67 protein-coding genes, 3 tRNA genes and 1 riboswitch (1 of these 71 running past the window's edge) are annotated in these 57,407 nt (G+C 31.6%); of the genes, 46 read left to right on the forward strand and 24 right to left on the reverse strand.

From position 1 onward, the window contains the following. The 21 genes from N2251_RS02890 to N2251_RS02990 form a co-directional block, all read left to right on the forward strand. Positions 1-330, forward strand: a 330-nt coding sequence (locus N2251_RS02890) for a cell envelope integrity TolA family protein (RefSeq protein ID WP_260585213.1), incomplete at its 5' end; no start/stop codon positions are given. Positions 331-338: 8 nt separating this feature from the next. After that, positions 339-1,580, forward strand: a complete 1,242-nt coding sequence (locus N2251_RS02895; RefSeq protein ID WP_260585214.1) for a DUF2586 family protein — start codon at positions 339-341, stop codon at positions 1,578-1,580. After that, entirely contained in the window at positions 1,580-1,996 is a 417-nt protein-coding gene (locus N2251_RS02900; protein WP_260585215.1) for a hypothetical protein, read from the forward strand. The genes N2251_RS02895 and N2251_RS02900 overlap by 1 nt, the downstream gene beginning before the upstream one ends. Before the next feature lie 27 nt (positions 1,997-2,023). Continuing rightward, complete coding sequence (locus N2251_RS02905; protein WP_260585216.1) at positions 2,024-2,347, forward strand: hypothetical protein; 324 nt, start codon at positions 2,024-2,026, stop codon at positions 2,345-2,347. A gap of 38 nt (positions 2,348-2,385) precedes the next feature. Continuing rightward, the gene (locus N2251_RS02910) at positions 2,386-2,529 is read left to right on the forward strand and encodes a hypothetical protein (RefSeq protein ID WP_260585217.1); all 144 of its coding nucleotides are present in this window, start codon (positions 2,386-2,388) and stop codon (positions 2,527-2,529) included. Further along, entirely contained in the window at positions 2,529-3,128 is a 600-nt protein-coding gene (locus tag N2251_RS02915) for a DUF6046 domain-containing protein (protein ID WP_260585218.1), read from the forward strand. The genes N2251_RS02910 and N2251_RS02915 overlap by 1 nt, the downstream gene beginning before the upstream one ends. After that, entirely contained in the window at positions 3,129-4,130 is a 1,002-nt protein-coding gene (locus N2251_RS02920; protein ID WP_260585219.1) for a hypothetical protein, read from the forward strand. It begins immediately after the preceding gene. A 1-nt stretch (position 4,131) separates the two neighbouring features. Continuing rightward, positions 4,132-4,674, forward strand: a complete 543-nt coding sequence (locus N2251_RS02925) for a hypothetical protein (RefSeq protein ID WP_260585220.1) — start codon at positions 4,132-4,134, stop codon at positions 4,672-4,674. Continuing rightward, positions 4,644-5,108 (forward strand): hypothetical protein, encoded by a 465-nt coding sequence (locus N2251_RS02930; RefSeq protein ID WP_260585221.1) that lies wholly within the window; start codon positions 4,644-4,646, stop codon positions 5,106-5,108. Before N2251_RS02925 ends, N2251_RS02930 begins: the two co-directional genes overlap by 31 nt. Continuing rightward, positions 5,108-5,320, forward strand: coding sequence for a hypothetical protein (locus N2251_RS02935; protein ID WP_260585222.1), 213 nt, complete (start codon positions 5,108-5,110; stop codon positions 5,318-5,320). The genes N2251_RS02930 and N2251_RS02935 overlap by 1 nt, the downstream gene beginning before the upstream one ends. A gap of 2 nt (positions 5,321-5,322) precedes the next feature. Beyond that, entirely contained in the window at positions 5,323-5,607 is a 285-nt protein-coding gene (locus tag N2251_RS02940) for a hypothetical protein (RefSeq protein WP_260585223.1), read from the forward strand. Then, a complete protein-coding gene (locus tag N2251_RS02945; protein ID WP_260585224.1) occupies positions 5,607-6,044 on the forward strand; it encodes a hypothetical protein in 438 nt (145 codons plus the stop codon). Before N2251_RS02940 ends, N2251_RS02945 begins: the two co-directional genes overlap by 1 nt. Then, complete coding sequence (locus tag N2251_RS02950; RefSeq protein WP_260585225.1) at positions 6,022-6,321, forward strand: hypothetical protein; 300 nt, start codon at positions 6,022-6,024, stop codon at positions 6,319-6,321. The genes N2251_RS02945 and N2251_RS02950 overlap by 23 nt, the downstream gene beginning before the upstream one ends. After that, on the forward strand, positions 6,322-7,158 hold the full coding sequence (locus N2251_RS02955; protein ID WP_260585226.1) for a nucleotidyltransferase: 837 nt from the start codon (positions 6,322-6,324) through the stop codon (positions 7,156-7,158). Next, the gene (locus tag N2251_RS02960) at positions 7,148-7,612 is read left to right on the forward strand and encodes a hypothetical protein (protein ID WP_260585227.1); all 465 of its coding nucleotides are present in this window, start codon (positions 7,148-7,150) and stop codon (positions 7,610-7,612) included. Before N2251_RS02955 ends, N2251_RS02960 begins: the two co-directional genes overlap by 11 nt. Beyond that, entirely contained in the window at positions 7,612-8,361 is a 750-nt protein-coding gene (locus N2251_RS02965; protein WP_260585228.1) for a hypothetical protein, read from the forward strand. Before N2251_RS02960 ends, N2251_RS02965 begins: the two co-directional genes overlap by 1 nt. 13 nt (positions 8,362-8,374) lie before the next feature. Continuing rightward, complete coding sequence (locus N2251_RS02970) at positions 8,375-9,631, forward strand: hypothetical protein (protein WP_260585229.1); 1,257 nt, start codon at positions 8,375-8,377, stop codon at positions 9,629-9,631. Positions 9,632-9,633: 2 nt separating this feature from the next. Then, complete coding sequence (locus N2251_RS02975; RefSeq protein ID WP_260585230.1) at positions 9,634-10,017, forward strand: hypothetical protein; 384 nt, start codon at positions 9,634-9,636, stop codon at positions 10,015-10,017. Further along, positions 10,004-10,519 (forward strand): DUF7103 family protein, encoded by a 516-nt coding sequence (locus N2251_RS02980; protein ID WP_260585231.1) that lies wholly within the window; start codon positions 10,004-10,006, stop codon positions 10,517-10,519. The genes N2251_RS02975 and N2251_RS02980 overlap by 14 nt, the downstream gene beginning before the upstream one ends. A 175-nt stretch (positions 10,520-10,694) precedes the next feature. Beyond that, a complete protein-coding gene (locus tag N2251_RS02985) occupies positions 10,695-11,540 on the forward strand; it encodes a DNA adenine methylase (RefSeq protein WP_260585232.1) in 846 nt (281 codons plus the stop codon). 66 nt (positions 11,541-11,606) lie between these two features. Further along, entirely contained in the window at positions 11,607-12,641 is a 1,035-nt protein-coding gene (locus N2251_RS02990; RefSeq protein WP_260585233.1) for a DNA cytosine methyltransferase, read from the forward strand. A 275-nt stretch (positions 12,642-12,916) separates the two neighbouring features. On the opposite strand, the gene N2251_RS02995 is transcribed toward N2251_RS02990, so the two are convergent. Next, positions 12,917-13,438, reverse strand: a complete 522-nt coding sequence (locus N2251_RS02995; RefSeq protein ID WP_260585234.1) for a CvpA family protein — start codon at positions 13,436-13,438, stop codon at positions 12,917-12,919. 263 nt (positions 13,439-13,701) lie between these two features. Here N2251_RS02995 and N2251_RS03000 point away from each other — a divergent pair, with 263 nt between their 5' ends. After that, entirely contained in the window at positions 13,702-14,061 is a 360-nt protein-coding gene (locus N2251_RS03000; protein WP_260585235.1) for a hypothetical protein, read from the forward strand. Between the two features lie 62 nt (positions 14,062-14,123). On the opposite strand, the gene N2251_RS03005 is transcribed toward N2251_RS03000, so the two are convergent. After that, positions 14,124-14,918: an SDR family oxidoreductase gene (locus N2251_RS03005; protein ID WP_260585236.1), complete on the reverse strand. Its 795-nt coding sequence runs from the start codon at positions 14,916-14,918 to the stop codon at positions 14,124-14,126. Between the two features lie 126 nt (positions 14,919-15,044). On the opposite strand from N2251_RS03005, the gene N2251_RS03010 reads away from it, so the two are divergent. Further along, a complete protein-coding gene (locus N2251_RS03010) occupies positions 15,045-16,418 on the forward strand; it encodes a TlpA family protein disulfide reductase (RefSeq protein WP_260585237.1) in 1,374 nt (457 codons plus the stop codon). Between the two features lie 61 nt (positions 16,419-16,479). On the opposite strand, the gene N2251_RS03015 is transcribed toward N2251_RS03010, so the two are convergent. Both N2251_RS03015 and N2251_RS03020 read right to left on the reverse strand, forming a co-directional pair. Beyond that, the gene (locus N2251_RS03015; RefSeq protein WP_260585238.1) at positions 16,480-16,839 is read right to left on the reverse strand and encodes a YraN family protein; all 360 of its coding nucleotides are present in this window, start codon (positions 16,837-16,839) and stop codon (positions 16,480-16,482) included. Continuing rightward, positions 16,839-17,753, reverse strand: a complete 915-nt coding sequence (locus N2251_RS03020; protein ID WP_260585239.1) for a S66 peptidase family protein — start codon at positions 17,751-17,753, stop codon at positions 16,839-16,841. Before N2251_RS03020 ends, N2251_RS03015 begins: the two co-directional genes overlap by 1 nt. 193 nt (positions 17,754-17,946) lie before the next feature. On the opposite strand from N2251_RS03020, the gene metG reads away from it, so the two are divergent. The 4 genes from metG (at position 17,947) to N2251_RS03040 (ending at position 26,226) form a co-directional block, all read left to right on the forward strand. Next, positions 17,947-20,001 carry a methionine--tRNA ligase gene (gene metG / locus N2251_RS03025; protein ID WP_260585240.1) on the forward strand — a complete coding sequence of 685 codons (2,055 nt, stop codon included), beginning with the start codon at positions 17,947-17,949 and terminating at the stop codon, positions 19,999-20,001. A 220-nt stretch (positions 20,002-20,221) separates the two neighbouring features. Beyond that, positions 20,222-22,957, forward strand: coding sequence for a TonB-dependent receptor (locus N2251_RS03030; protein WP_260585241.1), 2,736 nt, complete (start codon positions 20,222-20,224; stop codon positions 22,955-22,957). A 3-nt stretch (positions 22,958-22,960) separates the two neighbouring features. Then, on the forward strand, positions 22,961-24,025 hold the full coding sequence (locus N2251_RS03035; protein ID WP_260585242.1) for a phytase: 1,065 nt from the start codon (positions 22,961-22,963) through the stop codon (positions 24,023-24,025). 68 nt (positions 24,026-24,093) lie between these two features. Then, positions 24,094-26,226 (forward strand): Tex family protein, encoded by a 2,133-nt coding sequence (locus N2251_RS03040; RefSeq protein ID WP_260585243.1) that lies wholly within the window; start codon positions 24,094-24,096, stop codon positions 26,224-26,226. Positions 26,227-26,245: 19 nt separating this feature from the next. On the opposite strand, the gene N2251_RS03045 is transcribed toward N2251_RS03040, so the two are convergent. Then, positions 26,246-27,103: a YitT family protein gene (locus N2251_RS03045; RefSeq protein ID WP_260585244.1), complete on the reverse strand. Its 858-nt coding sequence runs from the start codon at positions 27,101-27,103 to the stop codon at positions 26,246-26,248. 144 nt (positions 27,104-27,247) lie between these two features. Then, positions 27,248-27,583 (reverse strand): single-stranded DNA-binding protein, encoded by a 336-nt coding sequence (locus tag N2251_RS03050; RefSeq protein WP_260585245.1) that lies wholly within the window; start codon positions 27,581-27,583, stop codon positions 27,248-27,250. 161 nt (positions 27,584-27,744) lie between these two features. Between N2251_RS03050 and N2251_RS03055 the strand changes: the two genes are divergently transcribed. The 3 genes from N2251_RS03055 to N2251_RS03065 are packed head-to-tail and all read left to right on the forward strand — an operon-like array spanning position 27,745 to position 30,961. Then, positions 27,745-28,287 carry a GNAT family N-acetyltransferase gene (locus tag N2251_RS03055; protein WP_260585246.1) on the forward strand — a complete coding sequence of 181 codons (543 nt, stop codon included), beginning with the start codon at positions 27,745-27,747 and terminating at the stop codon, positions 28,285-28,287. Continuing rightward, positions 28,277-28,627, forward strand: coding sequence for a hypothetical protein (locus N2251_RS03060; protein ID WP_260585247.1), 351 nt, complete (start codon positions 28,277-28,279; stop codon positions 28,625-28,627). The genes N2251_RS03055 and N2251_RS03060 overlap by 11 nt, the downstream gene beginning before the upstream one ends. Before the next feature lie 33 nt (positions 28,628-28,660). After that, positions 28,661-30,961 carry a M20/M25/M40 family metallo-hydrolase gene (locus tag N2251_RS03065; RefSeq protein ID WP_260585248.1) on the forward strand — a complete coding sequence of 767 codons (2,301 nt, stop codon included), beginning with the start codon at positions 28,661-28,663 and terminating at the stop codon, positions 30,959-30,961. 58 nt (positions 30,962-31,019) lie between these two features. Here the strand turns inward: N2251_RS03065 and pyk are convergent, their stop codons facing one another. From pyk to N2251_RS03090, 5 genes are all read right to left on the reverse strand, one after another. Next, the gene (pyk, locus tag N2251_RS03070) at positions 31,020-32,447 is read right to left on the reverse strand and encodes a pyruvate kinase (protein ID WP_260585249.1); all 1,428 of its coding nucleotides are present in this window, start codon (positions 32,445-32,447) and stop codon (positions 31,020-31,022) included. A 3-nt stretch (positions 32,448-32,450) separates the two neighbouring features. Next, positions 32,451-32,921, reverse strand: coding sequence for an IPExxxVDY family protein (locus N2251_RS03075; RefSeq protein WP_260585250.1), 471 nt, complete (start codon positions 32,919-32,921; stop codon positions 32,451-32,453). 84 nt (positions 32,922-33,005) lie between these two features. Next, the gene (gene rnc, locus N2251_RS03080) at positions 33,006-33,743 is read right to left on the reverse strand and encodes a ribonuclease III (RefSeq protein WP_260585251.1); all 738 of its coding nucleotides are present in this window, start codon (positions 33,741-33,743) and stop codon (positions 33,006-33,008) included. A gap of 6 nt (positions 33,744-33,749) precedes the next feature. Beyond that, a complete protein-coding gene (fabF, locus tag N2251_RS03085; protein WP_260585252.1) occupies positions 33,750-35,000 on the reverse strand; it encodes a beta-ketoacyl-ACP synthase II in 1,251 nt (416 codons plus the stop codon). 5 nt (positions 35,001-35,005) lie between these two features. After that, entirely contained in the window at positions 35,006-35,242 is a 237-nt protein-coding gene (locus N2251_RS03090; RefSeq protein WP_068702406.1) for an acyl carrier protein, read from the reverse strand. A 185-nt stretch (positions 35,243-35,427) separates the two neighbouring features. On the opposite strand from N2251_RS03090, the gene purN reads away from it, so the two are divergent. After that, the gene (purN, locus tag N2251_RS03095; RefSeq protein WP_260585253.1) at positions 35,428-35,997 is read left to right on the forward strand and encodes a phosphoribosylglycinamide formyltransferase; all 570 of its coding nucleotides are present in this window, start codon (positions 35,428-35,430) and stop codon (positions 35,995-35,997) included. Further along, entirely contained in the window at positions 35,990-36,625 is a 636-nt protein-coding gene (locus N2251_RS03100) for a ribonuclease H1 domain-containing protein (protein ID WP_260585254.1), read from the forward strand. Before purN ends, N2251_RS03100 begins: the two co-directional genes overlap by 8 nt. A gap of 62 nt (positions 36,626-36,687) precedes the next feature. Here N2251_RS03100 and N2251_RS03105 read toward each other — a convergent pair whose 3' ends face one another. Beyond that, the gene (locus N2251_RS03105; protein WP_260585255.1) at positions 36,688-37,035 is read right to left on the reverse strand and encodes a toxin-antitoxin system YwqK family antitoxin; all 348 of its coding nucleotides are present in this window, start codon (positions 37,033-37,035) and stop codon (positions 36,688-36,690) included. Positions 37,036-37,193: 158 nt separating this feature from the next. Here N2251_RS03105 and N2251_RS03110 point away from each other — a divergent pair, with 158 nt between their 5' ends. The 3 genes from N2251_RS03110 to N2251_RS03120 are packed head-to-tail and all read left to right on the forward strand — an operon-like array spanning position 37,194 to position 39,092. Further along, positions 37,194-37,565: a DUF1304 domain-containing protein gene (locus tag N2251_RS03110; RefSeq protein WP_260585256.1), complete on the forward strand. Its 372-nt coding sequence runs from the start codon at positions 37,194-37,196 to the stop codon at positions 37,563-37,565. Position 37,566: 1 nt separating this feature from the next. After that, positions 37,567-38,373, forward strand: coding sequence for a mechanosensitive ion channel family protein (locus N2251_RS03115; protein WP_260585257.1), 807 nt, complete (start codon positions 37,567-37,569; stop codon positions 38,371-38,373). Positions 38,374-38,423: 50 nt separating this feature from the next. Continuing rightward, positions 38,424-39,092: a hypothetical protein gene (locus N2251_RS03120; protein ID WP_260585258.1), complete on the forward strand. Its 669-nt coding sequence runs from the start codon at positions 38,424-38,426 to the stop codon at positions 39,090-39,092. On the opposite strand, the gene tsaB is transcribed toward N2251_RS03120, so the two are convergent. From tsaB to cyoE, 10 genes are all read right to left on the reverse strand, one after another. After that, positions 39,084-39,764 (reverse strand): tRNA (adenosine(37)-N6)-threonylcarbamoyltransferase complex dimerization subunit type 1 TsaB, encoded by a 681-nt coding sequence (gene tsaB / locus N2251_RS03125; RefSeq protein ID WP_260585259.1) that lies wholly within the window; start codon positions 39,762-39,764, stop codon positions 39,084-39,086. The genes N2251_RS03120 and tsaB overlap by 9 nt on opposite strands. 89 nt (positions 39,765-39,853) lie before the next feature. Beyond that, positions 39,854-41,188, reverse strand: a complete 1,335-nt coding sequence (locus N2251_RS03130; protein ID WP_260585260.1) for a TolC family protein — start codon at positions 41,186-41,188, stop codon at positions 39,854-39,856. A 217-nt stretch (positions 41,189-41,405) separates the two neighbouring features. After that, positions 41,406-41,618, reverse strand: a complete 213-nt coding sequence (locus N2251_RS03135; protein ID WP_260585261.1) for a CAMCR motif-containing small membrane protein — start codon at positions 41,616-41,618, stop codon at positions 41,406-41,408. Further along, a complete protein-coding gene (locus N2251_RS03140; protein ID WP_260585262.1) occupies positions 41,611-42,132 on the reverse strand; it encodes a DUF420 domain-containing protein in 522 nt (173 codons plus the stop codon). The genes N2251_RS03135 and N2251_RS03140 overlap by 8 nt, the downstream gene beginning before the upstream one ends. 1 nt (position 42,133) lies before the next feature. Next, entirely contained in the window at positions 42,134-42,781 is a 648-nt protein-coding gene (locus N2251_RS03145) for an SCO family protein (RefSeq protein ID WP_260585263.1), read from the reverse strand. After that, positions 42,768-43,448 carry a hypothetical protein gene (locus tag N2251_RS03150; RefSeq protein ID WP_260585264.1) on the reverse strand — a complete coding sequence of 227 codons (681 nt, stop codon included), beginning with the start codon at positions 43,446-43,448 and terminating at the stop codon, positions 42,768-42,770. The genes N2251_RS03145 and N2251_RS03150 overlap by 14 nt, the downstream gene beginning before the upstream one ends. 66 nt (positions 43,449-43,514) lie before the next feature. Continuing rightward, a complete protein-coding gene (locus tag N2251_RS03155) occupies positions 43,515-43,853 on the reverse strand; it encodes a cytochrome C oxidase subunit IV family protein (protein ID WP_260585265.1) in 339 nt (112 codons plus the stop codon). 18 nt (positions 43,854-43,871) lie between these two features. Continuing rightward, a complete protein-coding gene (locus tag N2251_RS03160) occupies positions 43,872-44,855 on the reverse strand; it encodes a cytochrome c oxidase subunit 3 (RefSeq protein WP_260585266.1) in 984 nt (327 codons plus the stop codon). 56 nt (positions 44,856-44,911) lie between these two features. Beyond that, on the reverse strand, positions 44,912-45,496 hold the full coding sequence (locus tag N2251_RS03165; protein WP_260585267.1) for a cytochrome c oxidase subunit 3: 585 nt from the start codon (positions 45,494-45,496) through the stop codon (positions 44,912-44,914). Further along, the gene (gene cyoE / locus N2251_RS03170; protein WP_260585268.1) at positions 45,496-46,398 is read right to left on the reverse strand and encodes a heme o synthase; all 903 of its coding nucleotides are present in this window, start codon (positions 46,396-46,398) and stop codon (positions 45,496-45,498) included. Before cyoE ends, N2251_RS03165 begins: the two co-directional genes overlap by 1 nt. A gap of 171 nt (positions 46,399-46,569) precedes the next feature. Between cyoE and N2251_RS03175 the strand changes: the two genes are divergently transcribed. From N2251_RS03175 to N2251_RS03225, 11 genes are all read left to right on the forward strand, one after another. Further along, positions 46,570-46,641: transfer RNA gene (locus tag N2251_RS03175), tRNA-Gly, on the forward strand. 52 nt (positions 46,642-46,693) lie between these two features. Further along, a tRNA-Leu gene (locus N2251_RS03180) sits at positions 46,694-46,777 on the forward strand. A gap of 59 nt (positions 46,778-46,836) precedes the next feature. Beyond that, a tRNA-Leu gene (locus N2251_RS03185) sits at positions 46,837-46,920 on the forward strand. A gap of 244 nt (positions 46,921-47,164) precedes the next feature. Further along, the gene (locus tag N2251_RS03190; protein ID WP_260585269.1) at positions 47,165-47,872 is read left to right on the forward strand and encodes a DUF547 domain-containing protein; all 708 of its coding nucleotides are present in this window, start codon (positions 47,165-47,167) and stop codon (positions 47,870-47,872) included. 73 nt (positions 47,873-47,945) lie between these two features. Continuing rightward, complete coding sequence (locus N2251_RS03195) at positions 47,946-48,281, forward strand: arsenosugar biosynthesis-associated peroxidase-like protein (protein WP_028888674.1); 336 nt, start codon at positions 47,946-47,948, stop codon at positions 48,279-48,281. 90 nt (positions 48,282-48,371) lie between these two features. Further along, positions 48,372-49,424 (forward strand): arsenosugar biosynthesis radical SAM (seleno)protein ArsS, encoded by a 1,053-nt coding sequence (gene arsS, locus N2251_RS03200; RefSeq protein WP_260585270.1) that lies wholly within the window; start codon positions 48,372-48,374, stop codon positions 49,422-49,424. A gap of 177 nt (positions 49,425-49,601) precedes the next feature. After that, the gene (locus N2251_RS03205) at positions 49,602-50,093 is read left to right on the forward strand and encodes a rhodanese-like domain-containing protein (protein ID WP_260585271.1); all 492 of its coding nucleotides are present in this window, start codon (positions 49,602-49,604) and stop codon (positions 50,091-50,093) included. After that, positions 50,086-50,685, forward strand: a complete 600-nt coding sequence (locus N2251_RS03210) for a TIGR04282 family arsenosugar biosynthesis glycosyltransferase (protein WP_260585272.1) — start codon at positions 50,086-50,088, stop codon at positions 50,683-50,685. Before N2251_RS03205 ends, N2251_RS03210 begins: the two co-directional genes overlap by 8 nt. Before the next feature lie 51 nt (positions 50,686-50,736). Beyond that, a complete protein-coding gene (locus tag N2251_RS03215; RefSeq protein ID WP_260585273.1) occupies positions 50,737-51,552 on the forward strand; it encodes a purine-nucleoside phosphorylase in 816 nt (271 codons plus the stop codon). Between the two features lie 62 nt (positions 51,553-51,614). Then, the gene (gene arsM, locus N2251_RS03220) at positions 51,615-52,583 is read left to right on the forward strand and encodes an arsenosugar biosynthesis arsenite methyltransferase ArsM (RefSeq protein WP_260585274.1); all 969 of its coding nucleotides are present in this window, start codon (positions 51,615-51,617) and stop codon (positions 52,581-52,583) included. A 140-nt stretch (positions 52,584-52,723) separates the two neighbouring features. Next, complete coding sequence (locus N2251_RS03225; RefSeq protein ID WP_260585275.1) at positions 52,724-54,172, forward strand: IS1182 family transposase; 1,449 nt, start codon at positions 52,724-52,726, stop codon at positions 54,170-54,172. Positions 54,173-54,382: 210 nt separating this feature from the next. On the opposite strand, the gene N2251_RS03230 is transcribed toward N2251_RS03225, so the two are convergent. Next, positions 54,383-54,769, reverse strand: a complete 387-nt coding sequence (locus tag N2251_RS03230) for an acyl-CoA thioesterase (protein WP_260585276.1) — start codon at positions 54,767-54,769, stop codon at positions 54,383-54,385. A 63-nt stretch (positions 54,770-54,832) separates the two neighbouring features. Further along, positions 54,833-57,148: a 5-methyltetrahydropteroyltriglutamate--homocysteine S-methyltransferase gene (metE, locus tag N2251_RS03235; RefSeq protein ID WP_260585277.1), complete on the reverse strand. Its 2,316-nt coding sequence runs from the start codon at positions 57,146-57,148 to the stop codon at positions 54,833-54,835. 189 nt (positions 57,149-57,337) lie between these two features. Continuing rightward, positions 57,338-57,407: riboswitch (cobalamin riboswitch) on the reverse strand; it runs 121 nt beyond the window's last position.

Genomic DNA, 57,407 nt, shown 5'->3' on the forward strand with positions numbered 1-57,407 from the left:
AACAGCTTAAAGAAAGGCGAAAATTTAGAATTTGTTAAGAGGAAATCAATTGGTTCTTCTCAAAAACAAGCCCAAAAGGATGCTGAAGCTCAAGCTGAAAAAGATGCTGAGGAACAAGCTCAAAAGGATGCTGAAGCTCAAGCTGAAAAAGATGCTGAGGAACAAGCCCAAAAGGATGCTGAAGCTCAAGCTGAAAAAGATGCTGAGGAACAAGCTCAAAAGGATGCTGAAGCTCAAGCTGAAAAAGATGCTGAGGAACAAGCCCAAAAGGATGCTGAAGCTCAAGCTGAAAAAGATGCAGAGAAAAAAGGAAACACTAAATCTAAATAACAACGGTTATGTCAAATTTAAACGGTGTAAGTATAGGGAAAGGTAAACAAGGAGCTAATATCCTTGGAGGTGCTGATTCGGTAAGTGGAATGATTGTAGGAGCTCCGGCTCCTGCATCTCTTACTCATGATGTTGTAAAGGTAGTTTTCAATATGAAAGATGTTGAAGCTTTAGGTATTACCCAAGAATATGATACTACAAATAAAGTAAACGTACATAGGCATGCTGTTGAGTTTTACAGAGGTGCTGGAGAAGGTACTGAATTGTATATTATGGTTGTTGATCCTATAACAACAATGAGTGCTATTTGCGAAACTAAAGCAAAAAGTATGTTACCGGTTGCTAAGGGTAAAATAAAACAACTTTCAATTGCTATTAATGTTCCTGAAGGTGATGTAATTACGATGTTAAACGGAGTTCCTGAAAACGTGTATAATGCAATCCCTAAAGCACAAGCATTAGCCTTATGGGCTTTTGATAATCATATGCCTTGTCAGGTTTTTTTAGAGGGTTATAATTATGGAGGAGAAGCTTCATCAGTAGCTAATTTAAGAGAAATTGAAAATGTAAGAGCAACAAAAGTATCTGTATTCATAGGTCAAGATTATAAGTATGCGAAAACACGTACGGGTAATTGTCAGAAATTTGCAGATGTTGGTACGTTGTTAGGAATTTGTGCAAAAGCTAAAGTGCATCAAAATGTAGGTAATAACGAAGAATTCAATATTACGGATGCAACAAAAGATGCTTGGATGGAACCAGGACTATCATCACATACACCAAACGATCAGGTTTTTGAAGATTTACAAACTTTAGAAGAAAAAGGTTTTCTTTTTGGAGTAGAATATACAGGTATGGCAGGTGTTCGTATAAATAACGATCATGTGTGTACGCCTGTTGTTGTAGACGCTGATAATAAGGTAAACGAACATACTATTGCGTATGGTCGTGTTATGGATAAAGCTGTAAGAGGATTACGAACTGCTTATTTGCCAAAAGTTAAAACAGACTGGGTGGTAAATAAAGATACAGGTAAAATTCCTCCAGGAGTAGTTGTTGCTTTAGAAAACATTGGAGACAAAGTTTTTGAAGATATGGAACAACGTGGTGAAATTACGTATGGTAAAACATCTGTAGATAAAGATAGTGATCTGATTGTGTCTAAAGAGTTGAAAGTTTCATTTGTAGCAATCCCTAAAGGATCTATTGGAGAAATTAAAGGAACTATTAATTTAAAAACACAAGTATAATGTCATCAATTATAAGAAACGGAAAAGCATACGATTCGGCAGATGTAAAAGTTCAGATTAATGGTTTTCCTATCGAGGTTAGTAAAATCTCTTACGGTAACGAACAGGACAATCAATTAAATTACTCATTAGGTGCCAATCCGACTTCTTGGTCTAAAGGTAAAATTAAACCAAACGCATCTATAGGAATAGCAATGCATGATATTACGCCTTTCGAGGTAGCGTCTCGTGGGAGTATATTAGATATTAAACCCTTTTTTGTTACAGTTGAATTTGTAAATGAATACAACATTATTGTTGTTGATACAATTTTAGCAAAATTCCAATCAGAAGGACGTGATGTAACTGGAGATATGGGCTTAATGAAAGACTATGATTTGTTTGCCTTAGAGGTAAAATTAAACGTAGCATCTTAATTAAATAACACTTAAACAATAGTTAAAATGGCTTTAAAAAAAGTTAGTAAAGAAGTTAAAGAAACGCTTAAAAAAGAGCACGGAGATAAATTAAAATCATTGATTTTACCATTAGACGATATGAATATCGATGAGATGGAGGTTTTAGCAATTATTCCTAAAAGGAGTGTTGTGGGGCAAACAATGAAATTTATGCAAACAGACCCCAAAAAGGGACAAGAAATTTTAGTTAAAAATTGTTTGGTAACAGGAAAAGAAGAAGTATTAAATGATGATGCTTTGTTTTATGCAGCAGCAGGTTTATTAACTGACTTAATTCCGATTCGCCAGGGAAAGTTTGGGAAAGTCTAGAGCGGTGCTCTAGACTTAACGAAGAGGAAGGTGCTGATTTGTATTTGAAAGCAGATGCGCTAATTAGTCATTTTTTGCATATTCCTTTTCCTGAAGCCTTAAACGATGATACTTGGGCTGTAAAATGGGCGCAAATAAATTGGTTAGCAAGTGTAGGAATTTTATCGATTAAACAAAAGTAATGAGTAACGGAAAAGCCATCATTGTAAATTTAGCAGCACGTTATGCGGCGGCTTTTGGTGTAGTTGCAATCAGTAAGTTTTTAAACGCAAAAGTACTTTACACCGAAGATAACAAGTATAATGTTGATGTTGATGATGTTTATGAAGCAGAAACTGAAACAATTACTTTTAAATATGATGGTCAGGAGTTAGGTTTTGGAAAGATGCTTACTGGAGATAATGATACTATTTATGCACCTCCGTTAATGGTTAGTTTCTCTAGAGATAAAAACTTAATTGAAACAGAGGTTTCAGGGAGTGATAATTTAGTAGTTGAACGTTGGGGAACAAAACCTTGGGCTATTGATATTCGTGGTATTATAATCGATGTAGAAAATCGGCAATACCCAAAAGATAAAATCAGCCAATTATCTCGTTTTTTCGAACATAACAACATTATTAAAGTTATTGGTGAGCAATTTTATGATAAAGACATTGATAGTGTTTATTTAACAGCTGTTTCAATTACTCCTGTAGAGGGTTTTGGGGATACAATACAGTTTAGTTTATCGGCTAGAAGTGTTAAGGGTGTTAATTATACACTTTTAAAACCTTTGTAAATGAATTACTTGTATTACAATATCGATGTAAGAATTACGATTAATGATGCGATACAGTTTTCCGCAGTAGAATCTATTTATATAGAGAGTACTATAGACAAATTTTCTGATACAGCAAAAATAACACTTCCTAGAGAGTTTAAAAATGCTCAAGAAAAAGGGAAAAGTTTATCACTTGTTCAGAAGAATTTACTAGAGCTAATTAAGTCTGGAGATAAAATAACAATTGAAGCTGGTTACAATAATGAGCTTGTTACTGAATTTGAAGGTTACATAGATGAAATAGGTGCTGATATTCCTTTATTATTGATTTGTGAAGACGAAATGTATCAGCTGAAAAAGAAAGAAAAAATTAATAAAACTTTCGCTTCAGTAAAATTAGATGCCTTATTACAATTCATTGCTCCAGATTATAAAATTGAAGCGTTAAACATATCTCTTGGTAAGTTTATGATTGAGAATGCAACGCCTTATAAGGTTATTCAGGAGTTAAAGAAACAATACGGTATTCGATGTTATTTTAAGAATAAAACTTTGGTAGCTGGCCTTGCTGTTGATTTTAAACCATCAGTATCACATGATTTTGTTTTTGGAAGAAATATCCGAAAATCAAATAGTTTAAAGTATGCAACCAAAGAACAACGTAAAAGATTTTACAAAGGTATAAGCCATGAAACAGGAACCTCAAAAAAGGTAACTTATGAATATGGCGACAAAAGTGGCGATCACAGAACCTTGCATTTGCCTTTAAACTTATCTGAAAGTGAGGTAAAAGAATGGGTTCACAAAACACACGATAGTAATGTGTATGATGGATACGGAGGAAGTATAGAAAGTTGGGCTATTCCTTTTACCAAAGCAGGAGATAGTGCCAAATTAACAGATCCTAATTATCCTGATAAACACCGAGACATGGTGCTTTTTATTGAAAGTGTTGTAGTGAGTATTAATAAATCTGACGGATATAAACGAACAAATAAGTTGTCCTTTAAAATCAAATAAAATGAAGTTTAAATACTATTTAATAGTTTTTTTAAGTGTGTTTCTTTTAAGCTGTGCTACGGTTCCGAAACCACTAGAAACAACGACTATTGAAACTAATAAAATCATAAAAGAAATTATAAAAGACACTGTTTTTATAACAAAAAAAGACAGTTCTTATTATAAGGCATATATAAGATGTGTCAATAATGAACCCGTAATTGTTGGTCAACAAAAAACAAGGCAATCAGATTATAAAAAAGTATTTCCAAAAGCAGTGTCTGGTAAGTTTTTAGAGCCTCCAAATGTTCATTTAAAAAACAATGTTTTAAGTGTAAGTTGTAAAGCTGAAGCACAGCGACTTTTTGTAAAATGGAAAGAACAACATATTCAAGAACAATCCAATAAAACTAAAACAATAGTATTACCACCAAAATTAATTGAAAAAGAATTGAGTTGGTGGCAGCAGCTTTGGATTGTTTTAGGTAAAATTTTTCAAGGCATAATAATATTTTGGGTTTTAAGTAAAATACCATGGAGAAATTTCTTGAAGCTGTTGCCTTAATAGGTGAAAAACCTTTAACAACTAGTGTTGGTAAAGTAGTGAAAATTACAGGAGATACTTGTGAGGTAGAAAGAGAGCATTTACCAAAGTTGTTAGATGTTCGTTTAAATGCTGTGGTTGGTAGTTTTGAAAGTTCTTTTGTTATTTATCCAAAAATAAGTTCGGAAGTGTTAGTTGCAGCAGTTGAAAAGAACCCACAAGAAACTGCAATTGTAAAATATACAGAAATTGATAAAGTTGCTATTAAAATTGATGCTTTTGAATTTGATGTAGATAAACAAGGGCTAACAGTTAAAAACAAAGGAGAAAGTTTTAAAACGATTGTTAATGATCTGATTGACGAGCTGAATAAGATTTTAGTTATACAAGGAAACACAATTAATGTTCCGGCTATGAATGCAATTAAAGAACGATTTAATAAAGTGTTAAAATAATGCCATTAACTAAACAACAATTAGCGGATAAACTATTTCAGATTCGTGAGGAATATTCAAATGACTCTAATGTAGATCCTGCAGCAGCTCGTAGAGAAATGGCAGATAAGGAAGCACAAGCAATTAACGATTTTATTATTGATAGAGTTACGGAAGTTACCGGAACAAGTGTTTCGGGAGGTGCAGTTACAGGAGCAGGAAAAATTAAGTAATTATGGTAGATTTTCTTTTAGATGAAAACGGTGACTTAGCTATTGAAAATGGTGACTTTGTTTTAGGCGAAACAGATCAGCAAAATGTTGAACTCCTTTTGTTTTCTAATAAAGGAGAATTTAAAGAATTTCCTTTAGTTGGTTTTGGAGCTATTAACTACATAAAAAGTAATGTTTCTGAAATAGAGTTTAAACGTGATTTAAAAATACAACTAGAGTACATCGGTTATGATAACCCTATAATTGATTTAAGTAATGGCTTTGAAGCCTTAAAAATTGAAGTTTAATGTTACAATTTATACAAGAAAATTTATCACAAATATTAGGTTACACTTTAGGTACTGGAGGTGTTGTAATGGCTATAATAGAACGCAGAAAAAATACAGCAATCACAAAAGGAGTTGAAGCAGATGTAGAAAGTAAAGAGATTGATAACGGTTCAAAAGTTATTGACATGTATAAAAAAGCTCTAGATGATTTGCCTAATAGATATGAGAAAAAGTATCAAGAAACATCTGAATTGTGGGAACGTAAGTTTCAAATGATGACTCAAGAAATGACGCAGTTGGAAGGAGCTTATCAACGAAAAAACAAATTATTAGAAGATGAAATAAAGTTGAAAAATAAGTTTATTTCTAGTTTAAAGAGAGAGTTGAGAGAAAAAGACAATGAAAACAGATTGTTAAAACAACAACTTAAAGATGCAAATAACAGTACTAAATAGACAGTCTTTTTTAGATGTAGCTGTATTGATAACAGGTAGCGTAGAAAATGCTTTTAAAATTGCTAACGCAAATAATAAAGCGCCAAGTGAAACAATTAATGCTGGAGATAAAATTACAATTCCTCCTGGAGTAATTCTTAACAAGGATATAGTAAATCATTATAAAGAAGAAGAAATACTCCCGGCAACTGGGTTAACACAAGAACACAAAGACACCATAACAGGCTGCGAAGGAATAGGCTGTTGGGCAATAGGAATCGATTTTAAAGTAAGCTAAATGAGTACAGTACAACAAATAAAAAACGAAATGATTGCGGTTAAGGAAAACGAAACCGCATTGGCAGGACTTACCAGCACAAGCAAAGTATCTATTTGGTTGCATTTGTTGTATATAGTGGCGGTTTGTGTGGGCGATTTAAAACAGTATTTCAGCAGCCATAGAACCTATATAGATGAGCGTTTGGCAAATCAAAAATCAGGTACATTGCCGTGGTACAGAAGTATGGCATTGGCTTTTCAATACGGATTCGATTTAATAACAGATACCGATACGTTTGATAATAACAATGCAGACGAACAGGCAATAGAAGATTCTAAAATAATAAAATATGCAGCTGTTAATGAAGGAGATAAACCAGGAACAATAGTAATAAAAGTAGCTACTGAAGAAAGCGGAAAATTAGCAATACTAACACCTGAAGCAGAAACATCAGTAAAGCAATATTTTAAAGAAATAGGTTTTGCAGGTGATAGAATTACCATCATTAACCATTTGGCAGATAAACTGTTTTTAAACATCCGCATATATATAGACCCGTTAGTGTTAGAAGTCAACGGAATGTCAAAACTAAACGGAAACAAACCTGTTGAAGAGGCTTTGCAGGAATTTATGAAAGAATTGCCGTTTAACGGAGAAATGCTTTTGCAAAGCATGGTAGATAAACTACAGGTTGTTGAAGGTGTAAAGGTGGCGCATTTGGTAGAAATAAAAAGTAGTTCGTTGGATGCTGTTGGCGGAAACCACGGAACACCACAAGTAATAGAAGTTAGCAAGATACCTTTAAGTGGTTATTTTGAGATTGAAACCTTTGATAATATTAACTATGTGGTATAGTATCGATTTTTATAAATGGGCAGTATTATTATTAATTACTAGGTTACGTAAACCAAAAATGATAGCATTTACAAAAAGCTTGGTGGCTCCAATTGTGAATTTGCATTATGAGTTTTTACAACGCAAAACGGCTGATGAATTTATAATTAACCACAACGGACAAGTATGTTATTTGCGTAAAGCGTTAAACGATGTTTTTGATGCCGATTTAAGGCGCATAGAAATAGGAGATGGAAACCAATTTGATCGACAATACATTTATACACAATCAGAACAAAAGCCAGTGTTTTTAGGTAAAATGTTTTTGAGAGATAGAACTGATTATGCGGATACTGGTGTAGATTTTATAGTATATGTACCCAATACTATTGTGCTATCACGAAAGGTAGAGCTAGATAAATGGATACACATTTTTAAAAAAGGAGTTAAACGATATAAAATAATAGGAAGATAATGAACCAAACAGATTTTCAACAAAATGGTGGGTTTCCTTTAGAAACCAATACGCTTAATTTTATGCAATCGGCTTATAGCATATTCAATGCTTTTGGGGCGTTAGCTGGCGATAAAACAATTATCAGCGGGTGCGAAACTCAAGGCAGTGAAGTAACCAATGGCTATGTATATGTAAATGGTGAGATTTTAGAGTTCCGTGGAGGAATCAAACAAACCACAGTGGTAATTATTGAAGATAATGAATCGGTTGAGTTTGAAGATGGAACAGTAAAAGATATTTATAAAACACGTTACGTAACTTTTGGTGTTTCAGGAAATTCAATTCCTTGGACAGATTTTAAACCTGTAGATAATTTAATTACTTTATTAAACAGAGTTGTGTTTTTGGAAGGTAAAGTTGTTTCGCCAGCTACAGAATCAGAGGTTACTGGAGCTACTGTTGCAAATAAATATATTTCTCCAAAAACATTACCTCAAAATTTTGTAAAAACACTTTACACAAAAAAACATACAATTGGTAATATTCCTGAAGAAGATTGGAATACAACTATAACCTTTCCTTCAATAAATACTACCAATTATTTAATTGTAGGAAATATGATTTCTAAATCAGGATATCCTTTTGCCGAAAATGATATCGCATGGGTTTACTATAATAAAACAGCAACTTCTTTTTCAATCTCGTTTAGGGAGATTTCAGGAGGGCGAAAAAACTTAGAGTTTCATTTTTCATTGATCTCAATATAACTTATAGGATAACATGGCATTAAAAGACACCGTTAAGCAATGGTTTAAAACCAAATTAAAACCAACCCAAGTACAATTTTATAGCTTCTTTGATGCTATTCGTTGGAAGGATGAAAAAGTAGCAACATCAGATGTTGATGGGTTAGATAATTTGTTAATCGCAAAAGCAGATAAAATTCCGTTTGATGTGCATTTAGCAGATACAAATAAGCACGTAACAGCTGAAGAAAAAGCAACTTGGAATGAAACATATTCCTTGTCGCCAATATCAGGGAGTAACAAGGTAGATTTATTAAGAAATGGGGTAAGCGTTTCTCAAATAGATTTAACGCCTTATTTAGATGATAGTAATTTAGCGCGTTTAACATCAGGTGTGGTTGATGCAAATGGGTTAGCAACCTTTACGCGTGATGATAATAGCACTTTTACTGTTGATTTGAGTAATTTAAAAGATACCCAGCAACAAGCCGATTTTAATCAAACCGATAACACGAAGCCTGATTTTATTAAAGGATTTCCGTTATCAGTTTTGGATAGTAATGGAGCTGAAAAATTTAAAACTAAAGAAATTCAGTTTGATGAGAATTTTGATTTTAACCCTGCTGAGAATGAGGTGCAGTTTAAATCAGAAAAATACATACAATTAGTTTCAAAAATTACATCTACGATTACAAATACTATCAATTCAGCATCAATAACTACTGATAAAGAATATGTACGTGATTTGCCTGACGGATTATTATATAAAGTATCTAGAGTTTTTTTGGAGATTGTAAATACAATAGAAGTAATATGGCAAAATAATAATATAGCATCAGGACATGCGTCACCCGAATTTTTAGAGTTCGAAATAGGTATTAGATTAATTGATTGCTCTATTAATTGGATGCCAAATAATTCAGACATGGTTTTATTTAAGCAAAGAATGAACCAATCAGAAATTCCAAACATTATTCAAAGTTTGGGTTATTTACACACGTTTAATAATACTGTGTTTAGAGAGAGTCAACTTGTTAGCAGTAATCCAACAGATAAAATTGGTTTTTCTTCAAAAACTATGAATTATTTAGGAAATATCACTGATAATGTTTCTGTGAATAGTTTTTTGAAGAATCTAGCAAACACCACTTACAAAAAATATGATTCCCAAACGGAAACAAAACTGTACATAAAAAGCAAGGTTAAATTTATGGATGATACCAACTCAAATGGTTTGAATGCATCATGGAGTTTTAAGACAAAAATTTTAGATTTTAAATTAAAAAAATAACAATGAAAAAAATAAAAACAATAAACAAAGTGCGTCAAGGAAAAGACGGTAATATGTATTACGTGTCAAGAGAAATTGTGAAGTTTAACCAATGTAGTACGTGTTTTACAGCGATTTATCAAGAAAAATTATTCGATATCGTAAAAGATGAAAACAACAATGATGTAGAAAATCTTATAGAGACCTACCCACAGGTAGCTGCAAACTTTTCTTTTGCTCAAGTAAATGGATTATTTACAGCGTTAGGTAAAGATATTTTAACGTCTGAAAATTTTGCAACGAAGTTCGATGAGTTACAGCTAGATGCTTTGTTATACGACACACTTAACCAAGAAATGTTAGGTCGTTATGGCACTAAAGAATGGGAAAAATATGAAACCTTTTAGAATGACCTTAAAAAGAAGAATTACAAAGTTGTACACCGTAAAAGCAATGCTACTATTATTTATGCCACTAATACTAATTTTAGTAAGTGGAGAAGTGCGCTCAAGCATCAGTAATTATGTTTATAGTGATAGTATTGCAGTATTTATAATGCTATTAACTATTGCAAGTACGCTTTTTATAAATAACGGTATTACAGATAGTAAATGGTATAATGTTATTTTAGGATTGTCGTTGACAGGAGTAGCATTAACACCACATTTAGACTATTCTTTTCTGCATTATACGTTTGCTATTATTTTCTTTTTAGGTTCGGTTTTCGTGATGATATTTTATTCATCAGAAAAGCAAAGAATCTACAAGATAATTGCAGGAGCAATAGTAGTATTAGCAATGTTAGGAACGTTTCTGTTTAACTGGTACAGTTTACTAATTGCCGAATGGATAGGGCTTGTGCCTATTTGTATTCATTTTATCGGCGAAGCATTACATAAAATAGATTAAGAAAGACATTGGGGTTTAAAAAGTCCCCCAACAAAATAAAAACTTCTCACAGTATTTTAAATTTAGCATCAAAGCCCAGTTGGAGGACATAAGTCTTCTAATTGGGCTTTGCTTGTTTAAAATAATACTGTGAGAGCCACAAAAGTAAGAATAGTAATTAAATTAAAAATAATAAATGAGTAAAAATTATGCTACTGCGCCTTTGCCGTTTCAAGGTCAAAAACGGAACTTTATCAAACAATTTAAAGAGGTGTTAACAACCTATCCTACAGATGCTATTTATGTCGATTTGTTTGGAGGAAGTGGTTTGCTAAGTCACACCGTTAAAAAAGAAAATCCGAATGCAACTGTTATTTATAATGATTATGACAATTTTAAAAAGCGTTTAAACGCCATTTCAACAACCAATAAATTACTTGATGAGTTAAGAGTTGTAGTTAAAGGATTACCTAATAAACAAGCAATCCCTGAAGCTGTAAAATTAAAAATATTACAAGTAGTTGCCAAAGCTGATAAAAATGGTTTTGTTGATTATATATCATTGTCATCAAACATACTTTTCAGTATGAATTATGTGAGTTCGTTGGATGAGTTAAAAAAGCAAAAGTTTTATAATAAGATTCGTAAAACCAATTATGATGCTACAGGTTATTTAAAGGATGTGGTGTTTGTAAGAAGTGATTATAAGCAGTTGTTCAACCAATATAAAGATGTAAAGAATGTGGTGTTTTTGGTTGATCCACCATATCTATCAACTGACTGTTCAACGTATAAAAATTACTGGAAATTAGCCGATTATTTAGATGTATTGAAAGTATTAAAAGATACTAATTACTTTTATTTCACATCAAACAAATCAAGTGTAGTAGAGCTATGTGAGTGGATAGAAACTAATACAGGTGGTAAAAATCCATTTAACCAAGCTAAAGTGGTGTATCATTACAACAGCACCACACACAATACTGGTTATACTGATATTATGTTGCATAAGCGTTACACAACTAATACTACCGAATTATGAGAATGCGCCGAAAACAGAAATCATTTACAAACAAAGAATTAGATATTAATACGATTAAAAACGATTATGAAAAAATTAAAATTAGATTGGAAAAAGAACACCACTTATCCTAAATCTAATGGATTAAATGTGTTCGGAACGTTTGTGTGTGGTGGCGGTTCTACCATGGGGTATAAATTAGCGGGTTATAATCATTTAGGCGGTGTAGAAATCGATAAACGAATGCAAAAGATGTATGTGGCTAATCATAACCCAAAACACTTTTATTTAGAAGATATACGCCAATTTAACACGCGTACTGATTTGCCAAAAGAATTATATAATTTAGATATATTGGATGGTTCTCCTCCGTGTTCAACTTTTTCAATGAGTGGCAAACGTGAAAAAGGTTGGGGTGTTGAAAAGAAATTTAAGGAAGGTCAAAAATTACAAACGCTGGATGATCTTGTTTATGTTTATTGTGATACGATTGAAAAACTACGTCCGAAAGTAGCAATACTTGAAAACGTTTGTGGTATTGTAGCTGGTAAAGCTAAAGGTTATACAATTGGCATTTATGAACGATTAGAAAAAGCAGGATATACCGTTCAGATTTTTCAGTTAAATAGTGCTACAATGGGAGTTCCTCAAGCTCGTGAACGTGTATTTTTTATAGCTAGACGAAATGATTTAAAATTAACAAACTTAAAACTAGAATTTAATGACAAACCCATATATTTTTCTGATCTGGTTGATAAAAATAGTACAACTCATAAGTCTTTGTGGCCTTCCATTCAGGTTCGTTTACCGTTTGTTGAAAAAGGTGATCAGAACTTAAAGTTTGCAGATGCTAAATACAGAAATAAGAAAACCTATAATGCTTTTTTTAGTACAGCTATTCTGTATGATGATGTTGTAGCGCCTACATTAACAAGTAGCGGAACAACGATATATTATAATGAAAAACGAAACTTAAATGATATCGAATACAGGCGAATGAGTACTTTTCCTGTTGATTATGATTTTTGCGAAACTAACGTTCGATATGTGTGCGGTATGAGCGTGCCTCCTTTGATGATAGCACGAATAGCAGAACAAATCCGACTACAATGGTTTAAATAATAATTAAAGGGCTGTTAAACGCCCTTTAATTGTATCTTTGAAGTATATGTGTAATCGCTCAAAAAATGTACTTTTCATTTTATTTTTATGTACTTTTTGTTTTGCCGATTATACTTATAAAAATACGTTCAATGTAATTTTCTTTAAACTTCAATTATTTAGGTAAAACCATAAAACTAATAATTCATTTATTCTTAATACCTTTTATTAAATTCATTTTAACCTCACTCCCCACTAAAGCACAAACAAATTAGTTAATCATATAAAAGATGCTGTTAACTAATTGTTTCAATATCTGGTACCGTTATTTCACCATCATCTTTAATTATTGATGGAAAAATTGTTGGCGCTATCTTTTTAACAGGAACGTATAAAATAGACTCTTCTAAATTTTCTTTGTTTACAAACGGAATCGTATCATTCATTTTTCCGAAGAAAATAAAAACAACACTTAAAATTAAGCCTATTTTTAAAGCGCCAAAAACACCACCTAATATTTTATTAATAATTCCTAGTGAGGCAAAATCAGCAATTTTAGTTAATGCTTTACCTAATAAGGATATTGTAATTATAATAACAATAAATGTTGCTGCAAATGCCGCTAATGAAATATACTTTTCATCCCAAGTAACACTATCTTTTAACCAATCGGCAATAAAATAAGAAAAGTGTATTGCGCCATAAACTCCAGCTACTAAAGCAACCAAAGAAGCAACCTCAACAAACAAACCTTTCATCAATCCTCGTATAAAGCCAAAAAGAAGTAAAGCCGCAATAATAATATCAAATGTATTCATCAGTATGTTTTAAAGTCTTTTGTCTAAAAATTGTAACAACTCCCCTTACGCCAACCTAAACTCGTTTCAAGTTCTCATCACAACGTACTATTTACTAAAAAGATGTAATTCTAAAATAAATTCAGAATGACGCTTTGATATTGAGTTATGAATCAAAATGGGGATTCATTTTTTCTAATAAAATGCACTCAAAAATTATGTGTGCAGATTGTGCACCAAATATACACAACTCATTTGTATCTTTGCATACTCAAAAAACTCAGATGGAGAAAGAAGTTAACTTAAAAGAAAAATGGGCTTTTCTGATAAAAAATTTATCAGATCAATTTGCCGACGGTGACGAGTTAAATGTAGATGCTGTTATTTATTTAATCGGCGTACAAGAATTAGGGCAAGGGCAACGAAAATTTAAAAAGGATGAAAAAGTAAACTTAATGCATATTGCTATTTGCAAGCTTTTAGAACCTTACGGATATTACGAGTTCGATTTCTTTGATGAAGATGGTTGGCCACATTATAAAACCTTAACCGAATTGCCAAACTTAAAACCTGGCGAGCAATCTGTTTTAATAAAAGAAGCAATAATCAATTATTTTGAATTGATTAACTTTTTTAAACAGTAATTAGTCGTTACTTCTCATAAAACAAGAGCAATTTCATAAAAAAGAGATTGCTCTTATTTTATTTAAGTAACACTTAGTTTTCTAATCATTTTTGATAAAATTTTAGGAAAAAAACGTTTTACATACACCGCTAACCTTTCTTTGGCTCCGCCGATATATACTTCTTCTCGTTTCTTTTTAATAGCTTTTAGCATCAGTTTGGCAAACCGATCTGGGTTAATTCCGTTTTTGGTTGCGCTATCCATTTTATTTTGTGGAGAACCATCACCCGTTAAAGCGTTTTTAGAAACATTTGTCGTTACAAAACCAGGACAAACCAAGGTTACTGAAATATTATCACTATAATGTTCGGCGCGCAAACTATCAAAAAAACCATGTAGCGCATGTTTCGTTGCCGCATAACTCGATCGCAGTGGAGTACCAATTTTACCAACAATACTGGTAGTTATCACAAAATGACCTGCTTTATTTTTAATAAAATAAGGTAATAATGCTTTAGTTAACCCCACGGTACCTAAATAATTCACGTCCATTAAACGTTTATCTACAGAAACATCCGTGTTTTTTACTAACGAACGTTGGCTAATACCTCCGTTATTAACCAAAACATCAATTGTTCCAAAACACAACATTGCAGCTTCAACTTTAAGCTTCATGTTTTCATACTTTTCTAAATCAAGTGTAACAATTTTTACTTTTGAAGGATTTTTACACACATTTCTAACTTCTTCTAAGGTGTTTTTATTTCTAGACGATAAAATTAAATTCACATCATAATTTGATAATTCAATTGCCAATGATTTACCAATACCAGACGAGGCTCCCGTAATCCAAAACACTTTATTTTTAAGACTCATATTTATATTTGCGTTATAAGACTTCACTAAAATAAGCAAGAAAAAATAAAAACGGTACACTTCTTGGATAGAAGTTAGCAAATGATTAGTTTTAAAACCTTATTAGCAACCCTTTAAATTATAATGATGAAAAAATTACTGGCTCTATTAATATTCGCCACTTCAATAGTTAACGCTCAATATACCGTTAAAGGAACCATGACCCCTCCAGAGAAAACCGATTGGGTTATTCTCTATAAAATAGAAGGAGCTAAGCAAAAATTCATTGCAAATTCCACAATAAAATTCGATACTATAATTGTTAGTGGAGAAAAACAAGTATTAGGAAAGTTTCAACTTGATTTATCAGAAGACGCTAAACCTGGTGCGTACAGAGCTACTTACAGAAACAAAGGTGCCGGATTTGTAGATTTTTACTTTAACAAAGAAAATGTAGAATTTATTTTCAACCCTAAATATCCAGACCAATCAGTTGTTTTTACTGCTTCTAGAGAAAACAAATTGTATAATGAGTATTTAGAAGCTTATGCTTCAGTTCAAAATAAAATTGACGGAAATCAAGGTACTTATGTTACAGATGGCGACAAAGAAGCCAAAAAAGCATATAAAAAAGGATTAAAAGAGCTTGAGGATGTGCAGGATATGTACGAAAATAAATCGGAAGGTATGCTTGTAAACCATTTTATCAAAGCAACACAACGATACAATCCATCTAGTCCTATTGACAATATGGAAGACTACAGGACATCTACAATCGATAACTTTTTTAAATATATTGATTTTAATAGTGATCCTTTATACAATTCATCTTTTTTAATGGATCGTATTACCGATTATGTTTTCTATTTAAATTCTTCTGAAGACAAGCAATTACAACAAAAACTTCTTCGAAAAGCTATTGTTACTGTAATGAAAAAAATCCCTCGTGGTAAATTAAAAAAAGCTACTATAGAGTTTTTAATAACTTCTTTAGCTGATAAACGTAATGGTGAAGCTGTAGACTGGGTGTTAGATGAATATTATGATGAATTACCTGCCGATCAATTTGACGCAGATTTTAAGAAAGAAAAACTAGAACTCTTAAGAGCTACTATTGGTAGAATTGCGCCAGATTTTTCTTGGGATGAAAACGGAGAAGAAATAAAGTTATCTACCTTAAATGATGGTGAAAAGTATTTATTAATATTTTGGAGTACTGGTTGTCCTCATTGTGTTAAAGAAATACCTGTTTTACATGAATCTATGAAAGAACGTAACGACATTTCTATCGTTTCTTTTGGTATTGAAAAAGACAGTATTGCATGGACTGATTTTGTTAAAACGTTACCTAATTGGCATAATGCTATAGGAACTCATCCAACATGGAAATGGGATAATGAAACTGTAAAAGCATACCAATTATTAGCAACTCCTTCTTATTTTGTATTAGATAGTAATAAGAAAATTATCGCTATGCCAGATCACATGGAAGATGTTCAAAAATACTTTGAGAAAAATTAAAGAATACTTAAATAAGTAAAAACAAAAAAAATCAACAATTTAATTGTTGGTTTTTTTTGTTTTAAAAATATAAGAACGCATCTTTTATATGATGTATCTTATAATTGTCTTTATTTTTTAGCATCGCAATAATATCAAACCGTACTTCAACATCTAAATCTTTTTCAATTACATAATTATCTATTGCCATAACTAGTAATTTTATTTTCTTCGGATTAACAAAATCTTGCGGATTCCCGAAATAAGTATTCGATCGTGTTTTAACTTCTATCGCAACTAAAACAGCTTCTTTTTGTGCAATAATATCAACCTCCGCTTTTTTAAATCGGTAGTTTTTTTCAATAATTAAATACCCGTTTTCTTGTAAATATTCAACCGCTAATTTTTCTCCTTCCTTACCAAGTTCGTTATGTTGTGCCACTAATTAAAATTTATGGTTGTATTTTTTTCTTGAATACCAACCTCAACTGTTCTACCCATAATTAAAGCTCTGTTATCAGGTTCGTGGCCCGCAGGAAAATCGAATAAAACAGGAATATCCTTTGGCAGAACATCTAAAATTAATTGTTCTATTGAAGTTCCCCAAGGCGTTGTATTCTTTTTAATTTTTGTCATATCACCTACAATTACTGCTTTTACTTTCGTAAAATATCCTGCACGCTTTAAACTTTGTAACATTCTATCAATCGAATACTTATACTCTCCTATTTCTTCAATAAATAAAATTTTACCATCCGTAGATATTTGACTCTTTGATCCTAACATTGATGCTAAAATGGCAATATTCCCTCCTACTAATTCTCCATTTACTCTTCCTAGTCGATTGTGTTTCGAACTCGGAATTTCATATTCTAAACTCTCACCAAACAATGCTCTTTTAAGCGATTCAACACTTTTTGCTATTACTTCAGGAGCATCTTGCATGCTTGTTCCCATAATTCCGTGAATCGTCTCAACTCCTAAATTGTGGATATGATTATGAAAAGCAGTTATATCAGAATAACCTATTACCCATTTCGGATTTTTCTTAAAATTAGAAAAATCTAATTTATCTAAAATTCGTACCGAACCGTAGCCACCACGAGCCGACCAAATTGCTTTTATATTCGGATTATCAATTGCTTCTTGAAAATCTTCACAACGCTCCTCATCGGTGCCCGCAAAATGATGTCCTTGATTAAACATGTGTTTTCCATAAACAACTTTCAATCCCCAACTTTCAGCTAACTTTTTAGCTTTGTTTATAACATGTTTTCTGTTTTTTAAAATTCCCGCAGGAGCAACAATTGCAATTGTATCACCTATTTTTAAAGAAGGCGGAGTTATTAATTTCATAGTTTGTGTTTGTGAAAAAGCTAATGAAACTGTTAGTAAAAAAGATAGTATTAGTAAGTTTCTCTTCAAAATAGTGTCTTATTTCTTAAGTATATTAATTTATTAAGTCTAATCTATGTAAATGTACCCATTTTATAACAGTTTAAAAAATTGCTTTTTCGTACTTTTGCGCTTTAATTTTTAGGATAAAAAAATGAGTACACCAAAAAGATATACAATTACAGCAGCATTACCTTATACAAACGGCCCTATTCATATTGGTCATTTAGCAGGTGTATATGTTCCTGGAGATATTTACGCACGTTTTTTACGTCAAAAAGGAAAGGATGTAGCCTACATTTGTGGTTCTGACGAACACGGAGCTGCAATACCAATGCGTGCAAAAAAAGAAGGTGTTACTCCGCAAGATATTATTGATAAATACCATGGTATTATCAAAAAATCTTTTGTTGATTTCGGTATTTCTTTTGATAACTATTCGCGTACGTCTTCTGAAATTCATCATAAAACAGCCTCTGATTTTTTTATCAAAATGTACAATGATGGAGAATTTATTGAAGAAGTTACAGAGCAATTATACGATGCTGAGGCAAATCAATATTTAGCAGATCGTTTTGTGGTTGGTACGTGCCCAAAATGTGGTAACGAAGAAAGCTACGGAGATCAATGTGAAAAATGTGGTACAAGTCATAACGCAACAGATTTAATCAATCCTAAATCGGCAATTACAGGAAATGTTCCTTCTTTAAAAGAAACAAAACACTGGTTTTTACCGTTAGATAAACATGAAGATTTTTTACGTAAATGGATTTTAGAAGGTCATAAACATGATTGGAAACCTAATGTTTTAGGACAATGTAAATCGTGGATTGATGACGGTTTACGCCCTAGAGCTGTAACCCGTGACTTAGATTGGGGAATTTCGGTGCCTATTGAAGGAGCAGACGGAAAAGTATTATATGTTTGGTTTGATGCACCTATCGGTTATATTTCATCTACCAAAGAATGGGCTGCTCGCGAAGGTAAAAACTGGGAAGATTATTGGAAAAAAGACGACACAAAATTAGTACACTTTATAGGAAAAGATAATATTGTATTTCACTGTCTTATTTTTCCTGCAATGTTAAAAGCACATGGCGATTATATTTTACCAGAAAATGTACCAGCAAACGAGTTTTTAAATTTAGAAGGAAACAAATTATCAACGTCTAAAAACTGGGCGGTTTGGTTGCACGAATATTTAGAAGATTTTCCGAATCAGCAAGATGTATTACGTTATACCTTAACGGCAAATGCGCCAGAAAGTAAAGACAACGATTTTACTTGGAAAGATTTTCAAGCAAAGAACAACAATGAGTTAGTAGCTATTTTTGGTAATTTTATAAACCGTGTAGTTGTTTTAACGAATAAATATTACGATGGTAAAGTTCCTGCTGCTAATGAATTATCTGAAGTTGATGAAGATACTTTAGCTGCTTTAAAAGAATTTCCGAATGTAATTGCAAAATCTATTGAGCGTTATCGTTTTAGAGAAGCGTCTCAAGAATTAATGAATTTAGCGCGTTTAGGAAACAAGTATTTAGCCGATGAAGAGCCTTGGAAAATGATTAAGGTTGATGCAGAACGCACCAAAACAATTATGAATGTAGCCTTGCAAATTGCTACAGGATTAGCTGTTTTATCAGAACCTTTTTTACCATTTACTTCAACGAAATTAAAAAACATCTTAAATACTGATGCTAGTTTAACTTGGGAGGGTGTTTCTGAAAAAAATATTTTAATTGCTGATGATCACCAAATAAATAAAGCAGAATTATTATTCGCTAAAATTGAAGATACTGAAATTCAAGCGCAATTAGATAAGTTAGAAGCTACAAAAAAAGCAAACGAAGCTGAAAATAGAGTTTTGGAACCTCAAAAAGATACCATTGAATTTGATGACTTTACAAAAATAGATATCCGTGTTGGAACTATTATCGAAGCTGAAAAAGTAGCTAAAACTAAAAAGCTTTTAAAACTTACTGTTGATGTAGGACTTGACACGCGTACCATCGTTTCTGGTATTGCTGAAAGCTTTAAACCTGCCGATATTATTGGACAACAAGTTTCTGTTGTTTGTAATTTAGCGCCTCGTAAATTAAAAGGTATCGAAAGTCAAGGTATGATTTTAATGACCGATACTCCTGATGGAAAACTAGCATTCGTACAACCTTCTGAAAAGGTAACTAACGGAGAATTTATTTCTTAGATAAAAACAACATTTAACATAAAAAACCACGTATTAAATACGTGGTTTTTTATGTTTAAAACTAATACTTTTTCATAAATTTAAATTCTCATTACTTACTCGTAACCTTCTTAACATTACTATAAGGTTTAAAAAACACACTTGTAACTTTTTACTAACCTTTTTAAAACTTTATTTCGAGTAAACAGAAATAGTTTTGTGGTCAACAAAAACTTACTCAATGAAAAAATTCCTACTACTATTTACATTATTAACTACCTTACTTACTTTTGCTCAAAAAAAAGCAGGAATAAAAGGTAGAATCTTAGATGAAAACAATATGCCTTTAACAGGTGCAACTATTATTGTTAATTCTGGAAACCATGGAAATTATGCCGATTTTAATGGTTATTACGAAATTTTAAACTTAACAAAAGGTACTTATAACCTTCAGGTTTCATTTATCGGATATCAAACCTTAAATAAAACAATTACAATAACTAATACGATACATTTAGAAAACTTTTTTTTAAAACCAAAAACAAACAATTTAGAAGAAGTTATTATTAAAGGAAGTATTACTCGCGGGCAAGCTAAAGCTTTAAATCAACAAAAAAACAAAGATAATATAACCAATATTATTGCTGCAGATCAAATAGGAAAATTTCCAGATGCTAACATAGGAGACGCTTTAAAAAGAATACCTGGTATTACAATGCAAAATGACCAAGGAGAAGCTCGTGACATAATTATTAGAGGTTTAGCTCCACAATTAAATTCAGTTACTTTAAATGGAGATAAAATTCCTTCGGCAGAAGGTGATAATCGTCGTGTACAAATGGATTTAATTCCAACCGAAATGATTCAATTAATAGAAGTAAATAAAGCTGTTACTGCAGACATGGAAGGGGATGCTATTGGTGGGTCGGTAAACTTAGTTACTCGTTCTGCTCCTGCCAACTTTAGAGCTTATTTAACAGGTTCTTATGGACAAAACCCCGTTAGAAGCACTCCAAATTATAATTTTTCTGCTTTAGTTGCTAATAGAATCGCCAACAAAAAATTAGGTTATGTAATTAACACTACTTATAATTCTAATGAATATGGCTCTGATAACGTAGAGTTTGAATGGAAGTCGCCTACCGAAATTAAAGAGCATGATATTCGTCGTTACGATGTTAAACGTAACCGCATGAGTGTAGCTGCAAATTTAGATTACGCAGTAAACCCTAACACTACTCTATATCTTAAATCAATTTATACCAAACGAAATGATTATGAAAATCGATACCGTTTGCGCTACAAAAATAAAGGTGATGAATATAAAATTTCAAGACAAACTAAAGGAGGTATTAATAATAGCGAAAATGATAATACTCGTTTAGAAAAACAAAGTGTTTATAAATTTTCTTTAGGTGGTGAACATATTATATTTGGTAATGTAAAATTAAACTGGAAAACTGGCTTATCAAAAGCAAAAGAAGAAAGACCAAATGAACGCTATATAACCTATGAGGCTAAACAAAAAAATTCAGATATCGATATTTCTCAAGAAGGATTAAATACCCGTTTTCCTTATTTCACTTCTGCTTCTGGGTTTGATAACAACCCTGATGAATTTGAAATTGATGAAGTTTCTGAAGAGAATAAATACACCGAAGAAAAAAAATATAGTTCAAATATTGATATAAAAATACCTTTTAACAACTCAAGCGATTATAAAAACTCTTTGAAATTTGGTGCAAAAAATAAATACAAAGAAAAATTAAGAGACAATATTTTTTATGAGTTTGATACCGACGATTTCAGCTCATACCAAACATTATCGTCTACACCAAATGCAGATTATACTCTAAAAGGATTTTTACCAGGAAATCAGTATAAATCAGGAATATTTGCCAGCAGAGAATTTTTAGGGAATTTAAATTTAAAAAACGGAGAAATAGTTTTAGAAGAATTTGTACCTGAAAACTATAACGCCAATGAAAATATTTTTGCTGCTTATGCTTTGTGGAAACAACGCTTAGGTAATAAACTAAGGCTTTCAGCTGGTTTACGTGTAGAAAAAACAAATACAGAATACACAGGATATGCTATTGACGTTGAAACTGCATCTACCATAAATGATGTGACATCTATAACACAAACTAAAAATTACACTAATTGGCTTCCTAACCTACAAGTAAAATACAACTTTACAGACAACACAATTGCAAGAATAGCATGGACAAATAGCATAGCACGACCTAATTATTTTGATTTAGTTCCTTACCGTAATTTAAATAGTGACGATCAAGAGGCTGAATTTGGTAACCCAGATTTAAAACCTACCGAGTCTATGAATTTTGATTTAATGTTTGAACATTATTTTGCCAATGTTGGTATTATTTCTATTGGAGGTTTTTATAAAGATTTAGATAATTTTATTTATAAAATTACTAAAAATGAGGATTTAAAAATTGGTGGGGTTATAAACAACTATCAAGTAACTCGCCCTTTAAATGGAGGTACTGCTGAAATCTACGGATTTGAAACATCACTACAACGAAAATTAAATTTCTTACCTGGTTTTTTACGTAACATTACAGTTTACGGAAACTATACTTATACCAATTCAAAAACTACTGGAATTCAAGAAAGAGAAGATGGTTTAGCATTGGCTGGTGCAGTAAAAAATATGATAAATGGATCGTTAGCATACGAAACCAATAAGCTTACCTTAAGAGCTTCTTTGAATTATGCAGGTGATTATATTGATGAATACGGAGGAGAGTCTTCTAAAGATCGATTTTATGATACTCAATTATTTGTTGATGTAAATGCTAGTTACGCTATTACTAAAAATTTACGAATTTTTGCTGAAGCTAAAAACTTAACAAATCAAGAATTACGTTTTTATCAAGGAACCAAAAATCAAACTATGCAATCAGAATTCTATAATTTTAATTGGAATGCTGGTATAAAATATAATTTCTAATTCATGAAAAAAATTATAAGCCTTAGTATGGTATGTGTTATTTTGGCTAGCTGTAAAGTAACAAAAATACTACATACTAACCCACAGTTAAAACCTGTTATAGCAATAACAGCAAATGCAGAAACAACACCTGTTACTTCCTTTAATGATGCGGCTGATGACCCTTGTATTTGGATAAACCCAAATAATGTAATGCAGTCAGTAATTATAGGAACCAATAAAAAGGAAGGTTTAGAAACCTATAATTTAGATGGTAAACGTTTAGCAACCTATAAAATAGGGCGCATTAATAATGTTGATATTCGTAATGGTTTTGTTTTAAACGGAAAAACTGTTTCTATAGTTACTGGAAGTAATAGAACTTATAATACACTTTCTATTTTAATAGTAAAAGAGAATGGTGAGCTACAAGATATTGCCGCACGTACTATTAAATCAACACTGAAAGAAGTATATGGTTTAGGTATGTACAAAAGCACCAAAACAAACACTTTTTATGTTTTTATTGTTGGTAAACGAGGAGGGGTAGAACAATGGGAACTCTTCGAAAAGAACGGAAAAATAGATGCTAAAATTGTTAGAAATATCATTTTAGGCGGACAAGGAGAAGGTATTGTTGCTGATGATTTTCATGGAAAAGTTTATATCGGTCAAGAAGATAAAGCACTTTGGAAATATGATGCGGAACCAAACTCATCAAACATTAGAGTTAAAATAATAGGTACGAGAGACTTAAATATGAAATCTGATTTTGAAGGCGTAACATTATATGATTCTGGAAACGGAAAAGGCTATATTTTATTATCTTCTCAAGGAAACAATAGTTATGCAGTTTTTGATAGAATAAGCAATCAATATTTAGGAAGTTTTTCATTAAAAGATGGTATTGTTGATGGTACTAATGATACCGATGGCATTGATGTTACTAGCATTTCATTCGGAGATAAATATCCTAAAGGTTTTTTTTTAGCACAAGACGGAACTAATAACACAGCCAAGGATAGTTTAGCTCAAAATTTTAAAATAGTCGATTGGAAAAAAATAGAAAGAGCATTAAATCTTAAATAAAAAAACAACATTTTACTATATTTGAAACCTCACTTTTTAGTGAGGTTTTTTATTTTAAATATTACGCTATGCAACTCCTCAATTATATAATTTCTCGTACAACTATTTCTCAAAAATCGATTCAAAGTACTATTGAATTGTTAAATGAAGATTGTACCATTCCTTTTATTGCGCGTTACCGAAAAGAAAAAACAGGAAATTTAGACGAAGTTGAAATCGGACAAATAGTGCAGCTTAAAGAACAATTTGAAGCTTTAGAAAAAAGAAAATCTACGATTCTTAAAGCTTTGGAAGAACAAGATGTTTTAACCAGTGAGTTAAAGGCTAAAATTGAAAAAACTAACGATCTTACTACGTTAGAAGATATTTATCTTCCCTATAAAAAGAAACGAAAAACAAAGGCTGAAACTGCTCGCAAAAACGGATTAGAACCATTGGCGAAGATGATTATGAGTCAGCGCGTAAACGATTTGGATTTTACCGCATCAAAATATACATCCCACGAAGTGGAAACTAGTGAGAGTGCTTTAGAAGGCGCACGGCATATTATTGCTGAATGGATAAATGAACGTACCGATGTTCGTAACAATATCCGTCATCAATTAGAGCGTTATGCTACTATTTCAACAAAAATAATAAAAACTAAAAAAGATGAAGATGGCGCTCAGAAATTTAAAGATTATTTTGAGTGGGAAGAGAACTTAAATCGCATTCCGTCTCACCGTTTGTTAGCCATTCTTCGTGCCGAAAAAGAAGGCTTTATCCGTGTAAAAATCGCTATCGATAATGAAAGAACCCTTCAGAAAATTGAAGATAGAGTTATCAACTCTCAAAACGATTGTGCTACTCAAATCGAATTAGCAATTGCTGATGCTTATAAACGATTACTATTACCTTCTTTAACCAACGAAGCAATGACGCTTGCAAAGGATAAAGCAGATGAAAATGCTATAACCGTATTCGCTAAAAATTTACAGCAGTTATTATTAGGCTCTCCTTTAGGTGAAAAACGAATTTTGGCTATCGATCCTGGTTTTAGATCGGGTTGTAAAGTGGTTTGTTTAAATAAGCAAGGTGATTTATTACACAACGAAAATATTTATCCGCATGCACCTCAACATCAATCATCAGAAGCTAAAAATAAAATTAATTCATTAGTTAATAAGCATCAAATTGAAGCAATTGCTATCGGTAACGGAACTGCATCAAGAGAAACTGAACAGTTAATAAAAAGTATTCCGTTTAAAAACACGGTTGATATTTTCGTGATAAGTGAAGCTGGGGCTTCTATTTATTCAGCCTCAAAAATTGCAAGAGATGAGTTTCCTGATTATGATGTTACCGTTCGTGGCGCTATTTCTATCGGGCGAAGATTAGCCGATCCTTTAGCTGAACTGGTTAAGATTGATGCAAAATCTATAGGAGTTGGGCAATATCAACATGATGTAGAACAATCAAAATTAAATAAATCCTTAGATACCGTTGTTGAACATTGTGTAAATAAAGTAGGTGTAAATATAAATACAGCAAGTGCTTCGTTGTTAAGTTATGTTTCTGGTATTGGGCCGAAATTAGCAGAAAACATTGTGAATTATCGAAATGAAAATGGTGCATTTAAAAATAGAATTGCTATTAAAAAAGTGCCACGTTTAGGCGGAAAAGCATTTGAGCAATCTGCTGGGTTTTTACGTATTAAAAATAGCGACAATCCGTTAGACGATTCTGCTGTACATCCAGAACGTTATACTTTAATAAAACAAATGGCAAAAGATGCTGGTTGTAAATTAGGAGATTTAATAGGTAATACTACTGTTTTAAATCAATTGAAATTGCAACAATATGTTACCGATTCTTACGGGTTTCCAACTTTAAAAGATATTGTAAAAGAATTAGAAAAACCTGGACTCGATCCGCGTGAAAAAGCAAAAGCATTTAGTTTTAACGAACATATTAAAACAATTGATGATCTAAGATCTGGAATGATACTTCCTGGAATCGTAAACAACATTACTAACTTTGGTTGTTTTGTAGATATTGGTGTTAAAGAAAGTGGCTTAGTACACGTTTCTAACCTTTCTAATACATTTGTTAAAGATGTTAGTGAGCATGTAAGCTTGCAACAACATGTAGAAGTAAAAGTGTTAGAAGTTGATGTGCAAAGAAAAAGAATTCAGCTTTCTATGAGTTATAATAATTCATAGAAGATTAAATTCTTTAATGTTATTTAACCTCTCTTGAAGAACCTAACATTTCTGTAGCTTCTAAAACAATCATGTATGCTTTCGGATCATGTTTTTCAACAAGGTTTTTAAGTGTCATAATCCTGTTTTTATTTATCGATAAAAAAATAATATTCCGTTGATTTGTTTGAGACAAATCATTTCCTGAAATTAAGGTTCCTGAAATTCCCATTCTAGAAGTTATTACTTTATTAAGTGTGTTTAAATCCTCTGACGCAATGTGTACAATTTTGTTTTGTTTACGTCCCGTAAGTACCAAATCTATAAACTTACTTGCTACAAAAATACTTAGCATTGCCCATAAAGCGAGTTCTAAATTTTTAAAAACAATTGCTGATAAAAGAACCACAAAAACATCTAATGTTAAAATTACAGTACCTGGTTTAATTCCGTATTTATCTTTTATTATACGGGCTATAATAGCTCCGCCACCAGCAGAAGCATCTCCTTTAAATATAATTCCGATACCTAAACCTACACATAATCCACCATAAATGGTCGAAAGCAAAGTATTCGTACTTAATACCGGGAAATGTAGCATTTCTCTAAATAAATCAATAAATAAGGCTAAAGAAACAATAGAAATCATTGTTCTAAATGCAAACCGTTTCCCTATATATTTTACACTTATTAAAAGTAACGGAACATTTAAAAGCAGCAATAATAATCCTATAGGAATATTAGATACAAAATTTAATACAATTGATAAACCAGCAGTACCTCCTGTCGCAATTTTATTTGGTGCTAAAAAACCAACAACTCCAATCGCTAAAATTAAACTTCCACTAATTATAAATAAATAATCTTTAAGCGCTGTTTTTATTTTTTTTCCTTTCATAATTTGCCTTTTTCACAAAGCAAAAATACTCTTAAAATTAAAAACGCTACATGCTTAACCTTGTTTTTAATTAAAGTAAAACTCAGAATTATGTTTAATTCTGAGTTTTGTAACTGTATAAAATTGTACATTCTTTTTAAAATACTACTTGTTACCAAGCATTAATAATTCGTTACAAATTACTTCGGTTATATACCTCTTTTCACCTTCTTTTGTTTCATAAGATCTTGATGTTAACTTACCTTCAATAGCAACTTCGTTTCCTTTTTTAAGATATTTTTCTATAATCTCTGCCGTTTTATTCCACGCAACTACATTATGCCATTGCGTATCGGTAATTTTTTCTCCCGCAGCGTTTTTATAAGTTTCATTAGTTGCTATTGATAGTTTTGCTAACTTTTTACCGCTTTCTAACGTAATAATTTCTGGATCATTACCTAAGTTTCCTATTAACTGTACTTTGTTTCTTAACGTATTCATAAGATAAGTTTTAAATGATTATTATTTGCCAATTCGTTTTGACACTGCAAAGATGAAACACAACACAAATTAAAAACGGTTAGTAACCATTTGTTTTCGTTTGTAAATGAATGTAAATGCTTAATTAAATTTAATACCTTTGTTTACCAAACACTTAGACTATGAAATTTCATTTAGAAACTGATCGATTAATTTTAAGAGAAATACGAAAAACTGATATTAACGGAATGTTCGAATTAGATTCTGATGAAAAAGTACACAAATATTTAGGCAAAAAACCCATAAATACAATTTTACAAGCCGAAGAGAATATTCAGTTTATTCATCAGCAATATAAAGAATTAGGTATCGGGCGATTTGCTTGTATTGAAAAGGCAACGGGGCAATTTATAGGTTGGTCTGGCCTAAAACATAATACTGGTGAAAAAGAAAAACTAAATGGACATAAAGATTTTGTAGATATCGGTTATCGTTTTATTCCGCGTTTTTGGAGAAAAGGATATGCTTCTGAAACTGCTTTCGCTTGTTTAAAATTTGGTTTTAAAGAAATGAATTACGACACTATTTACGGTGCTGCAGATATAGAAAATGTTGGTTCTAATAAAATTTTACGCAAGATCGGATTACAATTTGTAAATCAATTTAATTACAAAGAAGTAAAAGTGAATTGGTATGAACTTAAAAAAGCGAACTATGGAAAGTAAAAAATGCTTAGAATGCGAAGAAAAAGTAATTGGTAGAGTTGATAAAAAATTCTGCTCAGATTATTGCCGAAATTCCTATAATAACAAAGTAAATAAGGACAGTAAAAATCTTATAAGAAATACCAATAATCGTTTACGTAAAAACTATAAAATTCTTACCGACTTAAATACAACAGGTAAAACAAAAATAAGCAGGCGTAAGTTGTTTGATAAGGGTTTCGATTTTAAATTTATTACCTCAATTTATACAACAAAAACAGGAAATACGTATTATTATGTATATGATCAAGGTTATTTAGAGTTAGAGAACGAACTTTTTCTGTTAGTCAAACAAGATTAATTTACTTACTTTTATAATATTATAAAATTCAATATGAAATCATTAAATAATTTCCTGGCTGTTATCATCATCGTTTTAACAGTTTATTGGGCCTCTAGCGATACAACTCCTGCAATTCCATCTGCTAATAAGGAGTTTAAAACCACTGATTTTTCTTTAAGTAATGCACTGTTTCATTTAAGAAACATTTCTAAAAGAGCACATCATACTGGATCTCCAGAACATAAAGTTGTACAAGATTATATTGTTAACGAGTTAAAAGAATTAGGTTTAACCACCGAAATACAACAACAAACAGCCATCAATAAAAAATGGAGAGCAAGTACTACGGCTCAGAATATTATTGCAAAAATTAAAGGTAGCGGAAACGGAAAATCACTATTACTTTTAACGCATTACGATTCGAATCCACATTCTTCTTTAGGTGCCAGCGATGCTGGATCAGGAGTAGCAACAATTTTAGAAGGGCTTCGTGCTTATTTAGCTAAAAACGAACAGCCAAAAAACGACATTATTATTCTTTTTTCTGATGCAGAAGAGCTAGGATTACTTGGCGCTCAGGCTTTTGTTGAAAATCATCCTCTTGCCAAAAATATCGGAATGGTTTTAAATTTTGAAGCCAGAGGAAGCGGAGGTGCTAGTTATATGCTCATGGAAACAAACGGAAAGAATAAAAAAATATTAACCGAATTTTTAAACTCTAATCCCAATTATCCGGCTGCAAACTCATTAATGTACAGCATCTATAAAAAATTACCCAACGATACCGATTTAACCGTTTTTAGAGAAAACGGAAATATAAACGGATTCAACTTTGCCTTTATTGATGATCATTTTGATTACCATACTGCGCAAGATTCGTACGAAAGACTCGACAGGACAACTTTACAACATCAGGCGGAATACTTTACAACTTCACTTAATTATTTTGCAAATTCAAATTTAACAAACACCAATAGTGATGTAGATTATATTTATGTAAACTTTCCTTTCATGAAACTTTTAAACTATCCGTTTTCATGGGTTTTTCCGATGTTTTTAATTGCCTTACTAATTTTTATCGCACTTATTTTCTTCGGATTAAAAAAAGCTAAAATAACAGTTCATGGTGCCGTAAAAGGATTTATTCCTTATACAATCGCACTTGTTCTTTGTACTGGTATATCTTACGGATTATGGCAATTAATTTTACTTATCCATCCAGAATATGCTGATATATTACACGGCTTTACTTATAACGGATATCAATATATAATTGCTTTTATCTTACTAAATTGTTGGCTTTTATTTAAAATATACAATAAATTTAACGAAGAGAAAACTACCGATCTTTTTATTGCACCTATTTTTATCGGGCTCGTTTTAAACCTCTTTATTACACAATATTTACCAGGTGCTGGATTTTTTATCATCCCTATTTATGTAGCTTTATTAATTTTAGGGATTTTAATTTTTATGGATCTAAAGGCAAAATCAAAGGCTACTTTGTTTGCCATAATTTCTATTCCTACAATTTACATGATTGTGCCTATGATCCGATTATTTCCGGTAGCCTTAGGATTAAAAATATTGTTTCTATCAGCTTTTTTATTAGTCTTAGTCTTCGGATTTATACTACCAATTTTTCATCAACAAAAAAAGAAAAATGGTTGGCAAACTATTACAGGGTTGGCAACGATTTTCTTCTTCGGATTCGCAACTTTTAATAGCGGATTTTCAATCGACAAGAAAAAACCAAACAGCATTGTTTTTATTCAAAATTCTGATAATAATACTTCTTATTGGGCAACCTATAATAAAACTTTAGATGGTTTTACCAAACAAGTTTTTGAAGATGATTATATCGAAGGAAACATTCCATATACAGAAGGAAAGAGTAAATACAACACTACTTTTAGTTATCACAAAAAAGCAGAAAACAGAAACTTTCGTATTTCTAACATTGCTATAAATCAAGATACAATTATTAACAATGAAAGATTGTTGAATTTTACCATTACCCCAACACGTAAAATTAACCGATACGAATTTATAAACAATGAGAATATTACCTTAAAAAACTTAAAAGTAAATGGCGCTTTATATGATGATGGTAATAAATTTGTTGCCGATATAGGTACTTTATTAATTTATCAAATGGCAAATTCAGATAAAGATCTTACGGTATCTTTTATGATCGATAAAAATGTAAAACCTAACCTTACTTTAAATGAAATATCTTACGATTTATTATCAAACAGAAAATTCGATTTAAAACCGCGAAGTGAAATTATGATGCCAATGCCATTTGTGGTGAACGATGCTATTATCTGTTCTAAAAAAATTCAGTTATAAAAAAGAAAGCGTCCAACTAAACTTAGTTGGACGCTTTTTTTATCGTTTTAATAATGTACTAATCTATGTGAGAAACACGTAATGTGTTTACCATTCCTTTTGCTTTTACAGGCATAGATGATAAGTTTATCATAAAATCTCCTGTCTTCACAAAACCTTTTTCTTTACATATTTCATTAATATCTTCAAGCGTATCGTCGGTACTTAAATCACGATCGTAATAATACGCTCTAACACCCCATAAAAGATTTAACTTACCTAGTATTCTTTTTTCTGAAGAAAAGGCTAATACGTGCGATTTTGGTCTCCATGCGGAAACCTGAAATGCGGTGTATCCACTATTTGTTAAGGTAGTAATTGCTGCTGCATTAATATCATCTGCCATTAAAGCTGCGTGATGACATACCGATTTTGTAATAAATCTATTGGTACGAATATGTGGTGCTTCTTGAGGTACTTTTATCAAATCAGAATACTCAACACTTCCAATAATTTCTGTCATTTTTTTAATAACACGTATTGGGTGTTTTCCTACGGATGTTTCTCCAGAAAGCATTACTGCATCTGCTCCATCCATAATTGAATTTGCAACGTCGTTTACCTCAGCTCTTGTTGGCACCGCATTTTCTATCATCGTTTCCATCATTTGCGTAGCAATAATCACAGGAATTCTTGCTTGCTTAGCTCTTCTTACCAACATTTTTTGAATCAACGGAACGTCTTGCATAGGTACTTCTACTCCTAAATCTCCACGAGCAACCATTAATCCATCACAATACGGAATTAAAGCATCAATATTTTCAACAGCTTCTGGTTTTTCAATTTTTGCAATTACCGGAACTCTGTATCTCGATTTTTGCTTAATTAAGTCGCGTAACATTCTTAAATCCTCTGGGTTTCTAACAAATGATAATGCAATCCAATCTACTTCTTGTTCTAACGCAAAAATGGCATCTTTTTTATCTTTTTCGGTTAATGCTGGTAACGATATATTGGTGTTTGGTAAATTAACGCCTTTTTTAGATTTTAAAGTACCTCCTACAATTACCTTGGTGATTACTGCAGTTTTTTTATCCGTAGAAACTACTTCAAATAATAACTTACCGTCATCAACCAATATTTGCTCACCTGCTTTTACGTCTTTCGGAAAACGCTGATAAGTCATAAAGGCCTTTTCTTTTGTTCCGGTACATTCTTCTGTCGTGAAAGTAAAAGTATCGCCTGCTTTTAACTCAACGCCATCATTCATTACACCAACCCTAAGTTTAGGGCCTTGTAAATCGGCTAAAATTGCTACATTATATCCTCTCTCTTCATTAATTTCTCGTATTTGACGAATACGTTCTTTTACATCATCATAATCAGCATGAGAAAAATTAACTCTAAAAACATTTACTCCAGTAGCTGCCATTTCAGCTAAAATTTCTTTCGTATTTGTTGCAGGTCCTAAGGTGGCTACAATTTTTGTTTTTTTGTTGTGTGGCATAATTTAAAATATTAAAAAGTCTTTCGACTTTAAAGATTCTACCTCTACTTCGTATGAGGTAATAATTTGCGGAATTTTATTTATTTTTTCTATTGTTTTCACAATGTATTCAAAATTAAAATCTCCTGTTATTTTTAAAAAAAAATCAACTTTTTTTTTCTCTGGAACAAGACGTGTAATTGAATCGCTCTCATTAAAAAGGCTTGTTGACACTGTTTTACGGGTTGACTTATATACATTGGTTATTAAAAACCAATCACAATCTAATGTTATATCTAAATATTCATATACTGAATAAAAAGATTGATGATTTTTTTGGGTGAAGTCTAAATCGTAATTCGCTTTACGAAACTTTATATGCAAATATTTATTTAATAAATATGCTAACTTACATTCATCTAATACTGTGTGAATGCCTATTAATGCATAATCATTAGTAGCGAATTCATTAATATTCAATGTATAACTAGTCATAAAAACAAGTATTTGCTTTTAGCTAAATTACTGAATGTATCTAAAATATAATGTAAAATTTACGAAAAGGTTTTCGCGCTAATGTTAAGAGTTTTCCATTTGACTTTGCATTGCAAAATACACTCTTTTCGCAGCTATTTCTTCTGCTTTTTTCTTTGAAGTGGCTCTACCCTTACCTATAATATTTCCGTCAATACTAACTCGAACACTAAAATGTTTCTTATTTTGATTTCCAGAATCTTCGTAAGATTCGAACTTATACTTTTTCTTGTTCTTTTGACACCACTCAATAACATATCCTTTATAGCTAGATATTTTACCTTCTAATCTTTCAATATCTACATAAGGTAATACTACTTGATCGTAAATAAATTGATTGCAATAATTGTAACCTCTATCTAAATAAATAGCACCAATTAAAGCTTCAAAAATATTACCGTAAATATTATTACTAATGTTAGCTTGAGAGATATTACTTTTTATGAATCGAATTAAATCTAAATCTTTTCCTAAAGTATTTAAGTGTGCTCTACTTACTACTTTCGATCGCATTTGAGTTAAGTATCCTTCGTCTCCTTCCGGTACTTTTTTATACAAATAAGAGGCCATTACTGAACCTAAAATTGCATCACCCAAAAACTCTAACCGTTCGTAATTAATAGGGTGTCCTTTTTCATCAACTAATTTTAAAGACCTGTGTGTAAACGCTTTCTTATAATGCGAAAGTGTTATTGGTTTAAAATTAAGCAGCTCTTTTAATTCGTAGTAAAAAACTTCATCCTCTTTGTTTTGGGGCTTAACGATTCTACGAAGAAAATTCATAAGAAATTAATCTAGTTTTCTAAAGACTACACAAGCGTTATGACCTCCGAATCCAAATGTATTACTCATTGCAACTTTAATCTCTCTTTTTTGAGGTTTGTTTAGCGTTAAGTTTAACTCTGAATTAATATTCTCATCAACGTTAACGTGGTTAATCGTTGGTGGTACAACACCGTGTTCCATTGCTAATATAGATGCAATAGATTCAACAGCTCCGGCAGCACCTAATAAGTGGCCTGTCATAGATTTTGTTGAATTAATGTTGATGTTTTTAGCATGTGCTCCGAAAACTTCAGAAATAGCTTTTAACTCAGCAACATCTCCTAAAGGTGTAGAAGTACCATGTGTATTAATATGGTCTACATCTTCTGGTTTTAAACCTGCATTTTCAAGGCAGTTTTTCATTACAGCAATAACACCAATTCCATCAGGATGTGGTGCTGTCATATGGTAAGCGTCAGATGACATTCCTCCACCAATAACTTCTGCATAAATTTTTGCTCCACGTGCTTTTGCATGTTCATATTCTTCTAACACAAGTGCTCCTGCTCCCTCTCCTAAAACAAAACCATCACGTTCTGCATCAAAAGGCTTCGAGGCAGATTTATGGTTTTTATTATTAGTAGAAAGTGCGTGCATTGCATTAAAACCTCCAACACCTGCATATGTAATAGCAGCTTCACTACCTCCTGTTACAATAACATCACAATGTCCAAGTCTAATATAATTTAATGCATCTATCATCGCGTTTGCTGATGATGCACATGCAGATACCGTTGTATAGTTAGGCCCCATAAATCCATTTTTAATAGATATATGACCTGGTGCGATATCAGCAATCATTTTAGGTATAAAAAATGGATTAAATCTTGGTGTACCATCTCCGGCTCCAAAATTCATAGCTTCGTTTTGAAAAGTTTCTAAACCTCCAATACCAGCTCCCCAAATTACACCTACTCTAAATTTGTTAATTTCGTCTAGATTTAACTTCGAATCTACTATTGCTTCATCTGAAGCTACCATAGCATATTGCGTAAACCTATCCATTTTACGCGCATCTTTCCTGTTGATAAAATCAGTCGCGTTAAAGTTTTTTAACTCACATGCAAAACGAGTTTTGAACTTGGCAGCATCGAAATACGTTATAGGCGCAGCTCCGCTAACTCCGTTAACTAAGCTATTCCAATACTCTTCTTTATTGTTTCCTATTGGCGTTAATGCGCCAAGTCCAGTTACTACAACTCGTTTTAATTGCATATAAATTATTTTTTAGCTTCTTCGATATAGCTTACTGCTTGACCTACTGTACCTATGTTTTCTGCTTGATCGTCTGGAATTTGGATATCAAATTCTTTTTCGAATTCCATGATTAATTCAACAGTATCTAAAGAATCTGCTCCTAAATCGTTTGTGAAGCTTGCTTCGTTTGTTACTTCGTTATCGTCTACTCCTAACTTGTCTACGATAATCGCTTTTACTCTTGATGCTATGTCTGACATAATTTGTTTGTTTGTTTGTTTTAAAGTTTAAAATCGAGGCAAAAGTACGAATCTTAACTATTAATTCTAACTTTTGCTCAAAAATGTGTGGTCTAATATAAAAAAAATATTGAATATTTTGCTACAAACACCACCGTTGTTAATAATTATTCTTTTTTTTGTAGCAACAAAATACCATAATTAACATGAAACGTATCGTAATTTTTGCTTCTGGTTCTGGTTCTAATGCTGAAAATATTATTAAATACTTTCAAAATTCCAATATTGCTACCGTTACTCACGTATTGTCTAACAATGAACATGCCAAGGTTTTTGATAGATGTGAACGTTTAAATATAGATGCTTCGTTATTTGACAAAGAGAACTTTGTAAAAGAAGATACTATTTTAAATTTTTTACAAGTTGAAGCCGATATAATTATACTTGCAGGATTTTTATGGCGTATTCCGGCTAAAATAGTTACTGCTTTTCCTAATAATATAATAAATATTCACCCTGCATTGCTACCAAAATATGGTGGTAAAGGCATGTATGGTATGAATGTTCATAAGGCTGTAAAAGAAAATAATGAAACCGAAACTGGTATTACAATTCATTATGTAAACGAAAATTACGACGAAGGTGCTATTATTTATCAAACGAAAACTAATGTGCTTTCTTCAGATTCAGCAGATAATATCGCAAATAAAATTCATATGTTAGAGCAAGAACACTTTCCTAAAATTATAGAAAATGTAATTTTAGAAAATGTCTAAAAAAAAATATTACGTTGTTTGGAAGGGTAAAAAAACAGGTGTTTTCATTTCGTGGAATGTTTGTAAAAAACAAATTACCGGATTTGAAGGTGCTCAATACAAAGCTTTTATAGATAAAAAAGCAGCCGAAATTGCTTTTACTAAAAATTACAGTGATTATATAGGTAAAGAGACTAAAAAGGTTGTCTTATCCGCTGAAGAAAAAGCTAGTTACGGAATACCTAATTTAGAAACTATTGCTGTTGATGCTGCTTGTGCTGGAAATCCTGGTGTGATGGAGTATCGTGGTGTTTTAACAAAAAGCAAAAAAGAAATTTTTAGAATGGGTCCTTATAAAAAAGGGACTAATAACATTGGTGAATTTTTAGCTTTGGTACATGGAATAGCACTCTTAAAGAATAAAAAAATGGATACTTATCCTATATATTCTGATTCTAGAATAGCAATGAGTTGGATTAAAAAGAAACAATGTAGAACCAACATAACTTTTGACGCAAGTAATAAAGATATCTTAGATTTAATAAAACGTGCCGAAAAGTGGTTAAAAGAAAATACTTTTAAAAACCCTATATTAAAATGGGAAACTAAAGCTTGGGGGGAAATTCCTGCTGATTTTGGTAGAAAATAGAAATAACCGAGTAAAAACACCTGGTTATTTCTATTTTTTATATAAATACGAACTCTTTAAAGTTATTTAACAGCCATTTCTGTTTCTTCTCTCCAAGTCTGAACACTAGCAATAACATTATCTGTATAATCTATCTCTTTTAAACCGTCTTCTTTCCACATAAACCATTTACCTACTTTTTTGCCCGCTTCATAATGCGCAATTGTTTTCTTGCTTCCTTCAGCATCAAAAGAAATCCAAGTTCCTGTTAATTTTTTATTTTTGAAAAAACCCTGTTCTTTTACCTTGCCGTCTTTATAAAAATAAGTTGCTTTTACTAAACCTCCTGACTTTTCAAATTTTGGCGCTTTATCCTGAGCTTGTAATAATGATACTGATAAAATACAAACAGCTATTACTAATTTTTTCATATCTAAATTTTTTATAATTAATACTTACAATCCAAATATACAAATTATTTTACAAACAGGAAACATTTACGTAACATTAATTTAACATTGGTTTTTTGTAACTTCTTTTTTATTTTAAAAAGCTATAAATTTATTTAATTTAATTCCATCTTTACATTATGAACATTACACAATACATATTCATCGGTCTCGTAGCTTTAATTCACATATACATAATGTTTTTAGAAATGGTTTTATGGACAAAACCTAAAGGAATAAAAACATTCGGTTTAAAAAACAAAGAATTTGCAGAAGAGACAAAAGTACTGGCCGCTAACCAAGGCTTATACAATGGTTTTCTGGCCACTGGATTAATTTGGGCTTTACTCGACAACAATTACCCAAATAGTATTGCTATATTTTTTCTTAGTTGTGTGACCATAGCAGGTGTTTATGGGTCTTATTCAACAAAGAAGATAAGAATTCTTTATATTCAAGCTATACCCGCAATTATAGCAATAATTTTAACCTTATTAAAAATTTACAATTAAAATGGATTTCGAAAAAATCATTGACAGCATTATTACTTATGGTATGGAATACGGATTTAAAATATTAACAGCTATTATTATATGGGTTGTTGGTTCTTGGCTTATTAAAAAAGTAATGCTAACTACAACTACTATAATGATGAAAAAAAATTACGATGAAAGTTTACAAAAATTTTCATTGAACCTTATTAACTGGACACTTAAAATTCTGTTAATTATTGTTCTGTTATCTAAAGTAGGTATAGAAACCACTTCGTTTGCTGCTATTATTGGTGCTGCAGGTTTGGCTGTTGGTTTAGCTTTACAGGGTTCACTTTCTAACTTTGCTGGTGGTGCTTTAATAATGATATTTAAACCTTTTAAAATAGGTGACTTAATAGAAGCACAAGGAATTAAAGGTGTGGTAAAAGAAATACAGATTTTTACCACTCAATTAAATACGCCTGGTAACAAATTAGCGATTATTCCAAACGGTATACTATCAAATGGAAATATTATTAATTACACTACAGAAGGAAAATTGCGTATAGATTTAACTTTTGGCGTTTCTTACGATGCTGATATTAAACAATCAAAAGAAGTTTTAATGCAAGTTTTAACAGTAAATCCTAAAGTATTAAAAGACCCTGCTCCTTCTGTAAATGTATCTGAACTAGCAGATAGCTCAGTAAACTTTGCTGTTAGACCATGGGTTAATGTAGCTGATTACTGGGATGTTTATTTCGAAACTACCGAAAACGTAAAATTAGCACTAGATAAAGCTGGCATTGAAATTCCATATCCTCATGCTGTTGAAATTCAAAAATAATTTGTGTATCTTATTTATTTTTTTTATGTTTATTTACTAAAGACTGTAACATGAAATACAAATTAACATTTTTATTAGTAATACAAGTTTTACTAATAAATGCACAATTAGGAAATAGGAATTCATTAGCAGCAGCTATGTCTTTTAAGATTTTTGAGAATACTGACAAGAGAACAAAAGGAACTCCTTATATTAACAAAGAATTTAGACCTGTTAAAATTTCGGGATATAAGAACACCAATCTAAAAGCTAGGTATAATGCTCATCAAGACTATTTTGAAGTTTTACATAATGGAATTACAAAATATTTAACAGTTGATAGCCCTTTAAAAATTACATTTGTTTACTCCAATAAAGTTTACGCAGCGTTCAACAAATCTGATAAGCAAAATGAAAAGCACTTCTATGTAATTAAACATAATGAATCTTCATTTAAAATATTACTAAAAGAGAAGATTATTTTAAGAGAGGAAATTAAAGTTAAAACTGGTTATAATTCTTATACACCAGCAATTTTTAAGAAAAAAAAGAATATTTATTTTATAAAGTTTGAAAACGATAAAAAAGTTATAGAAATCCCAACAAAAACAAGAAAATTTTTAAACCTCTTCTCAGATAAATCTAAAGAGTTAAAGAAATTTATAAAAAAAAATAAATTGAAAACAAAAAAAGAGGACGATCTAATTAAAATTTTTAAGTACTATAATACATTAAAGTAATTTCTTTTTTTCAGGAATAGCAATAAAATCTTTTAGATAAAAAGGCTCAAAATAAGCGACATCTTCGATGTCGTTTTTTTTGTACTTATCATAACTTAATTTTGCCATTTCTTTTGCTGACGGAAATTTATCGTCAATAAAAACTGCATTATTATGAGTAATTACGTCCTTACATTTTGCAGCTCCATCACCTAAGAAATAAACTTTCCCTTTTGATAACTCTTCCCTAAAAGAATCTTCATCAATTATTTCTGCTTTGATTTTTCTTACTTGTTCGTAATTTGGATTATACACTGCTGAATACACTTCCATTCTTCGTGCATCTAACATTGATACAATCAATCCTTCTTGGATAGAAATACTGTAGGCTAGCGATTTTAAAGTCTGTATAGAAATTAACGGTTTATTTATAGCAAAACACATTCCTTTTGCTGCTGAAACACCAATACGAAGTCCCGTATACGAACCTGGCCCTTTACTTACAGCTACTGCGTCTATCCTTTCTGAAGTAATATTTACTTCCATTAAAAGTTCTTGAATAAAAGGGTGTAATTTTTCTGCATGCGAATAATTACCATCATTTAGTTCTCTAATTGCTAAAACCATTCCGTCTTTTGCTAAACTAACAGAGCAGTTTTTTGTTGCAGTTTCTATGTTAAGTATCAATGCCAAATTCTAAAAATTTAGGCAAAGATACTCTTAAAAAACAAAAAACTCATCAGCTAAAAAGTGATGAGTTTTATTGTATATAAATTATACTTTTAATCTAATAAGATATCTTCTCCGTAGTAAAACTTTAATACTTTGGTTGTAAATACGTAGTTATATTTTGCTCTAATTAGTGCGCTTTCAGCATTTACTAAACGATTACGAACTTGATCATAATCAAATTGCGTCATCGAACCATAATCATAACTTACTTGTGCATTTTTAAAAGCTTCTTTTTGTGCTTCTAAAGAAATTTCTGCTGCTTCAAATGATTTCGATGCTGCTTTTGCATCTTGAAAAGATTTTTCTATTGTTTGCTGCAATTGTAATTTCTGACTTTCTAACCTTGTTTCAGTAATTAATTTACTAATTTTTGAACGCTCTACACTCGCATCGGTCTTAAATCCATTAAAAATTGGAATACTAACATTAAAGCCAATACCGTACCCTAAATTGTTATCTAATTGAGTTAAAAAACCTGTGTTAGAAAAACCTGTTGGTAAATCTAAATTATATCCATAATTCGTTCCAACATTTCCTGATGCTGTAACAGATGGCATATACGCCGATCTTGCAATCGCTATAGAAAGATCTGCATTCTCAATATTTAATTTTGCTCTAGTTATTTCAGGTCTGTTAGTTAATGCCTTTTTATATACTTCCTCTGAAGTACTGTAAAGCATTGCAGCAGATGGTGAATCTATTTCAATTTTTGCTACATCAAAACCATTAAAAGGCACTTGTAATAACTGTGAAATATTAAGTAATGCTAAATTTAAAGCGTTCTCTTGAGCAACTAAATTCTGTACATCGTTTGATGCTGTAGATTGCACATTTAATAAATCACTTTTAGGAACTGCTCCTGCTTCAAACTGTGCTTTTGCACGTTCAATTTGCTTTTTACTAATAGCTGCTTGCGTAGTTGCAACAAGTAAATTTTCTTTAGCAAACAAAGCGTTTAAATACGAGTTAACAACACGTAAAGCAATATCATTCTCAATCACTTCTAAATCTAACTTACTTCCTTCTACACCTAATTTTGCCTGCTTATAAGTATTTAACACTCTATAACCGTTAAAAACTGTAATACCAGTAGATAAACCAAAGGAACCACCAAAATTACTTGTAGAAACTCTATCTTGAGAAACTGGATCGAAACCAGAACCAAATCTTAAATTACCTCCAGTAGAACCACTTAAAGATGGTAATTTATTTCCTCTAGCACTTTTTACATCAGCTTCAGCAATATCAATATTAAGCATATTCTGCTTTATTGTAATGTTGTTTTCTAATGCGTGATTAACACATTCTTTAAGTGTCCATTGTTTTTGAGAAAAACCAGCTAGCGTAGTAAATAAAGCTGCGGCTATTACAAATTTTGTTTTCAAAACGAATATTTTTTTGTTCATTATAATTAGTCAATTGATGTTCCAAAAAAGAAACAAACAGTAACAAACTGTTTTAAAGCTAATTACCGTAATTAATTATTTTTCAACTGTTTGATTTCGAACATTTACAGTTCTGAAACTGAACAATTGTTTTAGTTTTTTTTATATGACGACTAAAAGCAGCATATGTTACAAAAAAAACGCACTAATTAAAATATTACTTTTTAACCATTTTTTTATGGCGGTAAATAAAGTAAGATAAAACACCTACTAAAATATAAGGGAACACCATTAAATAGGTAATTCCGTTATTAACACCTTCAGCCATCGTTTCGTTTCCTCCTTCTACTACTGCTTTACACATAGCACACTGCGCAGATGCATTTACAGAAACAATAAATAAAACAAATAATATATATTTTTTATACATAATATGGAGATATCATTAAATACACAACTACACCTGTTACTGCAACATACAACCATAATGGAAATGTAATTTTTGCTATTTTTTTATGTTGAGGAAAATTACCTAAACGTGCTCTCATAAATGTTATTAATACAAAAGGTATTACTACTATTGATAATACGATATGAGTAAATAAAATAAATAAGTAAATATACTTTACAACGCCTTCTCCTCCAAAACTTGTAGAATCTGAAGTCATATGATATGCCACATACATTACTAAGAATAATACTGAACAAATAATTGCGGCAGTGGTTAATTGTTCGTGTAATTTCTTGTTTCCCTTTTTAATCGCTATTACAGCGGCTATTAATAACAATGCTGTTAATCCGTTTACACTCGCATAAATTGGCGGTAAAAAAGATAATGGTTCAACATTTGGTATTTTAATTCCGAATAAAGCAGCTACAGCTAATGGAATTACAACTGAAACTATGGTAATCAGTTTTTTATATTTTTTTTCTTCAGTGTTCATACTATTCTTTCAAAAGCAACTTAATATCTTGTTTTAATTCTGTAATTTGATTTCCAAAACCATGTTCATCTAATGCACGGTAGTACATAATCGGATTTCCATGTTCATCGTAACGCGAACGGATATATCCGTTTTTATCAACCAAAGCAAATAAACCCGAATGCTCAAATCCGCCATGAGAAACCTCACCCTTACCTGCAAATAGTTTAAAGCCTTCATTAGATAAATCATAAACAACATCCTCTGATTTTCCTGTTAGCAAATGCCAATTTTTGTGGTTAATTCCGTTTTTAAGTGCATATTGTTTTAATTGATTTGGCGTATCAATATCTGGAGTGATAGAAAAAGAGGCTATTCCGAAATTAGGGTTTCCCATAAATTCATTTTGAATGGTAACCATTTCTGCATTCATTAAAGGGCAAATTGTGGGGCAAGTAGCAAAGAAAAACTCTACCACATATACTCTACCTTTAAAATCATCATTACTAATTGTTTTTCCTTCTTGATTTACAAACTCAAAAGCAGGCACTTTATTAAATTTATGTAAATCGGCAGTTTGAAAATGTTTTATAATTTTTGGTACGGCATAAATACCGAACAATAAAATAATAAAAGAAATGCCTACGTATGAATACTTATTTTTTTTCATTTGAAATGCTATTTTTTCTTCGGTCGTCACTGCTGTTATTCTTCTTCAATGCTAGTTTATACTCAACTAAAACAACACTTATGTCGTCAATCATATCGTTTTTAAGTTCTGCTACAGATTTCATCGTGTATCCGAATAAATTTTTATCTTCTAAACTATTAATTGTCGATTTACCTCTTCTTAAATTAAGTTCTTTATCGATAATATATGCTTTTTGTGAACGGAAATTTGCATCTAAAGGACTTGGCGTTTTAAAACTTTCGTGTAAAGCTTCCATTTCTTCAGCAGACGCAAAAACGAAATCCCATCTACTTAAATCTACATTAACACTTAACATTTCTTTTAAGTCTTCTACAGCTTCTTTTTGACTCTCATCAACTAAAGAAATCATTTGAAAACTTACATAATTAGAGAAATTCTTATAAATTTTTTCTTTTAAATTATACACTTCTCCTTTTACTAAGTCGATATCATTTCCTAAAAAAGTAACTACGGTAACTCTTTTATCAAAGGTAAAATTCTTATCAATTAAAGAAACATCAATAACGTTTTTAGATACTATTGGTAGTTTTCCAAAATTATGTGTACCTAATTGTAATAAAACATAAAACAACAAAGGCACTATAAATAGTGCAAATAAGACAATAAACTTTTTAGTTTTACCCATTTCAATTCCAAATTAAAGTCAAAAAAAGGTGGTTAAAACCACCTTTTTTTTAAAAATATTATTTGATTACCATTTTACTAATGGTGCTAATGTTTCATTTAAATAATCTCCCTCTATCAATACTATAAATAATAAATAAGAAACTAAAAAGACGAGTATCCAAACGATTGATCTTCTAAACCATTTTTTCTCACCCTCTAAGTGCATAAATGCCCAAGCAATATAATATGCTTTTACTAATGTTAAGATAATAAAAAACCAGTTTAACCAACTTGTTCCCCATCCATGTAAATGCATTGCATCTGGTTTAACAATACCAAAAGCTACTTCTACAGTGGTTATAATTGTTAAGATTGCTAAAACAATCCAAATTCTTTTTTTATTTGATTCCTGTGCGTGACCCATTTTAATATCGCTTTTAAATTATACTAAGTAGAAGAAGGTAAATACAAATACCCAAACTAAATCTACAAAGTGCCAATATAAACCTACTTTTTCAACCATTTCATAATGTCCTCTACGCTCGTAAGTTCCTAAAACTACGTTAAAGAATATAATGATATTAATGATGATTCCTGATAATACGTGAAAACCATGAAAACCTGTAATAAAGAAAAAGAAATCTGCAAATATCGGATTACCATATTCATTTACTTCTAAATTAGCTCCTTCAACAACTTGTTTTGCTAAAGCTAATTTCTCTAAACTTTCTGTTCTTGATAGGATTATCTTTTGTTTCGTTTCAGGATTTAATCTTTCTGTTCTAATTAACAAAGAAGGATCTGCTTTAAAAGCTTCTTGAATTTGTGCTACTGAATATTGAGAAATTGTTTCTTCCTTTTCAAACCACACTCCGTTTTCACGAGTATGTTGCACTCTATCATCTTTTCTCTCTGCATGCACAAAATCTGCTAAAGCGATTTGATGACCATCTTTTACGAATTGTAAGATATGATTGTTTGAAGTTTTAACTGCTCCATAAGAACCGTTGATAAAGTTTTTCCACTCCCATGCTTGAGATCCAACGAAAATAATTCCGAAGATAATCGTAGCAAACATATACCAAGCTACTTTCTTTTGTTTCATTTGATGACCTGCATCAACTGCCAACACCATTGTTACTGATGATACAATTAAAATAAATGTCATTAACGCTACATAATACATCGGTGCGTGTACACCATGCAATCCCGGAAAGTGTGTAAACACTTCATCGGCAATTGGCCATGAATCAATAAACTTAAAACGTGTTAAACCATACGCTGCTAAAAACCCCGAAAAGGTTAATGCATCAGATACGATGAAAAACCACATCATCATTTTACCATAACTAGCGCCAAATGGTTTTTCACCACCTCCGCCCCAGGTTTCTTTTTTATCAGAATTTACAGCATTATTTGCTTCCATAAATCTCTTTTTGTTAATTTTTGTTAAAACAGTGCGCCAAAATTACGCATTTTTCATCATCTTATGAAATAGAAAAAGAAAAATAGATAAATCCATAAAACATCTACGAAATGCCAAAAGATGCCACCTAACTCAAACCCAAGCATATCCGCTGCTGAATATTTCTTTTTAAAATGATTATAAATTACTACTAGCAATACAATTACACCTGCTAATAAGTGTAAAATATGCATAAATGTTATTCCTAAAATAAAAGATGTAGACACGGTACTTTCTGGGCCTGTAAAATACAATCCAACAGATTTTAATTCATTAAAACCTACATATTGATACCATACAAAGCCTAAACCCAACACTAAAGTGGTTACTAAAAGCCCAAATGACGCCTTTAAATTATCTTTTTTTAATAATTTTTGAGAAAAAATTAATGTAACACTACTCAATACAATTAAAACTGTACTGATGTAAAATGCCTGTGGCAAATCGAAAGTAACCCAATCTTCTCGGTTCATACTAATAACATAAGCACTTGTTAATCCTGCGAAAAACATTACCATACTTATCATCGAAATCCACAACATTGGTTTTGCAGATTTTCTTTTACCTTGTTTTAATTCTTCTTGTAACGTTTGTTCACTCATTAGTGTAAAAATTTATCTACCACATAAATTATGGGTACGATTGTAATATAAAAAACACTTGCCAACATTAACTTTCGGGCATCAGTATTTTTTTCTGATTTATATAATTGAAAAGCATAATACAACATTAACAAACCTAATAATAAAACTATGACAGCTGTTAATGGATAAATATATAAGTTACCTGTTACTTTTAACACCGGAGCAACCGACATTAAAATCATAATACAGGTATAAAAAATTATCTGTACAATAGCTCCTTTGTCTTTTTTATCCATAGGAAGCATATGAAGGCCAGCTTTATTATACTCTTCGAACTGTAACCAACCTATTGCCCAAAAATGTGGAAATTGCCAAAAAAACTGAATCATAAATAAAAAACCTGCTTCAACACCAAACTCGCCTGTTGCTGCAACCCAACCTAACATAAAAGGAATTGCACCAGGAATAGCACCTACAAAAACAGCTAAAGGCGTTACAGCTTTTAAAGGCGTATAAGCACTTGTATATAAAAATATTGAGATTGCACCAAATAAAGCGCATTTAGGATCTATTGCATATAATATTCCAATACCTGCAATCGTAAAAATTGTTGCAATTATTAATGCAAAAGTTACACTCATTCTACCAGCTGGCAAAGGGCGATCTTTAGTACGCTGCATTAACAAATCGATATCTTTTTCTATAACTTGATTAAAAGCATTAGATGCACCTACCATTAGATAACCACCTATTGCTAATAATAAAACTACGGTATAATCAATTGTTTCAGCTCCTAATAAATAACCAGTAATAGATGTAAAGACAACACTAATGGATAAACCTACTTTGGTTAATTGCTTAAAATCGTTAAATACTGATTTTAAAGAAGGTTTAGTATGTATAGGTGAGATAGAATCCACTTTTAGTTTTATTTTTTGCAAAGATATTTCTTTCTTCTTTAATGACCATAAAAAAAAATAGTAATCGAAATATAAAAAAAATTAAAAACTGCTTTGTGGTTTAAAAAAAGGTGTTATATTTGCACCCGCATTCAGAGCAATGCAACGTTCTTTAAAATAATTTTTGACTACGCGAAAGTAGCTCAGGGGTAGAGCATCACCTTGCCAAGGTGGGGGTCGCGGGTTCAAATCCCGTCTTTCGCTCTGAGACTTTCTTAAAAATATACCAAGTTTGATTGTAGTACAATCAAATCACGCTGAAGTGGTGGAATTGGTAGACACGTTGGACTTAAAATCCAATGACCCTTGGGTCGTGCGGGTTCAAGTCCCGCCTTCAGTACTAAGCCTCGCTTTAATTAGCGAGGTTTATTTTAAGAAAGCAGTCAAATACATATACCAGCTGAAGTGGTGGAATTGGTAGACACGTTGGACTTAAAATCCAATGACCCTTGGGTCGTGCGGGTTCAAGTCCCGCCTTCAGTACTAAACCTTAACATTTATTTGTTAAGGTTTTTTTATTTTTAACACTTCCATAGCAGTTTACAACCTCTTTTTTTATACAGTTTTTCTTTGTTTATTTTTATCAACTAATAAATTATCTAAAAGAATAAACAACAATTCTTTTTTACTAAATCATATCATTAACTCTCGTTTTTAAAAAACGGAATATTCTTTGTAATCTATTAATAAAAGAAACGTCTAAAGCATCAGATTAAAATAACAAACCATGCGCAAACTACTTTTAGTAATAAGCTTAACTTTTTTTATAAACTCCTTCGGACAAACAAGTGTTTTTAATACTTTATTAAAAAAACATGTTAACAGTACTGGATTTGTAGATTATAAAAACCTACAAAAAGAAGAAGCTAAACTTGATTCTTATTTAAGCTATTTAAACAAAACGACACCTCAAAGAAATTGGTCGGCAGCAAAAACCAAAGCCTTTTGGGTAAATGCCTATAATGCTTACACTATAAAAATAATCTTAGACAACTACCCTTTAAAAAGTATTTTAAATATTAAACAGAAAGGAAAAGATGCTTGGAATATTCCGTTTGCAAAAGTTGGAGGTAAGACATATACTTTAAATTATATTGAGCATCAAATTTTACGTAAAAAATTTAACGATCCTAAAATTCATGTAGCCGTAAACTGTGCTTCTGGTTCTTGCCCGCAATTAGGAAATTTCGCTTTTACAGAAGCTAATTACGAAAGTAAAACGAACGAATTAATGAAAAAATTCATTAATGATGCTAACAGAAATAAGATAACTGCTAATAAAATACAGCTCTCAAAAATTTTCGAATGGTTTAAAGGTGATTTTACCAAAAAAGGTTCATTAATAGATTTTATTAACAAATATTCTAATACCAAAGTAGCTACAAAGGCAAAAACCAGCTTTTTAAAATACGATTGGAGTTTAAACGGAAAATAGCTCGTATTACTACTTTTAGCTGCAGCAATTCTGAAAACAATTTGTATTTTTACTCCTCAACCTAAAGAAACACATGTCAAAAACATATTACGATCCTGCCGATTTACGTAAGTTCGGAAAAATAACAGAATGGAACGAGGAACTTGGAAACAAATTCTTTGATTATTACGGAAAAGTATTTGAAGAAGGCGCTTTAACTGCTCGTGAAAAAAGCTTAATCGCCTTAGCTGTTGCACATACAGAACAATGCCCATATTGCATAGATGCCTACACAAAAGATGGCTTAGAACGTGGAATTACGAAAGAAGAAATGATGGAAGCGCTTCATGTTGGTGCTGCCATAAAAAGTGGTGCAACTTTAGTTCATGGAGTTCAAATGATGAACAAAGTGAATAAACTTGAAATGTAATTATCTTCAAAAATGACTCCTCGAGCACAGTTGAAAGGTAATGTTTAGGTTTCGACTGCACTCGACCTGACAGAATTCTAAAATATTAAGATGAAAAAATCGCTTTTAGCAAGAAATAACGATTTAGCAAATACGCAACGTCAATTGGAAATTTTATCAAACGGCATTTTTGCTGACGGAGAGTTGCCAACCTTTGCTAAAAAAATAAAGGAAACTAATCAGTTTCCACTACGCCCTAAAAAACTAGAAATTTTACAGATTAACTTAGGTTATATGTGTAATCAAGTTTGTGCGCATTGCCATGTTGATGCAGGTCCGGATCGTAAAGAAATTATGACGATCGAAACCATGCAGCAATGTTTAGAGGTGATAAAAAAAACAGGAGCGCACACTTTAGATTTAACAGGTGGCGCACCAGAAATGAATCCGAATTTTAGATGGTTTGTAGAAGAAGCGTCAAAAGCAGGAATTACAGATTTTATTGTTCGCTCTAATTTAACAATCATTTTAGCAAACAAAAAATACCACGATTTACCAGCCTTTTTTAAAAAACACAATGTACATGTAGTTTCTTCGATGCCGCACTGGACACGTGGAAAAACTGATAAACAACGTGGTGATGGTGTTTTTGATAAATCTATTAAAGCGCTACAAATGCTGAATGAAGTTGGCTACGGAATGGAAGGTTCTGATTTAAAACTCGATTTGGTTTACAATCCTTCAGGAGCATTTTTACCTGCAGATCAAATGGCATTAGAAAACGACTTTAAAAAGGCGTTGAAAGATGATTTTAACATCAATTTTCACAATTTATTTGCAATTACAAATTTACCAATCAGTCGATTTTTAGATTATTTAATTGCTTCTGAAAATTATGAAGATTATATGTATGCTTTAGTAGAAGCTTACAATCCTACAGCAGTAGAAAACGTAATGTGTACCAACACTTTATCGGTAAGTTGGGATGGATTTTTATATGATTGCGATTTCAACCAAATGTTAAACTTAAAAGTAAACTCTAAAGTAAAACACATTTCCGACTATAACGAAGAATTGTTACAAAACAGAGATATAATTATCAATCAACATTGTTACGGTTGTACTGCTGGCGCAGGAAGTAGTTGCCAAGGTGTTGTTGCATAACAGAGGTTGTCATATCGAGCACAATCGAGATGTTAAGCTATTTAAAAAGACAAAACTATTTGTAATAATTATAATTACTTTGCAAATAAGCCTAGCCCCGATTGAAGCATTTGTTTGAGCTCCTCGCAGAGAGCGAGTGCAGAAAGCGGGAAATAGCTACTAATTATTTTTAACAAGATGAATAAATTTATATTTTTTTTACTAATTAGCTTTAATTCTTTTTCTCAAAAGGATCTACATCAATTATTAAAAAAATATAACACCGAAAATGTTCCTTATATTTTTGTAGATAGTTTAAAAACGATTGCTTCGGATGTTGTTTTGTTAGATGCTCGTGAACCAAAAGAGTTTAATGTGAGCCATCTAAAAAACGCTATTTGTGTGGGGTATGATGATTTTAATGTTACAAAAACTACAAAAATACTTTCTGCTGATAAAAACATTAAAATTGTAGTGTATTGCTCGTTAGGAATACGCTCTGAGGATGTTGCTGAACAGCTTAAAAAAACTGGTTTTAAAAATGTTTATAATTTGTATGGCGGAATTTTTGAATGGAAAAACAAAAAGAATACGGTTGTAAACTCTAAAAACATACCAACAAACAAAGTGCATACTTTTAATAAGGAATGGAGCAAGTGGCTCTTAAAAGGAGAAAAGATTTATGAGTAAAAACTTACTGTTAATTTTCACTAGAAATCCTGAATTAGGGAAAGCAAAAACACGTTTAGCAAAAACTGTTGGTGACGAAACTGCTCTTGAGATTTATAAATTTTTATTGAACAAAACGAATCAAGTTACTAAAGATTTATCTTGTGATAAAGCGGTTTACTACTCTGTAAAAGTGCGGAAAAATGATATTTGGGATGCAACAATTTATCAAAAACAACAACAAAATGGTAATGATTTAGGTGCTAGAATGCAAAATGCTTTTAAAAATTCTTTTGATAAGGACTATGAAAAAGTAATGATTATCGGAAGCGATTTGTACGATTTAACTCCAAATATTATTGAAGATGCTTTTACTAAATTAAACACAAATGATGTAGTAATTGGCCCTGCCGAAGATGGCGGATATTACTTACTTGGCATGAATGTTTTACAACCTCATATTTTTCAAAATAAGGAATGGGGAACCTCATCGGTTAGAAAAGAAACATTGGCTAATTTAAAAGATAAAAAAGTACATTTGTTAACAATGCTTAATGATGTAGATGTTTTTGAAGATATTGAAAACCATTCAGCATTTCAACAATTTTTATAATACAAGACCTCACAGAATTTAAAAGCCTGTGAGGTCTAAAGAAAATATCTAATGAAAAAACAACAATTACAAGAAACTACAGATTTTCTTAAATCAAACGGAATTACGAATCCTGAAATCGGAATTGTACTTGGTACCGGTTTGGGTAAATTAGTTGATGAAATTTCTATCGAAAAAGAAATTCAATATTCAGATATTCCACATTTTCCACAAGCAACGGTTGAATTTCATTCAGGAAAACTAATTTACGGAGAATTATCAGGAAAAAAAGTGGTGGTAATGTCTGGTCGTTTTCATGTTTATGAAGGGTATAACCTTTGGGAAGTTACTTACGGAATTAGAACCATGCACGGTTTAGGAATTTCAACTTTATTAATTTCTAACGCTGCCGGAGCCATTAATCTTTCTTATAAAAAGGGCGACTTAATGTTACTCGAAGATCATATTAACCTGCAAGGAAGTTCTCCGCTGGCTTTTAAAGGAGCAAACGAATTTGGAAACATCTTTGCTGATATGTTAGCACCGTATTCTAAAAAAATCAACAGTCATCTGAAAGGAATTGCAAAAGACAACGACATACAACTACATGAAGGAATATATGCAAGTGTTGTTGGTCCACAATTGGAAACCAGAGCAGAATACAGAATGTTACAAATTTTAGAAGCCGATGCTGTTGGTATGAGTACCGTACCCGAAGTTATTGTTGCTAAACAAATTGGTTTACCATGTGCTGCAGTTTCGGTATTAACTGATGAGTGTGATCCTAAAAACTTACAGCCCGTTAATATTGCCGAAATTATTGAAGTTGCTGGTAAAGCAGAACCAAAAATGATTACCTTATTTAAAGAATTAATAACAATATTATAGAATCAAGAACTAAGACAACTACATAGGAAATCTTACCTCTTGTTTCTTTTATCATAAAGAATATGAGTTACTTAGAAACCACAAAAAACGTATATAAAGAAGCTGCCTTAACACCAGATGTTGGTCTTTGCTGTACTACAAATCCTATTTGGGAATTACCAGGATTAAAGATTCCTAAAATTATGCAAGAAATGAACTACGGATGTGGTTCTACTGTGCATGCGCGCGATTTAACCAACAACCCTAAAATGTTATATGTTGGTGTTGGTGGCGGAATGGAATTACTACAATTCGCCTATTTTAACAGAAATAAAGGCGGCGTAATTGGTTTAGATGTAGTTGATGAAATGCTAGAAGCATCACGCAAAAACTTTATTGAAGCTGAACAGCAAAACGATTGGTTTAAATCTGATTTTGTGGATTTACGTAAAGGTGATGCCATGAATTTACCTGTAGAAGATAATTCGATTGATGTTGCTGCACAAAATTGTTTGTTCAATATTTTTAAGGAAGATGATTTGCAAAAAGCTATCGCAGAAATGTATCGCGTTTTAAAACCTCACGGTAAATTAGTAATGAGCGACCCTACTTGTGAGCAAGAAATGAACGACGAATTACGTAATGATGAACGTTTACGAGCTTTGTGTTTAAGTGGAAGTTTAACCATTGCTAATTATGTAAAAGCCTTAACCGATGCTGGTTTTGGAACCATTGAAATTAGAGCACGTAAACCTTACCGAATTTTAGATCCGAAGAATTACCCAACAGATGAATTAATTTACATAGAATCTATTGAAGTTGCCGCAATTAAAGACCCAATGCCAGCTGATGGCCCTTGCGTTTTTACAGGAAAAGCAGCCATCTACTACGGTAACGAAGATTATTTTGATGACGGATTAGGACATACCTTGTTAAAAAATCAGCCATTAGCTATTTGCGATAAAACAGCCGCAGCTTTAAAAGATTTAGGAAGAGATGATATTTTCTTCTCAGAATCTACCTTTCACTACGATGGTGGTGGCTGCTGTTAAATAGCTTTCAAAATAAAAATAAGCCCTTGCATTTTGGAGGGCACTGAAAAAGTCCTCAAGACTAAATTAAAAGGAGTAGAAAGTAAAAACTTTTTACTCCTTTTTTCGTATCTTAAAAAAGTAAAATAATGCTTTTATAGATGCTGGTTCAACAACAAGAAATTCAATTTAGTCAATACAGTTCTTTGTATGATTTAATTGTTCCTAAAGATAATTTATTAAGAAAAATTAATGATTTAATAGACTTTTCTTTCATCTATGAAGAGTTGGTAACCAAGTATAGCCTGAATAATGGCCGCACAGCAGAATGTCCCATTCGAATGTTTAAATACTTGTTGCTAAAAGTTATTTATACGATTTCAGATGTTGATGTTGTAGAACGTTCACAGTTTGACATGTCCTTCAAATATTTTTTAGGAATGCTTCCAGAAGATGCTGTTATTAACCCGAGTTCGCTAACTAAATTTAGAAAACTTCGGTTAAAAGATACTGATTTGCTCAATTTATTGATTACAAAAACAGTGTCAATTGCTATTGAAAAAGAGATCATTCGTTCTCGCTCGATTATCGTTGATGCTACACATACCTTATCAAAATCAAATCCATTTACAGCCATAGACATACTTCGAGAAAGGTCAAAACTACTCAGAAAAACTGTTTATAGGTATGATGAACATTGGAAAGGTAAAATGCCTAAAAAGAATACTGATAACGATATAGAAAAAGAATTAGGCTATTGTAAGGAGCTAGAAAAACGTATTGAAACAGCACCTTCCATTAGTTCAATTCCAGCAATAAAGGAGAAATTAAACTTACTTAAAGAAACGATTGAAGATACTCAAGACCACTGTGTTTTATCAAAAGATACCGATGCTAGAATCGGGCATAAATCGGCAGATAGTTCATTTTTTGGTTATAAAACTCATATTGCAATGAGTGAAGAACGTATTATCACCGCAGCAGTTGTAACATCAGGCGAAAAGGGAGATGGTCCAAGGTTGCCTGAGCTTTTACAAATTAGCCAACAAAACGGAATAGATGTAGACACAATCATAGGTGATGCAGCCTATTCAGGGAAGAATAATCTTAAACTAACAAATCAACAAGGCATTAAAGTTGTAGCCAAACTAAACCCATCAATAACCCAAGGATTTAGAAAAAAAGAAGAACAGTTTGATTACAATAAAGATGCTGATATGTTTGTTTGTCCAGCAGGGCACTTAGCCATTAGAAAAGCACAACAAGGGAAAAAAGATCTTGGGAAAAACCAAGTAAACACCTATTATTTCGATGTAGAAAAATGTAAAAGATGTCCTTTAAAGAAAGGTTGTTATAAAGATGGTGCTAAATCAAAAACTTATTCGGTAAGCATAAAATCAACTATTCATAAAGAACAAATGGCTTTTCAAGAAACCGACTATTTTAAAGAAAAAGCGAAGCACCGTTACAAGATTGAAGCAAAAAACGGAGAGTTAAAAAATGCGCATGGTTTTGCAAGAGCTACATCATATGGTATCACAAATATGGAAATCCAGGGAGCGATGACAATTTTTGCGGTTAACCTTAAAAGAATAATCAAATTAAGCTAGTAAGAAAGTCAGAGTTGCCTAAAATAGCAGTTAAAAAACGGTTTGTTTTACCCAATTTTTATATAACATAAGACTTTATCAAAAAAAGTACAGCAAACAAAAAGCGATTAAGAGAAATGTAACATTTCTTAATCGCTTTTAAAGTTAAATTTCAAAAAGAGTTGCTTTTTCAGTGCCCTCCTTTATAAAGTGAGGTTTTTTTGTAAAAAGTTAATAATGTATAGAAATGGGTTTTTTATCCGTGTCAATAGCTACAAATGTAAATGATCCTTCTATGGCTTTTTCTCTTTGCTCACTATACATTTGTTCAATATAAATAGCTACATTTACTTTTAAGCTGGTGTTTCCTACATGAATAACAGTACCAATTAATTCTATAATCGTTCCGGCCGGAATTGGTTTTTTAAAATCAATCTTATCACTACTAACCGTTACCATTTTTTGCCGACTAAAACGGGTTGCGGTAATAAAAGCAACTTCATCCATAAGATGTAATGCAGTGCCTCCAAAAAGAGTATCGTAATGATTTGTGGTGCTAGGAAAAACAGCTTTAAAAATACGTGTTTCTGATTTTTTAATTTTTTCGTTAAAAGTCATTTTAATATATAAATAACCCAAGGTGCATTAGTTTGGGGGATGGGTTTGCACCTTGGGTAGGGGTTATTTACTTTGATAATTTAATTGCGCTTCTTTTGCAGCAGCAACCATTTCAATTAAAGCTTTTTTAGTTTCATCCCAATGACGTGTTTTTAAACCACAATCTGGATTTACCCATAATTGATCTCCAGGAATAACTTTTTTTGCTTTTTCTAAAAGTAGTACCATTTCTTTTTTTGATGGAATTCTTGGAGAGTGAATATCATAAACACCTGGACCAATTTCATTTGGATACTTAAAATCAGCAAAAGCATCTAATAATTCCATTTGCGAACGGGAGCATTCAATAGTTATTACGTCAGCATCCATGTCTGAAATATTTTTAATAACATCATTAAATTCAGAATAGCACATGTGGGTGTGAATTTGAGTTTCATCCTTTACGCCACTAGCTGATATTTTAAAAGCATTTACAGCCCATTGTAAATAGTTTTGCCATTCTTTTTTTCGCAAAGGCAAGCCTTCTCTAATGGCAGGTTCATCAATTTGAATAATATTGATACCTGCTTTTTCTAAATCAACAACTTCATCTCTAATTGCTAAAGCTATTTGGTTACAGGTTACGTTGCGAGGTTGATCGTTACGAACAAAAGACCATTGTAAAATGGTAACAGGTCCTGTTAACATTCCTTTTACCAATTTTTTTGTTAAAGATTGGGCAAAGTTAGTCCAATAAACAGTCATTGGGTTAGGTCTATGCACGTCTCCGTAAATAATTGGAGGTTTCACGCATCTACTACCATAACTTTGTACCCAACCTTTTTTGGTAAAAGCAAAACCAGCCAATTGTTCACCAAAATACTCTACCATATCATTACGTTCAAATTCTCCATGAACTAGTACGTCAATATCAATTTCTTCTTGCCAGCGAATAGATTTTTCGGTTTCTTCTTTTAGTAAAGTATTGTATTCTGAATTAGAAAGTTCTCCTTTTTTAAATCGAGCTCTCCAACTCCTAACTTCTTTTGTTTGCGGAAAAGAACCAATAGTTGTGGTTGGAAATAGCGGTAAGTTTAGTGCTTTTTTCTGTGATATTTTACGAACAGAAAAAGGATTATTTCTTGTAGCGTCTTTTAATGTTATTGCATTTACTCTATCTTTTACTTTTGTGTTATGGATAAGTTTAGAGGTAGCGCGGTTTTTTATAGCTTCTTTATTAGCAGCTAGTTTAATTTTAGCTTCCTTACTTACATTTTTAACGCTTAATGTTTTTAAAACTACAACTTCATTTATTTTTTGCTTAGCAAAAGCCATCCATTGTTTAATTTCAGTTGATAAAGTTTTTTCATCAGTTTCTAAATCTAAATCACATGGAGTATGTAAAAGTGAGCAAGATGGAGCAATTAATACACGATTTTCTCCAATTTTATCAATTGCTTTTTTAATGAAAGATAACGATTTTTCGAAATCATTTTTCCAAATATTTCTACCGTCAACAACACCTAAAGATAAGCTTAACTGTTTAGGAAATGTATTTAAAACATCGCTTAATTGCTCAGGGTTACGAACTAAATCAATATGTAAAGCACATACGGGTAATGAGGTTGCTAGGGATACATTGTCCTTTAAACCATCAAAATAAGTAGCTACTAGTATTTTTAATTTAGGAAACTCTTTTTTTAACGTTGCGTAAACATGTTGATACGCTTCTTTAGTTTTTTTATCAATATCTAAAGCTAAAAAAGGCTCATCAAATTGAATCCATTCGACACCTTGTGCGGTTAATTCTTTTAAAATATTAATGTATACAGGTAAAAGATTTTCAACTAAATCAAGTTTGTCAAAATTTTCTTCTTTTTCTTTTCCTAAAAGTAAATAAGAAACCAGTCCAATAATTACAGGTTTAGGATTTATACCAATTTGTTTTGCCCCTACAAATTCGTTGATAATTTTGTTTGAAAAAAGTTTAAATTCTTGATTTTTATAAAATTCAGGAACTATGTAATGGTAGTTAGTGTCAAACCATTTGGTCATTTCCATAGCAGTAATATCAATACCATCTTTTTGATATCCTCTGGCCATGGCAAAGTATAAATCGAGTTCGTTAGTCGATTTTTTTAAAGCTATTTCGTTGTATCGCTTTGGAATAGCACCAACAGTTAACGACATGTCTAAAACTTGATCATAATAAGAAAAATCATTGCAGGGAATTAAATCGATTCCTGCTTTTTGTTGAGTTTTCCAGTTTTTAATGGTAAGATTTCTTCCTACGTTTAGCAATTCATCTGCCAAAATTTTGCCTGACCAATATTGCTCGCAGGCTTTTTTGAGTTCTCTGTTGCTACCAATTCGCGGATAGCCAAGATTGTGCGTTTGCATTTTCTTTTAACTTTAAATGATTAATAAATTAGTTAAAAGCTCTTTTAAGCACTTCGCAATGCTTTTTTGAGAGAAAAAATTAAGAAAGAAAATGCATTTTAGGAGCTAACAAAGCGTAGCTGTCCCTTTCAAGTTGGTTGACTTGTAAAATTTGCATCTGTCTGACTAAAAGCTTCAAATCGCGAAAGCATTGTCAATTCGGAATAGGCAGGTCTCCTGACTTGTAACAGTTTTATTTTCCTTCCCATTTTAATAAAAA

Source organism: Tenacibaculum haliotis (assembly GCF_025215075.1).
Lineage (GTDB): Bacteria > Bacteroidota > Bacteroidia > Flavobacteriales > Flavobacteriaceae > Polaribacter > Polaribacter haliotis_B.

Coding starts and splice junctions, on each gene's coding strand:
- N2251_RS03165 (WP_260585267.1), bottom strand. CDS start 45,496: ATGAGTGAACAAACGTTACAAGAAGAATTAAAACAAGGTAAAAGAAAA.
- N2251_RS03055 (WP_260585246.1), top strand. CDS start 27,745: ATGAAATTTCATTTAGAAACTGATCGATTAATTTTAAGAGAAATACGA.
- arsS (WP_260585270.1), top strand. CDS start 48,372: ATGAAAAAATCGCTTTTAGCAAGAAATAACGATTTAGCAAATACGCAA.
- N2251_RS03190 (WP_260585269.1), top strand. CDS start 47,165: ATGCGCAAACTACTTTTAGTAATAAGCTTAACTTTTTTTATAAACTCC.
- N2251_RS03160 (WP_260585266.1), bottom strand. CDS start 44,855: ATGGAAGCAAATAATGCTGTAAATTCTGATAAAAAAGAAACCTGGGGC.
- N2251_RS03040 (WP_260585243.1), top strand. CDS start 24,094: ATGCAACTCCTCAATTATATAATTTCTCGTACAACTATTTCTCAAAAA.
- N2251_RS03000 (WP_260585235.1), top strand. CDS start 13,702: ATGGAGAAAGAAGTTAACTTAAAAGAAAAATGGGCTTTTCTGATAAAA.
- N2251_RS03195 (WP_028888674.1), top strand. CDS start 47,946: ATGTCAAAAACATATTACGATCCTGCCGATTTACGTAAGTTCGGAAAA.
- N2251_RS02920 (WP_260585219.1), top strand. CDS start 3,129: ATGAATTACTTGTATTACAATATCGATGTAAGAATTACGATTAATGAT.
- N2251_RS03150 (WP_260585264.1), bottom strand. CDS start 43,448: ATGGGTAAAACTAAAAAGTTTATTGTCTTATTTGCACTATTTATAGTG.
- N2251_RS03035 (WP_260585242.1), top strand. CDS start 22,961: ATGAAAAAAATTATAAGCCTTAGTATGGTATGTGTTATTTTGGCTAGC.
- N2251_RS02980 (WP_260585231.1), top strand. CDS start 10,004: ATGAAACCTTTTAGAATGACCTTAAAAAGAAGAATTACAAAGTTGTAC.
- N2251_RS03050 (WP_260585245.1), bottom strand. CDS start 27,583: ATGAATACGTTAAGAAACAAAGTACAGTTAATAGGAAACTTAGGTAAT.
- N2251_RS03210 (WP_260585272.1), top strand. CDS start 50,086: ATGAGTAAAAACTTACTGTTAATTTTCACTAGAAATCCTGAATTAGGG.
- N2251_RS03030 (WP_260585241.1), top strand. CDS start 20,222: ATGAAAAAATTCCTACTACTATTTACATTATTAACTACCTTACTTACT.
- N2251_RS02900 (WP_260585215.1), top strand. CDS start 1,580: ATGTCATCAATTATAAGAAACGGAAAAGCATACGATTCGGCAGATGTA.
- N2251_RS02995 (WP_260585234.1), bottom strand. CDS start 13,438: ATGAATACATTTGATATTATTATTGCGGCTTTACTTCTTTTTGGCTTT.
- N2251_RS02975 (WP_260585230.1), top strand. CDS start 9,634: ATGAAAAAAATAAAAACAATAAACAAAGTGCGTCAAGGAAAAGACGGT.
- N2251_RS02925 (WP_260585220.1), top strand. CDS start 4,132: ATGAAGTTTAAATACTATTTAATAGTTTTTTTAAGTGTGTTTCTTTTA.
- N2251_RS03115 (WP_260585257.1), top strand. CDS start 37,567: ATGGATTTCGAAAAAATCATTGACAGCATTATTACTTATGGTATGGAA.
- N2251_RS02915 (WP_260585218.1), top strand. CDS start 2,529: ATGAGTAACGGAAAAGCCATCATTGTAAATTTAGCAGCACGTTATGCG.
- N2251_RS03230 (WP_260585276.1), bottom strand. CDS start 54,769: ATGACTTTTAACGAAAAAATTAAAAAATCAGAAACACGTATTTTTAAA.
- N2251_RS03105 (WP_260585255.1), bottom strand. CDS start 37,035: ATGAAAAAATTAGTAATAGCTGTTTGTATTTTATCAGTATCATTATTA.
- N2251_RS03120 (WP_260585258.1), top strand. CDS start 38,424: ATGAAATACAAATTAACATTTTTATTAGTAATACAAGTTTTACTAATA.
- N2251_RS03075 (WP_260585250.1), bottom strand. CDS start 32,921: ATGACTAGTTATACATTGAATATTAATGAATTCGCTACTAATGATTAT.
- N2251_RS02985 (WP_260585232.1), top strand. CDS start 10,695: ATGAGTAAAAATTATGCTACTGCGCCTTTGCCGTTTCAAGGTCAAAAA.
- N2251_RS03155 (WP_260585265.1), bottom strand. CDS start 43,853: ATGGGTCACGCACAGGAATCAAATAAAAAAAGAATTTGGATTGTTTTA.
- N2251_RS02935 (WP_260585222.1), top strand. CDS start 5,108: ATGCCATTAACTAAACAACAATTAGCGGATAAACTATTTCAGATTCGT.
- rnc (WP_260585251.1), bottom strand. CDS start 33,743: ATGAATTTTCTTCGTAGAATCGTTAAGCCCCAAAACAAAGAGGATGAA.
- N2251_RS03225 (WP_260585275.1), top strand. CDS start 52,724: ATGCTGGTTCAACAACAAGAAATTCAATTTAGTCAATACAGTTCTTTG.
- N2251_RS02895 (WP_260585214.1), top strand. CDS start 339: ATGTCAAATTTAAACGGTGTAAGTATAGGGAAAGGTAAACAAGGAGCT.
- N2251_RS03065 (WP_260585248.1), top strand. CDS start 28,661: ATGAAATCATTAAATAATTTCCTGGCTGTTATCATCATCGTTTTAACA.
- N2251_RS03005 (WP_260585236.1), bottom strand. CDS start 14,918: ATGAGTCTTAAAAATAAAGTGTTTTGGATTACGGGAGCCTCGTCTGGT.
- N2251_RS03140 (WP_260585262.1), bottom strand. CDS start 42,132: ATGAACACTGAAGAAAAAAAATATAAAAAACTGATTACCATAGTTTCA.
- N2251_RS03060 (WP_260585247.1), top strand. CDS start 28,277: ATGGAAAGTAAAAAATGCTTAGAATGCGAAGAAAAAGTAATTGGTAGA.
- N2251_RS03110 (WP_260585256.1), top strand. CDS start 37,194: ATGAACATTACACAATACATATTCATCGGTCTCGTAGCTTTAATTCAC.
- N2251_RS02970 (WP_260585229.1), top strand. CDS start 8,375: ATGGCATTAAAAGACACCGTTAAGCAATGGTTTAAAACCAAATTAAAA.
- N2251_RS03145 (WP_260585263.1), bottom strand. CDS start 42,781: ATGAAAAAAAATAAGTATTCATACGTAGGCATTTCTTTTATTATTTTA.
- N2251_RS03205 (WP_260585271.1), top strand. CDS start 49,602: ATGAATAAATTTATATTTTTTTTACTAATTAGCTTTAATTCTTTTTCT.
- N2251_RS02940 (WP_260585223.1), top strand. CDS start 5,323: ATGGTAGATTTTCTTTTAGATGAAAACGGTGACTTAGCTATTGAAAAT.
- N2251_RS02955 (WP_260585226.1), top strand. CDS start 6,322: ATGAGTACAGTACAACAAATAAAAAACGAAATGATTGCGGTTAAGGAA.
- N2251_RS03010 (WP_260585237.1), top strand. CDS start 15,045: ATGAAAAAATTACTGGCTCTATTAATATTCGCCACTTCAATAGTTAAC.
- pyk (WP_260585249.1), bottom strand. CDS start 32,447: ATGCCACACAACAAAAAAACAAAAATTGTAGCCACCTTAGGACCTGCA.
- N2251_RS02930 (WP_260585221.1), top strand. CDS start 4,644: ATGGAGAAATTTCTTGAAGCTGTTGCCTTAATAGGTGAAAAACCTTTA.
- N2251_RS02945 (WP_260585224.1), top strand. CDS start 5,607: ATGTTACAATTTATACAAGAAAATTTATCACAAATATTAGGTTACACT.
- N2251_RS03135 (WP_260585261.1), bottom strand. CDS start 41,618: ATGTATAAAAAATATATATTATTTGTTTTATTTATTGTTTCTGTAAAT.
- purN (WP_260585253.1), top strand. CDS start 35,428: ATGAAACGTATCGTAATTTTTGCTTCTGGTTCTGGTTCTAATGCTGAA.
- N2251_RS03045 (WP_260585244.1), bottom strand. CDS start 27,103: ATGAAAGGAAAAAAAATAAAAACAGCGCTTAAAGATTATTTATTTATA.
- N2251_RS03100 (WP_260585254.1), top strand. CDS start 35,990: ATGTCTAAAAAAAAATATTACGTTGTTTGGAAGGGTAAAAAAACAGGT.
- fabF (WP_260585252.1), bottom strand. CDS start 35,000: ATGCAATTAAAACGAGTTGTAGTAACTGGACTTGGCGCATTAACGCCA.
- N2251_RS02960 (WP_260585227.1), top strand. CDS start 7,148: ATGTGGTATAGTATCGATTTTTATAAATGGGCAGTATTATTATTAATT.
- N2251_RS02905 (WP_260585216.1), top strand. CDS start 2,024: ATGGCTTTAAAAAAAGTTAGTAAAGAAGTTAAAGAAACGCTTAAAAAA.
- arsM (WP_260585274.1), top strand. CDS start 51,615: ATGAGTTACTTAGAAACCACAAAAAACGTATATAAAGAAGCTGCCTTA.
- N2251_RS02990 (WP_260585233.1), top strand. CDS start 11,607: ATGAAAAAATTAAAATTAGATTGGAAAAAGAACACCACTTATCCTAAA.
- N2251_RS02965 (WP_260585228.1), top strand. CDS start 7,612: ATGAACCAAACAGATTTTCAACAAAATGGTGGGTTTCCTTTAGAAACC.
- N2251_RS03215 (WP_260585273.1), top strand. CDS start 50,737: ATGAAAAAACAACAATTACAAGAAACTACAGATTTTCTTAAATCAAAC.
- N2251_RS02950 (WP_260585225.1), top strand. CDS start 6,022: ATGCAAATAACAGTACTAAATAGACAGTCTTTTTTAGATGTAGCTGTA.
- N2251_RS03090 (WP_068702406.1), bottom strand. CDS start 35,242: ATGTCAGACATAGCATCAAGAGTAAAAGCGATTATCGTAGACAAGTTA.
- N2251_RS03020 (WP_260585239.1), bottom strand. CDS start 17,753: ATGAAATTAATAACTCCGCCTTCTTTAAAAATAGGTGATACAATTGCA.
- metG (WP_260585240.1), top strand. CDS start 17,947: ATGAGTACACCAAAAAGATATACAATTACAGCAGCATTACCTTATACA.
- metE (WP_260585277.1), bottom strand. CDS start 57,148: ATGCAAACGCACAATCTTGGCTATCCGCGAATTGGTAGCAACAGAGAA.